The organism is Bacteroides sp. AN502(2024), from assembly GCF_041227145.1.
Lineage (GTDB): Bacteria > Bacteroidota > Bacteroidia > Bacteroidales > Bacteroidaceae > Bacteroides.
In genome coordinates, this window is record NZ_JBGFSP010000003.1 from 3,344,949 (window position 1) to 3,402,619 (window position 57,671).

Genomic DNA, 57,671 nt, shown 5'->3' on the forward strand with positions numbered 1-57,671 from the left:
CCAGTTGGAAGACAAATATGAAATCTTTAATATCCTGATAGATATCAGCCAGGTCTTCCGATATAGACTTTTTGATAGGCTGATCGCTGTACACCATATCCTGCACGAATACGTCCAGATAATCATCCTTATCAGCCATCAATCCGGAAAGGTTGATACGCAGAATATCATACATCTCTTCTGTGACATACGTTTCAAGTGCTTCCTCTCCGATCGTCTCACATTTGGGCAGCATCGCTGCTTTAAGGTAGAGCAGGGGAAGTATTTTTAATGATGTATCGACGAAAGTACTACGCTTCATCCGTTCGGCACGTTCGAGAAATGCACAAAATTCGGCAGCTACCGTTACGAACTCAATTACGTTTTTATCAAATATCGTTTGGCTTTCTTTTTCCATGATCTATATTGATTTGCAACGCAAAGGTAAGAAAAAGGATTGAATGAGCGTAGTGCTCGTTATTTTTTTATTATTTTTGCCGCTTAGAATTTCATTCCGGTTTTATAAAAAGAATAAAAGACTCATGGCAAAGAAGAATTTAGATAAGGAGGCGGAACGCACCCCCTCTTTCCTCAGCAAAATTGCGGCTGTATGTAAGAATGAAACCGTTCATTTTGTAATCGGGTTGATGCTGGTCATCTTTTCCGTTTATCTGTTGTTGGCTTTTTCTTCCTTCTTCTTCACGGGGGCTGCCGATCAAAGTATTATCGATAGTGGCAGTTCGGCAGACTTGGCAGCTGTTAACAATCAGGTGAAGAATTATGCCGGGTCACGCGGAGCGCAGTTGGCCAGCTATCTGATTAATGACTGTTTCGGTATTTCCTCCTTCTTCATACTGGTTTTCCTGGCGGTGGCTGGATTGAAGTTGATGCGTGTACGTGTTGTGCGTCTGTGGAAGTGGTTTATCGGCTGTACACTCTTATTGATCTGGTTCTCCGTATTCTTCGGATTCGCTTTTATGGATCATTATCAGGATTCCTTCATTTATTTGGGAGGCATGCACGGATATAATGTCAGTCGTTGGCTGATTTCGCAAGTGGGAGTACCCGGTGTATGGATGATTCTGTTGATAACGGCTATCTGTTTCTTCATATATATAAGTGCACGTACCGTCATCTGGTTGCGTAAACTTTTCGCATTGAGTTTCCTGAAACGCGAAAAGAAAGAAGAAAAGGAGAACGTTCCGGAAGGAGAAGACGCTCCGGAATTTACGACTTCCCAACCGCAAGAGATGGAGTTCAATTTGAAACGAACGTATAAACAGACATCTCCTCCGGCACCGGTGACGGATATGCAGGCTGAAGAACCTGAAGACGCCTTTTCTGATAATAAATCGGAAAAGGAAGAGACCTCTGTATCTGACGAAAGTGAAGGAGTGACGATGGTATTTGAACCGACTGTTTCTAATTCGGCTTCTCTTGTGCAGGAAGAATTCTTGGAAGAGGCGGAACCCGGATTTGAGGTAGAACCGGCTACTGCGGAAGAAGAATATCAGGGTCCTGAACTCGAACCGTACAATCCTACGAAGGATTTGGAAAACTACCGTTTCCCGACTATTGATCTGATGAAGCATTTCGATAATGATGATCCGACGATTGACATGGACGAACAGAATGCCAATAAAGATCGTATCATTAATACATTGCGCAGCTTCGGAATTGAAATCAGTACGATTAAAGCAACCGTGGGACCTACGGTCACTCTATATGAAATTACTCCGGAACAGGGAGTGCGTATTTCTAAAATCCGTGGTTTGGAAGATGATATCGCATTGAGTCTTTCTGCCGACGGTATCCGTATTATTGCTCCGATACCGGGTAAAGGAACCATCGGCATTGAAGTACCGAACAAGAACCCGAAGATCGTTTCCGGACAGAGTGTGATCGGAAGCAAGAAATTCCAGGAATCCAAATATGACTTACCTATTGTATTGGGTAAGACGATCACGAATGAAGTCTTCATGTTCGACCTTTGCAAGATGCCGCACGTATTGGTGGCCGGTGCAACCGGTCAAGGTAAATCTGTCGGTTTGAATGCCATTATCACCTCCTTATTATATAAGAAGCATCCGGCAGAATTGAAGTTTGTGCTGGTCGATCCGAAGAAAGTGGAATTCAGTATCTATTCGGTGATTGAAAATCATTTCCTTGCCAAACTCCCTGATGGAGGTGACCCGATTATTACGGACGTCACGAAAGTGGTGCAAACCTTGAATTCGGTTTGTGTGGAGATGGATACCCGTTATGATCTTTTGAAGATGGCACATGTGCGTAATATCAAAGAGTATAACGAGAAATTTATCAATCGTCGCTTGAATCCGGAAAAGGGACATAAGTTTATGCCGTATATCGTAGTGGTGATCGATGAGTTTGGAGATTTGATCATGACTGCCGGTAAGGAAGTGGAACTTCCGATTGCCCGTATAGCACAGTTGGCGCGTGCTGTCGGTATCCACATGATTATTGCTACACAGCGTCCGACTACTAATATTATTACGGGTACGATTAAAGCCAACTTCCCGGCGCGTATCGCTTTCCGTGTATCTGCCATGATGGACTCCCGTACTATTCTGGACCGTCCGGGTGCCAACCGCCTGATTGGTAAGGGAGATATGCTCTTCTTGCAGGGAGCTGATCCGGTACGTGTGCAATGTGCCTTTATCGATACACCGGAAGTAGAGGATATTACCAGATTTATTTCCCGTCAGCAAGGGTATCCTACTCCGTTCTTTTTGCCCGAATATGTGAGTGAAGATAGTAATAGTGAAGTAGGGGATGTTGATATGGGACGTCTGGATCCGTTGTTTGAAGATGCGGCGCGGTTGGTTGTCATTCATCAGCAAGGTTCCACTTCATTGATCCAGCGTAAATTTGCGATTGGCTATAATCGTGCCGGCCGTATCATGGATCAATTGGAGAAAGCCGGAATTGTGGGTCCTACGCAAGGAAGCAAGGCACGTGACGTGCTGTGCATGGACGAGAATGACCTTGAAATGCGATTGAACAATTTACAATAACCGTTCGTTTATGAATCCGATGAGAAAGTACATTTTTAGTGTTTTAATAGCTTTATTCTCTTTGCCTGCGATGGCTCAACAACAGCAGGCGAAGGTCATTCTTGATAAGGCGGCTGAGGCGTTTCGTAAAGCAGGTGGTGTGAGAGCCGATTTTACTGTAAAGGCTGTGACAAACGGGCTGGTAGAAGGTGCTGAAAAAGGAACGATTCAGTTGAAAGGAGAGAAATTCGTACTGAAAACGTCCGATATCACCACTTGGTTTGATGGAAAAACGCAGTGGAGTTATGTGACAAAGAATGATGAAGTGAACGTTAGCAATCCGACACAGGAAGAGTTGCAGCAGATCAATCCGTATGCATTTCTATATCTGTATCGGAAAGGATTCTCGCCCAAGCTGGGAGGAACCAAGACCTATCGTGGAAAAGCTGTGTGGGAGGTCGTTTTGACTGCCGGGAATCAGAAGCAAGAGCTGGAGCAGATCACTCTTTGGGTGACGAAGGATACTTACGAACCTTTGTATATTTTGCTTCGGCAACGTGGTCGGCAGACTCGTAATGAGATAACCATTACGAGTTATCAGACTAATCAGAATTATGCGGATCGGGTGTTTATGTTCGATAAAAGACAATATCCCAATGCGGAGGTGATAGATTTGAGATAATATGTGTTTATAACCAAATAATAAAAAGATAGATTGAAATGGCAGAAATAGAAAAAATGAAATGCCTGATTATTGGTTCAGGTCCTGCCGGATATACGGCAGCGATTTATGCAGGACGTGCAAATTTATGTCCGGTGCTTTATGAAGGATTGCAGCCGGGTGGTCAGTTGACTACTACTACGGAGGTGGAGAACTTCCCCGGTTATCCGGAAGGTATCAGTGGTCCACAGTTGATGGAAGACTTGCGTGCACAGGCAAGCCGTTTCGGAACAGACATGCGTTTCGGCATTGTTACAGCGGCCGATTTGAGCAAGGCTCCTTATAAAATAACCATTGACGGTGATAAGGTTATCGAAACAGAGACATTGATTATTGCTACCGGAGCTACCGCTAAATATCTGGGGCTGGAGGATGAAAAGAAATATGCCGGAATGGGGGTAAGTGCTTGTGCCACTTGCGACGGATTTTTCTATCGTAAGAAAGTGGTTGCCGTAGTCGGCGGAGGTGATACAGCTTGTGAAGAGGCTGTTTATCTTGCCGGACTTGCATCTAAAGTATATCTGATTGTCCGCAAACCTTTCCTGCGTGCATCGAAGATTATGCAGGAGCGAGTCATGAACCACGAGAAGATTGAAGTTCTTTTTGAACATAACGCGGTTGGTTTGTTTGGCGACAACGGGGTAGAAGGTGTAAACCTGGTAAAGCGTTTGGGCGAACCGGATGAAGAACGTTATAGCTTGCCTATCGACGGTTTCTTCCTGGCTATCGGGCATAAACCGAATACTGAGATATTTAAAGAATACATCGATACGGATGAAGTGGGGTATATCATCACGGAGGGTAATAGTCCCCGTACCAAAGTCCCCGGAGTTTTTGCGGCAGGAGACGTGGCCGATCCGCATTATCGTCAGGCCATTACGGCTGCGGGAAGTGGTTGCAAGGCTGCCTTGGAGGCAGAGCGTTACCTTTCTGCGAAAGGACTCATTTAATTCCGTTCATTTGATCATAGGAGGGACAAAGTAAATACAGCGGTGTCATCTCACCGTTAGGAAGGAAAAGACAAACTCCCTCATAGATAAAAAATGAAAATCCTCTTTCAACCTATCACCGTATTCCTGAAATTCCTTATTCATCGTACTTTCAGAATGGTGATAGGTTGTTATTGACCTATCACCTCATCTATCACCTATCACCGCCTATTTTCCTATAGTAAACAGTCATTTAAAACATTTTGTGTCTTGAACAAAGTGTTCAGCGCTTTGAACAAAGTGTTTTGTGGCTTGAAATGTCTTATACGGATTTAGGTTGACACCTTTTTAGAGACATAAAAAAAGAAAAATTATGTCTAAATTATCTCGTAAGATTTATTCTGAGACTTTCAAATTGGAAGTTCTCCGTGATTACTTCAGTAGCGGTTTGTCAATGTTTGCTACTGCCAAGAAATGGGGTTTACCCAACCATACTTATATTCTGCGTTGGCAAAAGTGTTATGCAATTGATTCGGATTCCTTATCTTTGTCCCCCGAACTTCTGTCAGATCTTCAAATGAAAAAGAATCCAAAATCAAAATCTAAAGAAGAACTTCTTGAAGCGGAAAATTTGCGTCTGAGAAAGGCTTTGGAACTTGAAAAACTTCGTTCCCATGCCTTTGAAAGACTGATTGAACTCACAGAAAGAGAAGAAGGGATTTCCATCTTAAAAAAAGATGGTGCCAAATAGTCACCGGCCTTCGTGAAGAGTTTCCTCACATCAGTGTGAAAACCCTTTGCGGACTGTTTGGCATGTCTTCCCAGGCCTATTACAAAAAGAAAAAAAATCTTTTGTCGCGTCATCAGATCAGAACAGCCATCTTGGATGCCGTCTTCTTCTACCGCTCAAAGGCTCCGGGCATCGGTGGTTTGAAATTATACCATGAGCTCCGCTCCCTTTATGGAAGCGAGATAACCGGAGGGCGGGATGCCTTCCTTCATCTGCTGCGTTCGGAACGCCTTATGCTGCCCCCGAAGAAACCCAGGCATACGACGGACTCCCACCATCTTTACAAGAAGTATCCGAATCTGATCAAGGGGGTAACGGCACAATACCCGAACCATATCTGGGTATGTGACATCACTTACATCTGGATTGAAGGTGGCGTATGCTACCTCCATCTTGTAACGGACATGTACTCACATGCCGTTTTAGGATGGGTGCTCTCTCCCAGTTTGCATGCCGAATATACGCTACAGGCACTGGAACAGGCCATCAATGAGGCCGGAGGTGGCAATCTTTGCGGCACAATCCACCATTCCGACCGGGGGGTACAGTATGCCTGCGATGCCTATATCGACACACTGGTCACTCATCATATACGTGTGAGCATGACTGAAGATTACAACCCGACGGACAATGCGGTAGCAGAAAGGATGAATGGCATCCTGAAAACGGAATGGATATACGGCATGTCGCTGTTCAGGGATAAAGAGATGGCACGGGAGCAGATTACGCGAATGATTGACTTCTATAATAATGGACGACCGCATATGAGCATAGGTATGAAAAAACCCATGGACGTATATCATGGAGAGGTGCCGGGAAAATCATTGTGGAAAAAATAAGGTTCCATATGATAAATAAATACTATATTTGCGATACCGAGAACCCGGGACATGACGGTTTAAGCCATTGTCTCACAAAAGCCAATAGGGTGTCGAACCCTATTGACTTTTACCGAGAGCCCGAGCACACTCAGATTTGTCCATTGTTTTTACGTATGACAACTATCTTAGGAGCAAAGGGAAGAAACTAACAACTGTTTTAGTTATGAATAACAGAATGTGACAACTTATTTAGTAACTAGCCTCTAAAAGTGACAACCATTTCTAGTATAAGTCAAAACAAAGTGTTTTGTGGCTTGAAACAAAGTGTTTTGCGGCTTGAAACAAAGTGTTTTGCGGCTTGAAACAAAGTGTTTCGTGGCTTGAAACAAAGTGTTTCAAGCAATTGAAACATCTTGAAACAAATCATATATGTTATATATGGATAGTCTTATCAAAGTCTTCCGCACGTTATACTATAGAAAAAGAGGGTGTGTCAAAATTCCCTTTTTGAAGAAATGACCTCTGCTATAGCTATCTGTGGCAGGGGTAAATCTTTATATTCAGGCATTATGACACACCCTCTTCAGTTAAAGTTGCAGATTAATGTAGTTATATGCTAAAAGAGAGAGTTCTTATTTCAGTAGCTGTTCTTCAATAATTTGTTCATACTTCTCCGGAGTGGCTCCGACTTCAATAATCGGTTTGCCGCCTGCAGGGATGAAGAATAAAGTAGGCAATGCCTGTACCCCGAATTGATTGCATAAATCCTTTTCTTTGTCCGCATTAACCTTATAGAACAGGACTTTGCCTTTATACTTTTCAGCCAGCTTTTCCATTTCCGGAAGCAGCCGCATACAAGGTCCGCACCAAGTTGCCCAGAAATCGATCACAACCGGTTTGTCTCCGTTATAAATGAAATCATTCCCTTTTCTGTAGTCGAAGATATGTTCGAGGAAGAATTGTCGGGTAATCGGATTCAGTTTGCCGTCTTCAACCTTGGTTTCCGTTACTTTGGCTTCCGCTTCCGGTATGGGAACCATGTCAAATGGCTGGAAGTATATTTTCTGATGAATATAGTCGATGGATATGATTCCGTAGTCCAGTATTTTTTTGCCTAACACAGAGCGTTTCAAGTATGGGTTCTTCACGGCCATAGCCTCTTCAATCTTCGTTTTTACGAACATCGTTTCAGGCAAGATGAGACTTTCCTCTTCTTGAGCGGTCGCTTTATATCCAATGGAAACCTTCTGGTTGGTCCCTTTGGCATAGTGTGCGCTCCATGTCTTGAAGTCTTCTTCTGTAAGATTCACCAGTCCGTCACTCCATGTATCCAGAACGAGGGAGGCGGGTTTCCCCTGAATGTTTATCGGACATACAACTCCCAATCCCGTTACCAGGTTGAAGTTCTCCCGATGGTTTAGTTTCATGTAGGAAGGACGGTAGGGTTGCGTGATTGTTATTCTTTTCCGTTGCATATCGATCGTCAGGACAGAGGTGCGGAAGAGGGATCCACTCAATACCCCCATAACCCCCAGCTTGCGTAGATACGGTTCGTCTTCCAGCGCGAAAACCGGAAGATCATTGGCAAATGTGTTGTTGCCGATAGCTACTGTTTCCATTTCATAGACCTTCCCAACGGGGACCTGTTTGAACATAAAATCCTGATAGGAGCTAAAGGTCCCCTTTTTATCCGGGTTGATATGTAATTTCTCAAGCGCTTCGGGAAGCAGCGCGTTATGTCCTGACAGGTCGAGGACAAAATCGGCCGTTTCTCCATTTATGGTAGCCTCTACAATCATCTTTCCATCGATCGTCTTGAATGGAATGACCTCTGTCATACTATTGGTTGTCTGTGCACTGCTGCCTCCGGCAATACAAAATGCAAGCAGGCAGAGATACACTTGGGTGATTATTCGTTTCATCTCTTTTTCCTATTTAAAGTTCATTTCTCTTTCTTGATTTCAATCCTTTTCTCCTGATTGTCTTTCTTGATAATGATATAACCGGTATCTCCCGGTATGGCATTCATGATCTCTTCCACGGCCATCTGGCTCATCGGACAATCTTTCAGGGAAGTACCGTTGATATTAATCACTTCATCGCCGAAAGCAACTTTATCTTTCATGCTGTCCCATATCGTTGTGATTTCAAACCTTTCATTACGTGGCAATATGCTCACGTTCCAAAGAGCGGGAGCGCCACCCATATCGGTTTTCCCTTCTTCGAACGGGAAGAAGTAAAAACGTTTGCGCATATAATCGATAATTACTTTACCGTATGTAAGCAGGTCTACTCCGATGATCGTTTCATTCATAACGGTCGTTGTACTGCCTACATTCGTGAATTCCTTGCCCATGATGTTGATGGAAGGTACGGTTATCTTCTTTATATCCACCGGATTGCCCAGACCTGTTATTCCGGCTGCTACGATACCGTATCCATGATTGGTCACTTTCGAAATGTCAGCCAGGTTGTTATAATCCTCCGTAGAATATAGGAGAAAGCCTCCGGCACCTGTGTCAAACAGCACTCGTAAATCATGATCTCCTAAGCGGACGTTGACTACGGAATAATGTTCTGTCTCATTCAACAAGGGGATTCCATCCGTTACTTTCAACCTTTCGGGACGATATGGATAGTTGATAACCATGATCTTCGACCGGGAATCGAATGTAACTACCGATTGCGCAAAAGCATCTCCACCAAGAATACCGGCAACTCCCAACTCTGCGAAGAACGGATCCTTGGGCAGTACCATCGTTTTCAACTGTTTGATTTGGTAGTTCTTTCCGATGGTAATATCCTGTACGTAGGCTTCCTGATAATTGGAGCTTTGTGCATTCACGTCAGAAACACGCATATATCCTGCAGCAGTGGCATTCATTTTCATTGCAGCATCATACATGGTTCCTGTTCTTCCTCCGGTATCGACAATGTATTTCGTATTTACGCCATTAACGGTGACAGGTATAATGATTTTCTCTTGGATGAATTCATAAGGAATGGTATCGCAAACCTTGTTCCGGATTTGCGCTGCCATCTCTTGCCCACCGTTTGGAAAGAATAACAGCCATAAGCTGATCAGCATTGTTATTCTTTTCATCTTATTCTTTTTCATAGATAATATCCTTTACTCCGGAAGCAGTCTCAATCGTTAGCTTTGTTTTCTTTTTCTTTTCCAATTCCGGTATCCCGTTCAGAATACTTTCGCAGAAGTCATATTTCTTAGTAGGCTTGCCATTGATTTTAATGACCTTGTCTCCGACTGCTATCTTGCCTTTCGTACTGCTCCATACGGTAGAAACATACAAGTCTCCGTCTTTGACCGTTAAATCGAAGTTGTTGCATGGGGTGTTGATCTCATAATCCGGTTGGAAGGCTTCCAAATAGAATCTTCTGCGCGGATAGTCGATGGTTACTTTGCCGTATTCCAGCAGTTTGACACCTAATAAGGTATAAGGGTGCTTGCCCGTACAGGTCGTCAAATTACGAAATTTGGCGGCTCCCACTGACAACAAGGGGATCTGTATTCTATAGGAAGAAGCCTTGTCTGCTTGTCCCGCCACTCCGACGCTTCCTTCTCCATACCCTTCGGAAACGATGTTCATGGAAGCCTCCGATTGGATATTTTCAAAATCACTTTCGATCAGAGACAACAAGCCGGGGCTGCCCGTATCGAATAATACATCGATATTGCTGGCTGGAGCTATCTGTACACTGATAATCGGCATTCCGCCATCTCTCGTGAAATTCAACATTTTTCGTAAGGAGACCGTAGAAGGTCTTTCAGCGGAGGTTACTGTGATCGTTCTCGTCTGCGAATCAATGCTGACAATGGCACTGGCAAACAAATCGCTGCCGATAACACCGTCCACGCCGAAACATTCCCATCCTTTTACTTCATTAATAACCAATGACGGGACGTTCTTAAAGTTGATGACATTATCGGGAGTGGTGAGGTTTTCTATGTGCACGGTTTTATGATAGCCTTCCACGTTGTTCACGTCCGTTATCTTCATCGAGTCCGTTGCCGCTATTTGCAGTGCCTGGCAGGCTTTGGCCGTGAGTGCGGTGTGCCCTCCGGTATCAAAAATGAAAGGGTGTGCATGGCCGTTTACTTTCATTTCGACAATCATTTTCCCGCCTAGCATTTGATAAGGTATGGTTGCTTGGTAGGATTGAGCGGATAAAGGAATGGCCAAACAAAAGGTGATGGCGGCTATTATTAGACGAGTATAATTCATGACTTATTTTTATTTGCTTACTTTCTCTGCTTCCAAAATGGCTTGATATGCATTTACGATACCTCCGGAAAGGCATAAATCTTCGAAAAGGAACAAATCCTGTGAAGGGGTGTCATCCACGCGGATTCCTTTTTCTACTTCTACACCTTTGCGTGAAGTGACGCTTTTCAGTAATATATCACGGATTTGAGAGCCTGTCAGTTTGGGGAAATAAGATTTTACAAGGGCGGCCACACCGGCTACCGTAGCCGAAGCCATTCCTTTATCGCTTCCTTTTTGATAGGTATCTCCCATGTAAGACGAATAAATGTCTGTTCCCGGAGCATACAAGTCAAGAGTGGTAGCACCATAATCGGTGTTCAATACCGGATTCCCATTCTTGTCTGAAGAAGCAACTACCATAAAATTGGTAAGTTCTCCGTCTTTGCTCATTTTACGATGGGGGAGGAGTTCGTTCTTATCCATATCTACTGACGAATCCCACACCGGAACGATCACCAATGCTCCTTTCTTTTCCGCTTCTTTCAGTGCGTCTGTTACCCACTGTCTCTGCTCTTTCGGATAGATGGCGTTTTGTTCCGGTAATACAATCACATCGGCTCCGTGGCTGACAGCATAGCGAATGGCCAATGCCATATCTTTCAGGTAAGGCTCTCCTTCTCCCGGATGGATACGCAGGGTCATGATTTCGGCATTATCGGCAATGCCGTTACTCCCGATGCCATTGTCACGTTTGGCTGCAATGACACCTGCTTGCATGACACCGGTGGCTGCATCCGATGTCAATAGTACATGATTGCCGTAATGCGTGTCGTTAATATCCAAAGGGTTGTCACCTACAATCTCTTTCCGATTATCAGCTCCATATTTCTTCAGGGCTTCTTCATAAGCTGCCCGGGCTGTCTTTACGCTTCTTTTCCCCATATTCTGGTATACAGGTTCCCATTTGTCTGTATTATAAAGACTGAATGAATAGGCTGTAAAAACAAAAGCCACTTCGGAAAGGCTGTCTTTTTCCGCTTTGGGATCGTAACAACTTTGAAACTCTTCGATCGTTAATTCTTTTCCGGGGAAACGTTTCTTCATGTCCTTATCGAATTTCTCGACATATTCTTCAATGACATACGAAAGTTGCAGGCCGGCATAGGCTCCCCCGATTCGGGATTCCGGCATCACCTTGAAACGATAGTAATTGTATTCTTGTATGTTTTCCGGTGCGGGAACTTCCTGTCGCTTTCCGTTAATGATTTTATAATATTTCTTTCCATCAGAGATATAATCTGCATATTTATCTTTCAGACGGAAAAATTCACGTTCTCCTTCACGTGTCAGGGCTTCCATGACCTGGTCATCTTTACCGCCGATGAAATTCCATCCATTGATGTCGTCTGTCAACCCATTCTTGTCATCGTCTTTTTGGTTCTGCTTTTCTTTGGGATTCACCCAAATCGCCTGTTTCAAATCTTCGTGTTCCACGTCCATTCCTGTTCCAATCAGTGCGATGACTGCTCTTTTTTTAGCTTTCTTTTTATTGGCTTTCAGGTAATCATAGGCTTTGTTTACTTCTGCTCCATATACACTGTCTTGGTCGAAAGAACAGTTAAACCAATCCAGCTCGGATTGTTTCTTTTGTGTTTCTATCTTTTGTTTGACTAACTGGGCTGATGCAGTCCCACAAATAAGGCAGCATAAAGTAAAGAATGTAAGTTTCTTCATTGTAGAGTGAATTATAATATTTATATGTTGAATTAATTTCTGGCTTTTAATATGGCTTTGCGTACTTCTTCGCCGCGGACATTACGTGCTACAAGTTTACCTTCTTTGTCAATGACTACAAGAAAAGGAATGGCATAAAATCCATACGCAGTCTGAATGGCACTGGGGTTTTCATTGCTTTTAGGAAAGCCCGCTTTATCCCACAGCATTACCCAAGGAAGTTTCTCCTCGTCCAGCATTTTTTTCCATTTAGCCTGGTTATTGTCCAGTGATACGCTGATGAATTCCAAATCGTCTGCTTTCAGTTCATTGTATATTTTCAGCATGCTGCGCATCTCTTTGCGGCAAGGGGCACACCAGGAAGCGCAGAAGTCTAGTACAACAATTTTACCGCGAAAGTCTTTTAAACTGACAGGCCGGTCATTGACATCAGTGAAAGTAAAGTCCGGACATTCTGCACCTATAATTTGGTGGGAGAGAATCTGGACTCTTTCCACCAGCCATTGGGCAGATAAAGAATTTCGTTCTTCATTGGGAATCATATCCAATAACTTCTTGTTGGAGTAATAATCATTCACATTGGCCAGATAGGCTAGTGCGGCTGCCATACCGGTTGATAGTTGCGTGTGGGCCGGAAGGGAAATGATTGCTTTGTCTGGGTCTTTTTCTGTAGGCAAATATTCTTGCAGGGAGAGGAACGAATCGATGCCTTTAAACGACAGGGAGCTCTGTTCCGGACTTGTCTCATCGTAGTAGCCGTTGATGTTCACCTCGTGGTTCTCGAAATATATTTTCTCTTCCGTTTCTCCGATCCGCAACGTGTAGATATCGGGGCGAATCCACTTCTGTTCCGTGGCGAACTCTTTATTGGAGTGTAGATCACAACTAAGAATAAGCGTTCCGTTCAGGTCTTTTACTTGCAAAGTCGTAGGCTTCAGTATTTTTAATTTGCCTTTAATTTGTAATCCATCTTTGCACCACGAAGTTGTCGTGGTGCATAAGATGGATAAGAAGAATAAAAAGAAAAGTTTCTTTATTGATATCATAGAATTGTATTTAAATGAGAATCGTTGTAGACGGATGGTTATCACCAGTTAGACCAATCGTCTCCACCTCCTTCGTCTCCACCTTCTTCATCGTTATTGCCCGGTATTTCAGGATGAGGCTCGATATCCCAGTTATCCGGACCCTTGGCGATGGCTTCCAGATCAATTCCATAATTGTCTTTCATATAATTGCGTACCAAAGTGAATTTTTCGGTGATAAGCGGGTATTGAGCGTATTGTACATCGCTTTCGGCTTTCGTATAATACAAGGATAGCAAGACATATCCTGCAAATGCAGCTTCTTGGGTCGGATTGCTACCGTCGTATCCTTCATTCGGTGAGAATGTGGTTGTATTTACAGTACCTGGGAATCCCCTTTTCAGTTGATAATCAGGACTGTCCTGATTATCAGATATAGGAGTCACATAATCCAAACCGCGGTTGAACTCTTCGGGAATGGCGATTAGCTTTCTTTCTATGGCTATTTTTATGATATTGCCGAGAATCATTTTTCGGCGTTGGCTAAACGTTGGTTCGTCCTCAGGTATAATATATTTGTCGGTCATTTCTGCCTGAGGTCCGAATAAGCAGGTACTCCAATAATCCAGTCCGTTGGTGATTTCGTGCATGGCGTTATTTTGTTCGAAGAGAACTACCCCCCCAACTTCAAATTTCACTGTCACATGTACGTTATATCCCATATACCAATACATCGGTAGCACGTAATCTGTGATTTTTTTACATTTTTCGTTATTGAGGTAGGCGAATATGTGCTTTTTCATAAATTCCGTATAGAACTGCGCCATTTCGTCGCTGATACACCCTTCTCCTTTATAGCTTGTAGATGTACCTCCCGTTCCTGTCCAGCTACGATTGAAATCTTCATCTTGCAGGTCTTTATAAATCAGGTAAACACCGAAATCTTTGTGTATTTGTGCGATGTCATTATCCCAACTATTCGTCCCTTGAGGAACTTTGAAACGCAATTCAATGCCTCCTTCTGTGGGGGTAAGTGCATCTTCTTCATAGCATGAAGTGAATGCCATGCACATGAGTAATCCCCCTATTAGATATATATTTCTCATCTTTGTTCTTTTTTTAAGTTCTAGAATTTAATAGCATTAATTTTCCCGTTTGGGGGCCAAAGGATTTTGTTCCAGGTATTTGTTCTTAATCAGCACTTCATCCGGAATCGGCAGCGTATAGGAGGGATCGTTGTGTTTCAGCGTATATACTTGATCTTCCCATTTGTGTGTGATTGGCGGCATCCCGTAACGTCTCAGATCGAACCAACGTTGTCCCTCGAAGCAAAATTCTTTTCTTCTTTCTGCCTTGATAAACTCCTTCAATGGCTCACCGGTCAATCCGGTAGGGATAGCCAACTTCCCGGGTTCGTAACGATTCTCCAACAAAGTTCTCATAGCCGAAAGTGCTGTGTTTTCTTCGTTATTGTGGGCGGCTGCTTCTGCGAGATTCAGGTATGCTTCACTCAGTCTGAAAGAGAGTGCAAAGTTCTCTGAACCATTAGGCTCTCCTGTAGCGGATATCTGGTATTTTCCGAAAGAGCTGTATTCGTTCGGATAAAAACTGTAATTGTCTTTATTATATTCTTTAACTATGTATTTCTCTTTTCTTAAATCTCCGTCTTCAAAGCTTCCTATCAAATCATCGGAAGCAACGAAGGCTTTCCGGTAATAGGTTGTTTTCCAATCGGGAAAATTGGGGTCTTCCTCTTCACGGGATACCGTCTCGTTATTGAACTCTGTGAGATCAGATACATTGCCATATAGCCAGATTACTTCCGGTGACTTCAAAGAAGTGAAATTGTAATAAGGCTCTGTCGTTGATGTGGAAGGCAGATTATTCAGATTGATTAAAGAGAAAGACCATTCTTTGATTACCTTGTTGGCATATACGGCAGCATCCTTCCAATTTTCCATATAAAGAAAAACACGGGATTTCAATAGTTGTATCATGGGAAGGCTGATTAGATAGTTCGGTTCGTATTGCTTATCTTTCGGTAGAGTAAGAAATAACTCCTCCGCTTTAGTCAGGTCTTTTACAATCTGGTCATAAACTTCTTCTACACTATTACGTGTCATTAATAACTCTTCTTCGGGCAGCAGGTTACTTGTTAGTTTGAGGGGTACTCCCGCTGCTTGTTTGTCATAATTATAGGGTGCACCGAAATGATTGACCAACATGAAGTAATAGAATGCTCTCAGACCCAACGCTTGAGCAATCACATAATTCTTTTCCGTTTCCGTTCCATTTACATCACTGATATAATCAAGTGCAGCATTTGCTCCTAAAATAAATTTATAGTAACCTTCCCAGATATTGTAGACAACGGGACTGTTCTTTTGCATGGTGAAAAACATATACGGCTGCCATGTGAAGACGGCTTTCTTGGATTCTACATATCCCAATAAGTTGGAGTCGAATTCATATCCGGTTTTGTGAAACTGGACATCATCATCGAGGAAACTTAAAAAGCCTAGTAAATTGTTACCTGACTTATGTTGAGGATAAGCACTGCCGATTAGCATCTCTTGCAGAGCGTTAGCGTCTTTGGGAACATATTCGCTTTGGGATTTCGGCTCTAGAAAGTCAGAGCAGGATGACAGTGACAGTAGGCCGATTCCTATAATTGTATATATATTTTTTTTCATCTTTTATGTTTTTAGAAACCAATGTTGATACCGAATGAATAATTGCGTGGAAGTACACTGTTGCTGACTTCCGGGTCGAATCCGTTGAAGCGTTTGCTGGCGATAACGAAGAGATTGTCCATGTTGAAATTGAGAGACACGTTCTTCATGTATAATTTCTCACACCATTCGCGTTTCATTTGCCAAGATAAACCGATATTGCGGCAACGCAGGAATGAACCGCTTACAACCATCGCATCAGACTGTGCCCATACCGGGATTTTGAAAGAACTTTCTTCATTAGGCAATATGAGAGTCGCACTGCCTTTAGGTAGTGAAGGTATAATGGTATGTGCTTCGTCTCCCGGCTCTTTCCAACGGTTTAGCAGATCACGGTTTATATTCGTATATGGATCGGGCATATAGTAGGAACTGCTGAATTGTGAGTAGGGTGAAGGCAGACGCTTTTTGTTACCCAATAAGAGTGAGAAACTGGTGTTTAGTGTCAATGATTTATATCGGAAGCTTAGATTTAATCCTCCGGTAAAATAGGGATCTCTTTGCCCTGAATAAACCAAATAGGTGGTAGGGTCTATCAATCGGCTCCGCTGCTCTTCCGGAACATCCAGAAGATTGAACAGAGGCTCACCGGTTTGTCCGTCCAGACCGGCAAATGAATATGACCAAAAAGCACTAAGCGGATAGCCTTGTTTGAGTATGATGTCCGAACGTCCGTTCAGGAAATCATTTGCCTTGACTTCGATGTCCGTATGTCCGCCTTCGTTCCAGTTTTTAGATGCATTCAGACTGACGCTTAATGCATAATCACGTTTCTGGATAGGAGTGAAGGTCAGTGTGTATTCGATACCTCTGTTGTGGATGATACCTCCGTTACGTTTCATCGAAGAAATTCCATATTCATAAGGCAGGTCTAATTCGACAATCGCATTAGAGCGTCTTGTATAATATTCCAGGTTCATATTGAACAGACCGAATAATTCCAGATCGACACCGAAGTTCCATGATTTGGTACGCTCCCAAGAGAGTGTAGGATTGGGAATTTGGGAAATAGTAGATTGATATCGGTTATACAGATTCGCTACTGTTCCCTGATTCAGAATCAGGTCCGGGCTGAGACGTGTCAGTGCATTTCCTTGAATACCATACGTGCCTCGGAAATTTAAATTAGTGATCCACTTTACATATTTTTTCATGAACTCTTCTTCGGAAGCTCTCCATGAGAAACCGAATGAATAGGTGGGGTCGATGCGATGATTGCTGTCTTGTCCGAAACGATTGGATGCGTCATTACGGATATTGGCATTGATTACATACCGGTTTTTGAATGAATAGGCGAGTGTCGCAAATACCGAGAAGAAATTATCTGTAGTATTTACTTTTTTCCAACCACCGTCGTATATCCTCTGCAGAATACCCCAGCCACTGCTCTGAGAACCGCTGATAGGTTCGAAAGCTTTCATGGTGGTCGGGCTTGTGATGACTTCTCCTCTGTCGGGAACATATCCCCATACGGTATTGTTTACTCCCTTGTTGGTAGAAGAACGCAACTCCATACCTACCAGTGCATTCAATCGGTTTTCATCATTGAACGCCTTACTGAATAGCAACTTGTTCTGTATGTTGTAAGAGTATTGATGTGCGTTATTGGTGAACAATTCACCGCCGAAAGGCAGTAAGGCGGCTTTGAATTCTTTGCTGGCCGGTGAAACCGAGTTGAAGTCATATCCGCGGTATTGTTCGGCAATGTAAAATGTCCGTTCTGTTTCCCATGCCTCGTTCGTACTGTTATTATCCGAATAGCCTCCGGTGAATTGATAAGTCAACCAATCCAGAATGTTCCATCTCAAATCAAGTGAAGCGGACAGATAACTGGATGCTGATTTCGAGCCGCTATTATCTCGTTCATTGATGAAATTGTACGATAATGATTTTACTCCTTCATTATATGGATAAGTGGCTTTCATTTGATAAAATGCATCAGGAGCTATCGAGCGGTTAGTGGTCGTCGCATATCCCATAGGATTTACTCCTCCGGCAAATCCTTTATTGGTACTTACACTACCGTTGATGGCTGCATTTATGGTTAATTTCTGTACCGGACGTATCGTGATGGCGAGACGACCTGTCATACGTTCACTGTCGTTTCCGATTTCCTGTCCTTCACTCTTGGAATATCCCACAGACGCTGAGTAGCTGTACTTGTTTGTCCCACCGGAAACACTTAGATTATGATTGTGGCTGAAAGAACGGCGGGTGAGCAGTTTGAACCAGTCTGTATTCTGTGTCTCCAGCACATTCCGTTGGGCTATGAATTCGTCAGAGGATATCTCGTGTGATAAGTACATATTCAATAACCCCTCATAGGTGTATATTTGTTTGATAGGTTCCGCACTGTAGGGAGTTCCCCAGTTGAATGCTTCTTGAGAGAACAGTATCCTCTCTTTGGAGTTCATGTAATTGAACTGTCCGTAGTTGGGGCGCGTACCTATTACAAAATTAGAGGTATAATTGACACTTAGACGATCTGTCGTATTCTTTTTGGTGGTGATTTCAATCACTCCGTTAGATGCTTTCGAACCATAAATAGCTGTTGCGGAGGCGTCTTTCAGAATACTGATGCTTTCGATATCGGCAGGGTTCAGCCAGGAGATCTGGTTACCGATGATATTTTTTAAATCGTTCGTCATCAGTGAAGTCGCATCCAAATCCAGCGGGTCTTCCTGGATGATTCCGTCCACGACCCATAGAGGGTCTTGATTGCCCAATAAGGTGCTTGTTCCACGAATCTGAATTTTGGGAGCAGTACCTACACGGCTACTGGTATTGGTTACCACCATACCTGCCACGCGCCCTTGTAACATCTGGTCGATGGTAGTATAGGAAGGCATTATAATATCTTTCGCTTTGATCGTAGTAATAGAACCTACGAGGTCGCGGCGTTGAATGTTCTGATAACCGGTTACCACCACTTCGTCAATCTCTGTACTGGAATTGTTCAGAGTGATATTGATTGTTTTCTTACCCGTATATTTGACTGTTTTCTTTTCCATTCCGATAAACGAATAGGTCAGTATTAACCCTTCTTGTGCGGGAATGTTGAACGTATAACGTCCGTCCAATCCGGCAATGGCTCCCTGTTTGGACCCTCGAATCGTAACAGTGGCTCCGGGTAATGCCTCACCACTGGCATCTCGAATCCAACCGCTAATGGTTACTTTAGGGGTTTGCTTTTTTTTGATTACGATTGCACTACCGGAAACTTCGTAAGTTAAGTTAGTACCTTCCAGACATTCATCCAGAATTTCAATAATCGTTTTATCTTTAGCCTTGACCGTGATATCGGTTACATTTGCAATATCTTCCGTTGCATACATAAAGATAAATTTAGTACGATTCTGCAGATACCAGAGTGCTGCTTCCAAAGTCTCTCCTCTTAAGTCGATAGAGATTCTTTGATTTTCTTGTGCTTGAATCATAAGTGAAGAAAGGGAGAATATCCATAAAAGGCAGAATTTCACCAAGTTTCTGCTTACATAAGATATCGCCCATGGTAAGGATTGCGTTCGTTTTTTCATAATGCGTTAGTTATATTATGTATTATTACTGTTTATAGGAAATATGCAAGATGCCTTCTCGTTGCTTGATGTTTACCAGATTCAATTCTGTTATCATGTCGATAATCGGGTTCATGTTTTCGTAACGATTAAGGGAGGCTCCGATTCGTACCTGTCTGGCAGTTTCGTCCTCGAAAGCATACTGGAATCCGTACCATTTGGAAAGATATGACATGACATTCTCAAGAGGAACATTTAAAAAGATAAATGATCCGGACTCCCAGGATGTATACAGCTCTGTATTTACGTTGGCAACGGTATTGGCATGAGTCTTTTGATTATAAGTATAGTGTTGGTCGGGGAGCAATTCAAAAATTTCATTTCCACTGCTGATTTTCACGTTTCCGCTGATTAGCGTAGTGCTTTCCGTCTCTTCATCTGCATAGGCCCTTACATTGAAAGAGGTTCCTGTCACCCGGATGGAGGTATGCGGCGTTTGCACGATGAATGGATGTGCTTTGTCCGGAGCAACATCGAAATAGGCTTCACCTTCAACCTGTACGATCCGCTCCTTATTGCTGAAACAAATCGGATAAGTCAGTTGAGATTCTGCATTCAGATGCACTTTCGTTCCATCCGAAAGGACAATGTGACACTCCATACCATGCAGTGTACGGAGAGTGTTCTTGATTTCTTTCACTTGCGGCTTGTTGGCCGGTGTCTGGTAATTTATACCTTTGGGTTCGATAACAAATACTTCGGTAGCTCCTTCCGGAAGGACTCCGTCGGGAATTCTTAATGTGTTTCCATTGCTTAAAGTGATCTCGCCACCCCTTGTTCCCGGAGTGATTTCACCGATTGGCTCCTCGGTTGTCCAATCATATATAAGGTAGGAGGCAGGTATTATCAGAAGCAGGATAAAGGCAGCATATTTTAGCCCCTTTTTCCATAAAAGCTGACTGAATGTTTTTTCTCTTTCTAATAGCGGATAGACTTTCTCCCACGCTTTGTGTGAAGAGAAACTTTTTATTAACCGACTGTTTTCTTCGTACGTCTCTTTGTTTAATATCCGGTCGGCTATCTTTTGATGCTCAGGACTTTCATCCAACCATGCGCGATAGTTCTTTTCCTCTTCGGGGGTAGACGAATGGGTAAATAAGGAAGCTAAGATTTTTGCAATTTTAAATTTTTCTTTGAATGAATTCATCCTTTTTCTTACTTTGTTATATAGCTATAACAATCCAATCGAGAAAACGGGGTAATCAAAAAGTTATTTTATTTGCATAAAAGTAGTAATAAGGCGTAATTTATACCTTTGAGGCTTTCGCGAAGTTTGCGATAGGCGAATTTCTTTAACGTATGGACAGTGCCCTCTGAAATTTGCAATTTGTCAGCAATCTCATGATTTTTTAAACCTTTCATGGAGTATACGATGACATTTCGCATTTGGGTAGGCAATTCTTCTACCGCTTTGCGAACTATGAGGAAAGTTTCTTGTTCGATAATTGCAGCTTCAAAACCGCTGTCAAACTCTTCTTGTTCCGGAAAATCTGAAATATCCAACTGTTCATGTTTGAGATGATTCAGGCATTTATTCCGGGTGACGGTATAGAGGAAGCTCTTTACTTTCAGAATGTCATCAAAATCTTCTTTTCGCTCCCAATAAGCCAACAATGCATCTTGTACGATATCTTTGCAAACCTCTTTGTCATCGATATAGTGGGATGAGAAAACACAAAGAGTAGGATAGTAGTCATCAAATAGCTTTTTGAAAGCCTGTTTGTTACCACGTTTTATGTCTGCAATTATATTTTTTATATGTATATTCACTATTTAGGCTGGAGTGATTGGTCTATGAACTCTCTTACCCGATTTTACTGATTTTCTTCAACTTTTCTTCTTCGATGATTTTGATTTTTCTTCCATCGATAGTTATCAGTCGTTCCGTAGCGAATTGCGACAATGTACGGATAGCGTTCGAAGTAGTCATATTGGAAAGATTGGCTAGATCTTCACGTGAAAGATAAATGCTCAAAGTGGAACCATCTTCTTCAAGACCATAGTTCTCTTTCAAGAAAATGAGTGATTCGGCCAAGCGTCCACGAATATGCTTTTGTGTCAGATTGACGGTACGTTCGTCAGAGATACCCAAGTCGATGGAGAGTTGGCGGATGAAGAACATGGCCAAATCATTATTTTGGGCAATCAGAGTCGTGATGGCACTCATCGGAATCAGGCAAATAACGGAGGGCTCGAAAGCTGCTGCTGCGGTCACAAAATCCTGTTTGGCAAAATAAGCACGATAGGCAAAGTATTCGTGTGGTTTAATCATGCGGATAATCTGACTTCTTCCCCCCACACCATCTTTGAAGATTTTCACTTTACCACTGATGAGACACATCAAATGAGAAGGCGTCTCCCCTTCGCAATAGATGGTTTCATTCTTTTTGTAGGTTTGTATCGTATAATTATTTATCAGAAACTCCCTTTGTTCGTTATTTAGAGGAGCTAACATATCGGATAATGGTTCCGAAATATCAATGTCTGACATATTTATTTTTACCATGAGTGCTACAAAACTGTGTTATACAGCACAAAAGTAGAAAGAAAAAATGAAAAAACGAACGAATCTATAAAAAGATTGCACGAAAGACACGGCTCTTTCATTTAAAAAGTGTTTGTTCTCTGAAGAATACTCTTGTTTTATAGCGAGCACAGAGGCTGAGTCCGATCGAATTTTGGGCAGTGAGATACACGGCTCTCTCATAGATAAAAATGAAAATCCTCTTTCAACCTATCACCGTCTTTCTGAACCCCTTTATTAATCGTGTTTACAGAGCGGTGATAGGTTAATAACAACCTATCACCCTTATCTGTCACCTATCACCGCCTATTTTTTGATAAAACTACATGTTATAAGTCATGCTGTCTTATACGGATTTAGGTTGACACCTTTTTAGAGACATAAAAAAAGAAAAATTATGTCTAAATTATCTCGTAAGATTTATTCTGAGACTTTCAAATTGGAAGTTCTCCGTGATTACTTCAGTAGCGGTTTGTCAATGTTTGCTACTGCCAAGAAATGGGGTTTACCCAACCATACTTATATTCTGCGTTGGCAAAAGTGTTATGCAATTGATTCGGATTCCTTATCTTTGTCCCCCGAACTTCTGTCAGATCTTCAAATGAAAAAGAATCCAAAATCAAAATCTAAAGAAGAACTTCTTGAAGCGGAAAATTTGCGTCTGAGAAAGGCTTTGGAACTTGAAAAACTTCGTTCCCATGCCTTTGAAAGACTGATTGAACTCACAGAAAGAGAAGAAGGGATTTCCATCTTAAAAAAAGATGGTGCCAAATAGTCACCGGCCTTCGTGAAGAGTTTCCTCACATCAGTGTGAAAACCCTTTGCGGACTGTTTGGCATGTCTTCCCAGGCCTATTACAAAAAGAAAAAAAATCTTTTGTCGCGTCATCAGATCAGAACAGCCATCTTGGATGCCGTCTTCTTCTACCGCTCAAAGGCTCCGGGCATCGGTGGTTTGAAATTATACCATGAGCTCCGCTCCCTTTATGGAAGCGAGATAACCGGAGGGCGGGATGCCTTCCTTCATCTGCTGCGTTCGGAACGCCTTATGCTGCCCCCGAAGAAACCCAGGCATACGACGGACTCCCACCATCTTTACAAGAAGTATCCGAATCTGATCAAGGGGGTAACGGCACAATACCCGAACCATATCTGGGTATGTGACATCACTTACATCTGGATTGAAGGTGGCGTATGCTACCTCCATCTTGTAACGGACATGTACTCACATGCCGTTTTAGGATGGGTGCTCTCTCCCAGTTTGCATGCCGAATATACGCTACAGGCACTGGAACAGGCCATCAATGAGGCCGGAGGTGGCAATCTTTGCGGCACAATCCACCATTCCGACCGGGGGGTACAGTATGCCTGCGATGCCTATATCGACACACTGGTCACTCATCATATACGTGTGAGCATGACTGAAGATTACAACCCGACGGACAATGCGGTAGCAGAAAGGATGAATGGCATCCTGAAAACGGAATGGATATACGGCATGTCGCTGTTCAGGGATAAAGAGATGGCACGGGAGCAGATTACGCGAATGATTGACTTCTATAATAATGGACGACCACATATGAGCATAGGTATGAAAAAACCCATGGACGTATATCATGGAGAGGTGCCGGGAAAATCATTGTGGAAAAAATAAGGTTCCATATGATAAATAAATACTATATTTGCGATACCGAGAGCCCGAGCACACTCAGATTTGTCCATTGTTTTTACGTATGACAACTATCTTAGGAGCAAAGGGAAGAAACTAACAACTGTTTTAGTTATGAATAACAGAATGTGACAACTTATTTAGTAACTAGCCTCTAAAAGTGACAACCATTTCTAGTATAAGTCATGCAGTTTTTGTTTTGCGGCTTGAAACAAAGTGTTTCGCGGCTTGGAACAAAGTGTTTTGCGGCTTGAAACAAAGTGTTCTGCGGCTTGAAACAAAGTGTTCTGCGGCTTGAAACAAAGTGTTTTGCGGCTTGGAACAAAGTGTTTCAATTGCTTGAAACACTTTGAAACAAATCGCAGATGTCAGAACATTTCCGTGCAAAATGTCTTATTTGGTAAACAACAGTTCCCTATATTTAGGTAACGGCCATATTTCGTCGTCTACTTCCATTTCCAGATGGTCGATGTGGTCACGGATTTGATCGAGATACGGGCGTACCTTTTCTTCGTACGCGAATGCCCTTTCTTTGTAGTTTTCCATGTGGTTGGCTGTTTTTCTTGCTTCGGTCATTTCCCGCACGAGTATTTTGATGGAAGTGACTCGGTGTGAGATCTCACGAATCAGTTCTTTACGGTCAGCACTCAATATTTCGTATTCTTCAGCCGGGAATATTTCTTTCAGTCCGCGAAGATTTTCTAGCAACCGGTTCTGATAGGCTACGGCGGTGGGAACGATGTGATTGATAGCGAGGTCGCCCAATACACGACCTTCGATTTGCACCTTCATGGTGTACTTCTCCAGTTCCACTTCTAAGCGGCTGTTCAATTCGGTTTCGTTGAAGATACGTTCACCGATAAGCACCGATTTGGATTGGTTGTCAATATAGTGCATCAAGGCTTCCGGTACGTGGCAGATATTAGTCAGCCCTCGGCATGCAGCCTCTTGTTTCCATTCTTCGGAATACCCGTCTCCTTCAAAACGAATCGGTTCGGAGGCAATAATCGTTTCTTTCAGCAGGCGGAAGATGGCCTCATCTTTGCCTACTCCTTCTTCCATTAGTTTTTCTACCGATGCACGGAATTCGTTCAGCTGGTTTGCCATGGCCGCATTGATTGCAATCATGGAGGCGGCACAGTTGGAAGAAGAACCTGCGGCACGGAATTCGAATCGGTTTCCGGTGAATGCGAAAGGAGAGGTGCGGTTGCGGTCGGTGGTGTCCAGCAAAATTTCGGGGATACGTCCGATACCTAATTTCAGTGTGGTTTTCTCTTCCGGTGTCATTTTCTCATTTCCTACCTGGCGGACAATTTCATCGAGAGTGGACGAGAGTTGTGAACCCAGGAAGCAAGAGAGGATGGCGGGGGGAGCTTCATTGGCTCCCAAACGATAGCTGTTGCTAGCGCTCATGATGGAGGCGCGCAATAAATCCTGGTTCTTATAAACCATCATTAAGGCGTTCACTAGAAAAGTGAGGAATAGCATATTCCCTTTCGGGTTCTTTCCGGGTGCGAACAGATTGATGCCGGTGTCTGTGCAGAGTGACCAGTTGTTGTGCTTGCCCGAACCGTTTACCCCGCTATATGGCTTTTCGTGCAAGAGTACATTGAAATGATGCTTCTTTGCGATACGCTTCATCAGATCCATGACAAGTTGGTTGTGGTCGTTGGCAAGGTTGCAGTTTTCAAAGATAGGTGCCAACTCGAATTGGTTGGGAGCTACTTCGTTGTGGCGGGTTTTGGCGGGAATACCCAGTTTGTGGCACTCGATTTCGAGTTCTTTCATAAATGCGGTGACGCGTGGAGGGATGGAGCCGAAATAATGGTCTTCCAGCTGTTGGTCTTTGGCAGAAGAGTGTCCCATCAGTGTCCTTCCTGTCAGGCAGAGGTCGGGACGTGCATTATATAAGGAAGAATCTACAAGAAAATATTCCTGTTCCCATCCTAAATTAGCATATACGCGTGTGATATTCTTGTCGAATAGCTGGCAGACTTCCGTTGCTGCTTTGTCTACGGCGGCAAGTGCTTTCAACAATGGAGTTTTATAATCCAGGGCTTCACCTGTATAAGAGATGAAAATAGTGGGGATACAAAGGGTGGTATCCACTACGAATGCCGGTGAAGAAACATCCCAGGCGGTATATCCTCGTGCCTCGAAAGTGTTGCGGATACCGCCGTTGGGGAAAGAAGAGGCATCCGGCTCTTGTTGGATCAGCAGTTTTCCGGAGAAGCGTTCGATCACTCCGCCATCTTCGCCGAATTCGATAAAACCGTCATGTTTCTCGGCTGTTCCGTCTGTCAGAGGTTGGAACCAATGTGTGTAGTGAGTGACGTTAAGAGACTTAGCCCAGTTTTTCATGCCGTTGGCAATCAAATCTGCTATTTCACGGCTGATAGGTGTTCCTTTTTCGATAGCGTCGATTACAGCTTTGTAGGCTTCCTTGGGAAGATACTCTTGCATCTTCTTGCGGTCGAACACGTGGCTACCATAATAATCAGAGAGTTTGTTGGAAGGGGCAATCACTTCCAGAGGCTTCCGGTTGGAAAGCTCTTGTAAAGCAAAGAAACGCATTTTTGACATAAGTGGTCTGTTTTTTATCGGTTGATGGCGCAAAATTATATGTTTTTTCTGAAAATGCCCCTGTTTCTGAGGGGGTATTTTTAGAAATAGTTTGTTTTTTGTGGATAATGTCCCTCCCCGTCATATAATGAAAAACAGCTATCATACTTTTACTATATAACGATGGGTATCTGTCTTTACTGATTGTAATTGGGGAAAATGTTTACGCAAAATGAAGAACTAAATACGCAATTGAGAATAGATAAGAAAAATGAACCTTATAGCTTTGCGCTTATTATAACCTATTAAGTAATATATTATGGAGCGAAAATTTTCACGAATGTGTCATGTATTAGTTTTGACCATATCTGTATTAGTTTTTCAGAGCTTATGCAGTGAGGCCGCTCCTCAATGTACCGAAACGAGTATGTGGTTGGATGGTAGTGCGGAAAAAATAACGTGGATGAAGTGTCTTCATGATACGCTGTTAATGTGCAAAATATCCATTCCCGGTACGCATGACAGTGGCGCTATTAAAGGTGGAGATATGTTGAAAACGCAGTCTGTAACCATTCCTGTCCAGTTGCAGTTGGGAATTCGCGCTTTTGATATCCGTTTGGAAAAGAAAAATAATAAATTAGGAATCTTCCATAGTTATGCTTTTCAGGATCTATATTGGGAAGATGATGTTTTGCCCGCTTTCATTTCTTTTTTGCAGGCATATCCTTCTGAAACATTGATTGTCTCATTGAAAAAGGAAGGGGGAGAGTTGCAGGATTATGCGTCTTTGGTGTCTGCTTCTTTAAGTAATTCTGTATATCGAGATTATTTCGTAACTGATTTCCACCCTGAACTGACATTGAAAGACTGTCGCGGAAAGATTCTTTTTTTGCATAGGGATTCTGCAATGATTAATTATCCGGGTGCTGCTTGTGTAGGTTGGGAAGATAATAAAACCTGTCTGCTTATTCTTTGCAATAAAGATGGAAAAGAAGGGCATGTGTTACTTCAAGATGAGTATCAATATGAGTCAGGCAAAGATGCCAGAAAGAAAATAAAGACAATTATCCGTCATATTGATGCAGTGTCCGGCCGGACCTCCTCTTCATGTAAATGGGGTATTAGCTTTGTCAGTGCAACCGGACTGCTTTTGGGGACACCTAAAATCTTTGCAGATCAAATAAATCAACCTGTAGCAGACTATTTGAAGCAGGAATGTAAACGAAACTGCGGCATTGTTTTTATTGATTTTATGAATGATAAAGGCGGTAAAGAACTGGTGGAATATTTAATTGTAAGCAATATCAAGGGAGGCTATTCTACCGAGGCAAACATATAAAGTTCTTTTAGCAGAAATGCGCAAAGTGAAGAATATTATACGCATTTAGTACTTTACAAAGGATGTCCAATTCTTACATTTGTCTATAATTGAAAATAAAAAAGTGTAATACTATGAAACTGTCAATAGATTTAGGTGGAACTCATGTTCGGATAGCACAAGTGGAAAATGGTAGATGTCTTAAAAAGATATCAGTCGACTGTCCGGCGCAGCAAGATGCTTCCGTGATTCTTAATTTACTATCTCAACTTATTGATAATGTGATGAATGAGTATGTCGAAGGCATTGGCATAGGTGTTCCTTCTGTTGTCGATTCGGAAAAAGGAGTTGTTTATAATGTCACAAATATATCCTCTTGGAAGGAAGTCCGTTTGAAAGAGACTTTGGAGAGGAAATTCAGAGTGCCTGTTGTCGTCAACAACGATTCTAATTGTTTTACTTTGGGGGTAAAAATATTCGGTGAGGGACAGTCTTATGCCAATATGGTAGGAGTGACCATAGGAACCGGTATCGGGGCGGGTGTCATCATTGATCATCGTCTCTATGGCGGCGAATTTATGGGGGCAGGTGAAATAGGAATGTTGCCATATTTAGATTCCGACTTTGAGCAGTATTGTAGCAGTTTCTTTTTTAAACGTTATCATACTACCGGTGCTGAAGCTGCTGAAAAGGCAAATGCCGGAGACCGGGCAGTATTGGAAATGTGGAAAGAATTTGGAACCCATTTGGGTAATCTTATGAAAGCAATTCTTTTAGTGTATGCTCCACAGGCTATCATTCTGGGGGGAGGTATTGCATCGGCTTTTCCTTTATTTAAAGAAGCTATGGAGAATTCGATGCAGAGTTTTCCTTATAAAACCATATTGGACAGGGTCGACGTGAGAGTCTCGCATCAGAAAGATGCAAATTTGTTGGGAGCTTCTGTTCTGATAAAGTAATCGAAACATAGTCTATTTGTAGCTTATATATAGTTCTGTCTTGTAGCCTTTGGGTAGATTTAAAATGATCAATATTATAAACTTTAAATTTTAAATGCATGAAACAGTTGAATGTCGTTTTTATTAAGACAACCTTGCTTCTTATTTGGGGGGCGTTCTTGTCGGTGGATAGTTATGCGCAACAATTTCCGGTGAAAGGGGCTGTGAAGGATGTTGCGGGCGATCCTATTATCGGCGCCAACATTGTGGTGAAGGGAGGCACGGTCGGGGTGATAACGGATCTCGATGGTAATTTCAGCCTGTCGGCAGGCGGTAATGACGTGCTGGTGGTCAGTTATATAGGATATAAGACCAAAGAAGTCGGCGTTTCATCGAAAGCTTTGGTAATCACTTTGGAAGATGATTCGAAACAGATCGATGAGGTCGTGGTCATAGGGTATGGCAGCACTCGCAAGCAAGACTTGTCGACGGCGGTCTCTACCGTCAAGGTGGATCAGTCATTGAAAAGCCGTCCCGCCAATCTGGGTTCTTATCTGCAAGGCCGTATGCCGGGAGTGATGATTCAGTCCAACGGCGGCGACCCTTTGGCGAAATCTACATTATCGATTCGCGGACGCGGCTCGCGCGGCACCGATGATGACTACTCCAGTGGCGATGCGGTTCTGTACGTGGTCGACGGAGTACCCGGCGCTCCTTTCAACATGGAGGATGTGGAAACGATCTCGGTCTTGAAGGATGCCGCTTCCGCTGCCATTTATGGTGCCAGTGTCGGTTCGGGAGGTGTTGTCGTGATAACCACCAAGCAGGCCGCCGCGGGTAAACTCAAGGTTAATGTGAATATTTCCAAGAGCATGAAAAATGCCTGGAGGCTTCCTTCGGTGTTGACGGCGGAACAGTATAACCGGGTTTGGGCGGATGCCACCAAATGGTATGGCGGGAAGTTGCCCAATGAGGCCGATTCCGAACTTTTCCCTTACGGGGCTGTTACCCGTACAGACTGGCTCGATGAAATATTCCGCACCGGTTCATTAGAACACTATGCACTTTCCTTATCGGGAGGTAGCGATGCGGTCAAAGGCTTCGCTTCTTTTTCCTATGACAAAGAGGATGGTATCTTGGAAAATACATACAGCAAAAAGTTCGGGGCGAAAATGAACGTTGATTTCCAACCCGTCCGATGGCTGAAAGTCGGTGAGCGGGTGACGTTCCGGTATCAGAATGGTCAGGGCAACTTGCTGACAGGGCATCAAGGAGTCTTGTCCAACGCCGTTTTCTTCCCTCGTTCAGCCTCTGTACATGATTACGACGAGAAGGGGAATCCGCTCTTTGATGAAGCGGTAAAACCTTTATACCAGGGAACTGTTCCGCGTTGGGCTGCGGCGCAGGGACTCGGAGGCGGGTATGGAGAGATACGCAATCCCGTCGCCATGTTGCAGCGGCTGAATCAGGACCGGCCTTCATCTACTGTCTATTCCACGACTTCCGTCGAATTGAAACCTGTTTCCGGGCTGACCGTCAAGTCCGATTTTACAGCCGGACTGAATATGGAGCGGCTGGACGAGTTCATTCCCAGAGTTCCCGAAATAGGGCGCCCTTCCGATGAGAATGAACGCGACATATCCAATACATGGAATAATAACTGGTTGTGGGAAACGACGGTCACTTATGCTAAGATGTTTGCCGAGAAACATCATGTCAGTGCCATGGCGGGATATACAATGAAGTACGAGAAATATAAGTGGGACAAATTCTACACCTCGGGATACGAACTGGAAGACAAGCATTCCACAACCTTGGGGCAGGCGGGAGACTGGAAAAAGACCAAGCCACAGGAAAATATCTGGGAAGAGTCCATGGTGTCTGTATTCGGACGGGTCGGTTATTCGTTCGACGACCGCTATTTCTTCACTGCCAGCATCCGCAGAGATGCGACTTCCAAACTCTACAAGGATAATAATTCCGGCATATTCCCGGCGTTCTCGGCCTCATGGAAAATATCATCGGAGCCTTTCTTCAAACCGATGAGGAATGTATTCAGCATGCTGAAACTCCGTGGAAGCTGGGGACAGATAGGTAATGTCGATTTAGTGCCCCGATATTCATGGAATGTGCCGCTGAGCGAAATGGAATGGCCCGTTATCTATGGAAAGAATCTGGATAATGTGGTACAGGGCGGAGTCTATGCCTCCTCGATCGGAGTGAAGAACTTGAAATGGGAAACAACCGAACAGCTCGGAGTAGGGTTGGATATGGGATTGTTTGACAATTCCTTGAACCTGACCGTGGATTATTTTCATAAAAAGACAAAAGACCTCATCGAACGGGTTCCCATACCATCGGTGGCGGGCATCGCGATAGAGCCTTATGGCAATATCGGAAGCGTGGTGAACAGAGGTTGGGAAATTGGAGCCGATTATACGAAAACCATAGGGCATGTCACTGTGGGACTCAATGCCAATATCGCGACCGTGCATAATGAGGTGACCGATCTGGGTAGTCGTGAAACGATGGAACATCCCATGGTGGTAAACAGTTTGAAGCCCTTGCGCTCTACCGTAGGCAAACCTTGGTATTCCTATTATGTGCTGAAAACGGAAGGCATCTTCCGGGATGAGGAAGAAATTAATAATTTTAAATGGACCGACCTGGAGACGGGAATCACCCGCCTGATTCAGCCGAATGCCAAGCCCGGTGATTTCAAATACGTCGACTTTAATAATGACGGGCGCATCAATGATGACGATAAACAATACATGGGCAGCTATTTGCCCAAGCTGACGTTTGGCTTCGGAGGAAATCTGAGGTATAAGGGCTTTGATTTCAGCATTCAGTTCCAGGGAGTAGGCAAGTCTACCATTTATAACGGATTCAAGCAAATGGGGCTCACCGGCAGACAGCAAGGTGGCAATATGCTGTCCGACATCCTGAATGCCTGGGATTACAACAACGCTTCGGGCATCCCGCGCCTGGCTCTGGTGAACGACTCGAATGGAAACTTCAGCAACGCTTCCGACTTTTATTTGGAGAACGGCAGCTATTTGCGTCTTAAGAATATGACGTTGGGATATACGCTTCCCGATTCCGTGATGCGGAAAATCGGTCTGCCGGGCAGCTCTCTCCGGATTTATTTGAATGGAGAGAATCTTTGTACCCTGACAGATTATACGGGTTTTGACCCGGAAGTCGGCAATTTCGGTATAGACGGAGGTACTTATCCGGTGGCTCGTACCTTTAGTTTGGGAGTCAATTTTAATTTCTGATGAATAATGAATCAATAAACGGAATTATGAACATGAAAATATACAAAGGAATCGTTCTTTCGATACTTCTCGGCTTTTCAATCTGTGGTTGCACGGATTTTCTGCAACATGAGCCTTATGGGCTGCAAGGTAGTGTGAACTTCTGGAAAACTGAGGCCGATGTGCAAAAAGTATTGGATGCTTTCCACGAATTTACCTATAAGGAAGGGGTCACCGGACGCGGACTTATGTGGTTTGAGAATTGCAGTGATAACCTGGTGACCGGCCGGCCGCAGGCTGAGGCTGCCCAAATCAAGGATTTTCAGATGTCGGCCTCCAACGGGCGCGATGCAAAGGATAACTGGCCTTATATGTTTCAGCTGATCGCGAAGGCTAACGATGTACTGCGAAATGTCCCGGGTATGGATGTCTCTGAACAAGTGAAGAACACGGCCCTGGGGCAGGCTTATTTTTATCGCGCCTTCGCCTATTTGTGGTTAGCGCCTTTTTATGGGGATAATGGCCCTAATGGAGGGCTTCCTGTCATTACCGAAAAAACGCCGACACAAGAGTTGGATCAACCCCGACCCGCTTCGGTCTTGACCAATTACGACCGGATTATCGCGGATATGCGCATGGCAGGCGAACGGTTGCCCTACTTCTCGCAATTGGACATGAGAGACTACGGGCGTCCTCATAAGGCTGCCGCTTGGGCCTTTGCCGCGCGTGCCGCCCTTTATGCGGCACAGTATGACGCGAAATATTATCATACAGTCATCGAATTTTGCGACAAGGTTATGGGAATGGACGGTGCGGATAAACGCGAACTGTATCCCGACTACGCCGGATTGTTCCGCGAGGAGAATAACTTCTGCCGGGAATATCTTTTCTCTTTGTTGGGGAATGCCATCGAAGGTCCCAAGTTCCATGGGATGTCCTTTCAAAACAAAGGATGGGGACTTTACAATACATGGGGCTATTTTCAACCCACATTGGAGTTGTATAAAGCCTTTGAGGAAGGGGATGTCCGGAGAGGAGCTACCATCTTATTCCCGAATGAGCATATCAAGTTTGTCGGAGTCGATGTGACCTATGCGGTAGGCAGGTGGAGTTCGGAAAGTTTGTCAGGCATGACTTTCCGCAAGTTCATGTCCCCGTGGGAAGAGTCCGATTGTATAGGTAAAACGGTAAGTTCCAACATGGATAATGCCAGTAATGTATTGGGTACTGTGTTGATACGCTATGCCGATATCTTGTTGATGAAGGCGGAAGCATTGATATGGTCGCAGGGTGAAGGCAATGCCGAAGCCAAGACATTGCTCAATATGATTCGCAAGCGTGCGGGATTACCTGAAAACACGGGGGCCACCAAAGCCCAACTGAAGAACGAACGCCGTTGCGAGCTGGCTTTCGAGTTTCAGCCAAGCCGGCACATCGATCTGGTCAGATGGGGCGATGCGCAAAGCGTGTATGCGAAGCCTTTGCATGGTGTGAAAACCGTTTTGAAAGACGATGATACGTTCAGTCATGTCGAAGAAATAGAGATATGGCCGGCACGCAACTTTAATCCTAAAGTGAATCATGTTTTTCCTATTCCGTCTGCGGAAGTTGCCAAAAGCAAGCGTCTGGAACAAAATTTGGGTTATTGATTTATATAAGTTATTGATATGAAAAATAAGTATTGTTTATTTATTGCGGCATTTCTGTCGGTGCTGTTTGCGCCTGTCGTAAAAAATCATGCTCAGGAAAATATACGCCTGAAAGTAGTGTCTTTCAATGTCCGTTCATTTGAACCCGATTTCAATATTGCTCCTTATGCCGAAGTCTTGCGCACGCTCGACGCTGACATTATTTGTTTGAACGAGGTCGAAAACAGGAGCTCGCGGATGCAGTTGAATGGCAAATACAGGGATGTGGTTCAGGAACTGGGCAATCAGCTTGCCATGTTCGGTATTTTCGGCTATTCTTATAATCTGAGCAACAAAGACGGCAAACTTCCGGAAACGGATTATACCTTCTCCGAGAATGAACTTTATGGAAATGCCATTCTGAGCAAATATCCGGTTATGAACTCACTCTCTCTTCAGTTGCCGCGACCGGCTTCTTCCGCCGACCAGCGCAGCGTGTTGGCAGTCGATGTCTTGTTGTCGCCTTCGGTTCAAATCAGAGTCGCAGTCAGCCATTTGGATCATGTGGGAGGCCGGATGGAACAGGTGAAGGTACTCGTTTCAGACAAGATTGCGGATACTCGTACTCCGGTCATTCTGGCGGGTGATATGAATGCCGGACCGGGTTCCGGTGAACTGACCGAGCTGTTGACCAAATTCGAACGACTCGATGGTGACGAAGGGACTTATGAGGGAATCTCCAAGATTGATTATATTCTGGGGAGTAAGGCGCATTGGAAATTGGTCGGCAGCAAAACCATAGCTCCTTATGATAAAGACGGTAAGGAGTTGTCCGACCATTGGATTCTTTACTCTGAAATAGAATTGATAAAATAACAAAAATATGTCGATATGAAAAAACGCTTTTTATATATTTTTGCTCTGCTGGGATTGAATGTCGCAGTAACAGTCTCCTGTATCAAGGAGGAGTGGGGGGTTGGCAATGTCAATCAGACAACCAATCAGAACCAAGATGGCTGGAATAAAAACAAGACCATTCAGGTTTACTATCTGACCACATTGGCGGATAAGGGAGTTTATAATATCGCACCGGTTTCCGACTTCTTTAACAGTAAGGGAAAGGCATGCGGTCTTGGAGTGGTAGACAGAACAGACGTACAGATGAATTTATACAATGTATCCACCGATTTGGCTTTTTCTACCGCTCGTTTTTCTTGTTACGCCTTGAATCGAATGATCTCCGAGGGAGGAAGCACGGCATTTGAGGGATCTACCATCTTGTTCAATCATAAGATAAATTCCGAATATAGTTTTAAGGTGACGGACGATTGCTTCTTGAAATATGTACCGGTTCAGGTCGCTTCAATCGCGGCTGACCCCATACTTATCCCGGTGCCGTTTACTACCGTGCGATTCGATTCAAAGAAACAGATTGACGCCGCGGAAATGGCGTTCAAGACTTTGTCCGGTAATGCTTACGAGGGACTGGTTATAGGAACGGTCAAGACGGATTTGTTGGAACCGCTTAAAGCCGCGGCGGAGCGGATTACCGATTACACATTTACGGAAGTGACCAAAAATGCGGATACCGAGTATTCCATATTTATGTTAGGTAAGAAAACATGGGTGCTGCGTGAAATGACAAAAACCTCTGTAGACAGCGATTTGAACGCATTCTGTTTGTCCATAGAGGCAAGCGTCGAATAAACCGATGAGTATTCCCGCAAGGATTGGCTTTTCTTAGGAATGTGCCGATCCTTGCGGAATTTTCTTACCTTTGTCTCCTGTAATAAAATCATGTTAACGAACAAATGCTTTAAACTGATAGCCGGATGAAACCGCGGTTTGCCATTTATACTTTCATTCTATTCTTGGTTAGTGCTTGCACTTTTACCGAACAATCGCCCGTTGATTATGTAGATCCTTTCATCGGTACGGGTTTCCATGGACATACCTATCCGGGTGCGACAGTCCCTTTCGGAGGGGTACAATTAAGTCCTGATACCCGCGCCGGAAATTGGGATGCTTGCGCGGGATACCATTATGAGGATACAACCCTCAAAGGGTTTTCGCATACACATCTGAGCGGAACGGGATGTATCGATCTGGGCGACATCTTATTCCGTCCCACCACTCAAAGACCTGACTTAACTGCGGAAGGGAGCATTTGCCGACCGGCGGCTTTCTCCCACAAAGACGAAAAGGCTTCACCCGGATATTACTCGGTGTTGCTGAAAGATGAAGGGATAAAGGCAGAGTTGACAGCGACCGCTCATGTCGGTATGCACCGATATACTTTTCCATCCGGAAAACCAGCCTCGGTTGTCATTGATTTGGCTCACCTGCTTGATAATGAAACCATTTATGAAGCTTGTTTAGAACAGACATCTTCCAATGAGATTGCGGGAATGAGGAAAACCGGAGGCTGGACGGATAACCAATATGTTTATTTTGTCGCCCGGTTCTCGAAACCTTTTCAATCCGTCGGTTTTGTGAAAGATGGAAAGATGATTTCTGCCGAGTCTGAATTGACCGGCACGGACTTGCAGGCAGTTCTTACGTTTGACGACAAAGACCGTGAACCCGTTGTCGCTAAAGTCGGACTATCCATCGTCAGCACGGATAATGCCCGTGAGAATCTCGAGGCTGAAGTGAAAGATTACGATTTTGACAACGTGTGCGCTGCCGCCCGCGGCGCTTGGCGACAGGCTCTTTCAGCGATTACCGTGGAGGGTGGAAGTACGGAAGAGTTGAAGAACTTCTATACCGCTATGTATCATGCGATGGTCGTGCCGAATATTGTGAACGATGCCAATGGTGAATATCGCCGGCACAATATGGAGGTGAGGCGGTTGGCGAAAGGCGAAGTGCAATACTCCACTTTCTCTCTATGGGATACTTTTCGTGCGTGGAATCCCCTGATGACACTGCTCGATACTGCACTGGTCAATAATATGATCCGTTCATTTCTCGATATTTACGATGCTTCGGGCGAGCTGCCTGTCTGGCCGCTTTCTGCCGGAGAGACAGGTACCATGATCGGATACCATTCGGCTTCTGTTATCGCAGATGCCTACTTGAAGGGAATCAGAGGCTTTGATGCTGAAAAAGCCTTGCAGGCCATGATGGTTTCATCCGGGAAAAACAAAAAAGGAGCGGATTACTACATCCAACACGGTTTTATCCCATCCAACATCAAGAAAGAATCCATTTCCTGTCTGCTGGAGTTTGCATACGACGACTGGTGCATCGCACGTATGGCACAGGCAATGGGTAAAGAGGATGTTTACCGTACCTATATAGAGCGTTCTCAAAACTATATCAACGGTTTTGATGGAGCCACTCGTTTTTTCCGCCCCAAGCGGATGGACGGGAATTGGGAGATGCCATTTAATCCCTTGGAGGTGGGGCGTGCTTATACGGAAGCCACTGCTTGGCAATACCGTTTCTTTGTCCCGCACGATGTAAACGGGATGATGCAATTGTTTGGCGGCAAGAAACAATTTATTGCCGCACTCGATTCCATTTTTACCATGGAGGCGGGAGTAGAGGGTGATCTGGCGGATATTACCGGTCTGATCGGACAGTATGTACATGGTAATGAGCCGAGCCACCACATCGCTTATCTGTACAACTACGTGGGGCAACCGTGGAAAACACAGGAGATGACGCGCCGATTGCTCCATGAAATGTACAAGCCTACACCCGAAGGAATCATCGGTAATGAGGACTGCGGGCAAATGTCAGCTTGGTACATCCTGTCGGCTTTGGGATGTTATTCCGTTTGTCCGGGAAGCAATGAGTTTGTACTCACCACACCTTTGTTCGGGAAAGCGACTGTTAAGTTGGCGAATGGAAAGACACTGACCATCCTTGCCAATCATCCGAAGAAAAACAACTATATCAGTAAGGTGGAACTCAACGGCAAGCCCATAGACACTAATTTTGTTACTTACGAGGAATTGATGGCGGGCGGTGAACTCCGTTTCACCTTGACTGATTCGCCTGACCGAAACCGTGGCGTTTCTCCATCGTCTGCTCCCTATTCTTATACACGAGAGAAAGTGGTATCCATCCCTTACGTAGACAAAGACTTGAATCTCTTCATGGATCGTGTCACGGTTGCCTTGTCGACTGCTACCGAAGGAGCGGAAATACGCTATACGCTGGATGGCAGTGAGCCTACCATCTCTTCCCCGCTTTACACCGGACCGTTCGAGGTCGACCATACCGTAACGGTGAAAGCCCTCGGATTCAAAGAGGGATTCCGCCCCAGTCGTATCCTGTCTATCGAAGCCACTAAAGCAGAACTGAAAGCCTGTCTCTCGGTCAATCCAACTCGTCACGGTACCGTATATCAATATTACGAGGGAATTTATCAGCGGGTGGCAGACATGGAATCAAAGCCTTTAAAGGAAACCGGTATTCTGCCCGAGCCTTCCATTGCGGGTGCTAAGCGGGCAGATCACTTCGGATACATCTTCTCCGGACTGATCCTTGTTCCTGAAGATGGCGTCTACACCTTCCAAACCCGGTCGGATGATGGTAGTGTCCTCTACATCGACAACCAACGCGTGGCGGATAATGACGGTTCACATGCCGCCATCCCTGCTACCGGACGTATTGCCTTGCGGAAAGGTTTCCATGCCTATAAACTCTATTATTTTGAGGATTATGAGGGCGAACACCTCAGTTGGGCTTGGCAACTGCCATCCGCCAATGAGTTCACGCCCATTCCGGCATCGGCTTTGTATCTGAAATGAGGCGGATAAAGGGCTCGAAGAAACTGTAATAAACGAATAAACAACTCATATCAACCATGAAAAAAATAGCTTTTTTATCTGTATTGATTTTCGCTGCGTCATGCGGTGAGGTGAAACAGAAGCAGACTGTAGTATCTGAACCTATCAACGTGATGTCGTTCAACATACGTTATGATAATCCCGAAGACAGTCTGGATAATTGGGAATTCCGAAAAGAGCGTGCCGCCACTGCCATTCTTTTCTATGATGTAGATGTGCTGGGAACACAGGAGGTGTTGCATAACCAGCTGGGAGACCTCAAGCAACGCCTGCCGGAGTACGAAGTCGTAGGCGTAGGGCGTGAGGACGGAAAGGAGAAAGGGGAATATAGCGCTCTTTGGTATAAGAGGCACCGTTTCGATTTGCTCGATTCGGGCTCTTTCTGGTTGAGTGAAACGCCCGAGATTCCCGGCTCTAAAGGATGGGATGGCGCTTGCGAGCGTATCGCTTCATGGGCGAAACTGAAAGATAGGACCTCCGGCAAGGACTTTTTTGCTTTGAACACTCATCTGGATCATGTGGGTGTCGTGGCGCGACGCGAAGGAGTCAGCCTCATACTGGACAGAGTGAGTCAATTGAGTGGCGGACTACCGGTGATTGTCACGGGAGATTTCAACTCGGAGCCGGATTCGGATGTTATCAGGCACGTGACTGATCCTGCTAATCCGAAGCATCTGACGGATGCTCGTCTGTTGGCGCCTGTTGTTTACGGTCCGGCATGGAGTTTCCATGATTTCGGAAGGATTCCTTATCGGAATCGTTCGTTGATCGACTATATATTCGTTGGCAATGGGTTCAAGGTGCTTAAATATGGCGTGTTGGCCGAAACGGAGAATGACTCTTTCCTGTCAGACCATGCACCCGTTCTTGTGACAGTTGAATAAGGGGCTTAAATCGTATAAAGTATTTCTTTGATAGCTAATGATAAAAACAATAACCATGAAGAATATGTGGAAAGGCTGCATATTGGCAGTATGGACCGTTGCGTTATTGCCGGCCTGTGTATTTGCGCAAGAGCGTCGTGATAAGGAACAAACGTATGTGTTGGACCATCCGTATGAAGTAACCAAGATAGCGCCGCCGAAAGGAAAGAAAGTCAAAAATGTAATTTTGATGATAGGGGACGGCATGAGTCTCATGCACGTTTATTCGGCATGGACTGCCAACCGTGGAAAGTTGTACCTGGATAATTGCCAGGCCGTTGGGCTTTCCAAAACTTATTGCTCCGATAAACTGGTTACAGATTCCGGGGCGGGTGGTACTGCGTTGGCCACCGGGCACAAGACCAATTATCATGCCGTAGGGGTAGATACGGAAGGGCGTCCCTTGAAATCGTTGGTGGATTATGCTGCCGCAAAAGGCAAGTCAACAGGCATAGCAGTGACCTGCCGTCTTTGGGATGCGACTCCTGCCGACTTCTGTTGTCACAATAAAGATAGGGATGCCGAAGCGGAGATTGTGACGGATTATGTGAATTGTGGCGTGGATTACGCTTTTGGCGGTGGCGCCAAGCTTTTCGAGAATCGCGCAGACGGTCGCAATCTGTTTGAGGAACTGCGTGCCAATGGTTATCAGACTCCTCGCAGTTGGGAGGAATTGGTAGCCATAAAGAGCGGAAAGGTCTTTGCTGTTCCTTATCCGGTAGATACCCCGCTTCCGGCAGAACGCGGTGACCTCCTCGCGCGCGCTTCGCTGAAAGGCATTGAGTTGTTGAATCAGAACAAGAATGGCTTCTTCATGATGATAGAAGGATCACAGTTGGACGATTACGGACACTTTAACGACCTTGACTTGTTGATGCAGGAAACGCATGACTTCGACCGTACGATTGGCGCTATCTATAAATGGGCTGCCGAAGATGGAGAGACGTTAGTGATAGTGACAGCCGACCATGAAACCGGTGGACTTACGCTGATAGACGGTGACTTGAACGAGGGTAAGATTGTGTGTAAGTTCTCTACAGGCGGCCATAGTGGCGTGATGGTTCCGGTCTATGCCTTTGGTCCCGGAGCCGAAGAATTCACCGGTATTTATGAGAATACTGCCATTTGCGGAAAAATAAAGAAATTACTCGGTCTATAAATACATAAACAACTATTTCCCATGCTGAAACATATCCTAATCACCGGCTTGATAACCTGTTCCCCGCTAACTGTCCTGAATGCCCAGAACAATGATACGCCGGGCAATTATAAGCTACCTTATAAAAACACATATATCAAGGAGCCTTTAGTCACTGAGAATGAGTATCGCGTGGCCAAACCGGAGACGATAAAACCAAAGAGTTTCGCGGAAGCCCGGCAAATATTGCCTAATCCCATTTGGGCGGGGCATGCGAAAGAGCTTGAAATGTACTGGAGGGCATGGGAAATAGCTATTGGAAACATTCGTGCTCCCCAACCCGGATCGGGTTTCGTATCGAGTTACCTCGATACGGCGTACAATGGAAATATCTTCATGTGGGATTCTTCATTTATCCTGATGTTCGCCCGTTACGGCGCCCGTTTCTTTCCTTTCCAGCGTACACTGGATAACTTCTATGCCAAGCAACATCCCGATGGCTTTATCTGTCGGGAGATCAAGGCGGACGGTGCAGACTGTTTCGAACGATACGATCCCACCAGTACAGGACCGAACCTGATGCCTTGGTGCGAGATGGTCTATTATCATCAGTTTGGTGACACGGAACGTCTGCACAAAATATTCCCCGTGCTTTGCGGATATTACAAATGGCTTAAACTCAACCGCACTTGGCGAAACGGCACTTATTGGTCCAGCGGTTGGGGGACAGGTATGGACAACATGCCGCGCGTGCCCTCCCAATACAATCCGATCTATAGCCACGGCCATATGATTTGGTTGGATACCAATCTGCAACAACTCTTCACCGCCAACCTCCTGCTGGAAATGGGATTCTACCTGGAACGCTGGCAGGAGATTGAAGATTTGGAGACCGAGGCACAGATGTTGGAAAAATACATCCGGGAGAATCTGTGGGATGAAAAAAGCGGATTCCTGTATGACCGGTATGCCGATGGCAGCCTTTGCCAAACCAAAGGCATCGGTGCTTTCTGGGCCTTATATACCAATGTGCTTGACACTGTCCGAATGGATTGCTTGGTGAGAGAGCTGGACAATCCCACCACCTTCAAACGCGAATTCCGTGTACCATCACTCTCTGCCGATAATCCCAAATATAAAGCGAATGGACGCTATTGGCAAGGAGGAATCTGGCCCGGAACGAACTATATGGTCATGCGGGGACTGATGAGAAAGGGCTATCGGAAGATGGCGCGGGAGATTGCACTCAACCATTACGGTCAAGTGTTGCAAGTCTATAAAAAGACCGGAACCTTCTGGGAATATTATGCTCCCGAAAGTGCCGAACCGGGCTTTATGGCTCGCAAGGAGTTTGTCGGTTGGGCGGGGCTTCCACCCATTGCCGAGCTCATTGAGTTTATTATTGGTATCCAAGGAGACTATGCCAAGCAACAAATCGCTTGGGATTTGAACCTGACGGAAGCCAACGGCATCGAGCGATATCCCTTCGGTCCCGATGGCATGATCACCCTCAAGGCGGCAGCCCGTCGTTCCGCTACCGATGAACCCCGCATTACGGTAGATACGAATGTGGCGTTTGAATTGCTGGTACGTTACGGTGAGAAAGAGAAAAAGATTCAGGTTACTCCCGGTAAGCATACCTATTAATTCTTGTATACAATATGATAAGGAAGATATGTCGGATGGGCTTTTTGTCACTTTGCCTCTTCGCTTGCGGAGGCGGGCAACAGGTTGAACAGGCGGATTGCCCCATCATCCCCCTGCCCAATGAAGTGAAGATAACGGGGGGCAGCTACACCCTACAGGGTGAAACAACCATATCCCTGCCCGACGGTGAGGCTCCGCTGAAAGTGTTCCGCTATCTGGCAGATGCCTTAAAGAACACTGCCGTATCTCTTAAGCGGGTGGCACTCACCGAACAGGCTGCCATCACTTTCCGAACCGACAGCACGATGGCGGACGAAGCTTATATGTTGGAAGTTACCGCTGATGGCATCACTGCCCGCTCTAATGCTACGGGAGCCGGGCTGTTCTATGCCGTTCAGTCGCTGTTGCAGTTGATGCCGGTAGAAATATGCAATGCCGCTGTGCAGTGGAAAACTCCCATTGAAATACCTGCGCTCAGCATTACGGATGCGCCCCGCTTTCCGCACCGGGGAGCCATGATGGATGTGGGGCGTAACTTCCTGCCCAAGGAAGAGGTGCTGAAGTTTCTGGATTTGATGGCGGTGTACAAACTGAATAAGTTTCATTTCCATCTGACGGACGATCAGGGATGGAGGATTGAAATCAAGAAATACCCGAATCTGGTAGAAGTCGGTTCGCGCCGTAGCCGGACGCAGATCGGTCACAGCGATTATTACCATCCGCGTCGTTTTGACGATAAAGAACGGCACGGATACTACACGCAGGAAGAAATCAGAGAGATTGTGGCATACGCTGCCGATCGTTTTATCACCGTCATCCCTGAAATAGAGATGCCCGGACACTCCTCCGCCGCCTTGGCTGCATATCCGGAACTCTCCTGCGGATTGGGAAAGACGTATGTGGTGCGCGACTACTTCGATGTGTTTGATGAAGTCTATTGCCCCAAAGAGAACACTTTCACTTTTCTGGAAGATGTGTTGACAGAGGTCATGGAACTTTTCCCGAGCCACTACATCCATATCGGGGGCGATGAATGCCCCAAGAAAGCATGGAAAAAGTGTGAGCATTGCCAGGCTCTGATGAAGCGGGAAGGGCTGAAGGACGAGGAGGCGTTGCAGAGCCGGTTTATCCATCGCATGGAGCGGTTTGTCAACAGTAAGGGACGCGACATCATCGGATGGGACGAGATTCTGGAGGGGGGACTGGCTCCCAATGCCACTGTAATGTCTTGGCGCGGTGAAGCCGGAGGCATTGAGGCGGCCCGTCAGAGACATAAAGTGATCATGACACCGGGCGATTGGTGTTATTTCGACCACTATCAGGAGAGTCCCGAGTTTGCACCGCTTGCCATTGGAAGTTTCCTTCCGTTGGACAGTGTATATGGGTATAACCCGCTTCCATCGGCATTGAACGCTGAAGAGCAGTCGTACATCATCGGTACACAGGCGAACATTTGGGGAGAATATATCCCGACACCCGAATATTTTGAGTACATGGCTTTTCCCCGTCTGCTTGCCATGGCTGAGGTGCAGTGGACCCAACCCCGGCATAAGAATTTTGAGAAATTCTCCCGTCGGCTGGACAAAGAGTTCGGACGGCTGGACCGCCGTGGAGTCAATGCCTGCCGGAATTTCTATGAGGTTCACTTTGCCGGAGCTTGGAATACCAATCAGAACCGATATGAGGTGACACTGCGAACCTATGCTCCCGATGCTGAAATCTATTATTCGCTGAGTGATTCGGCGGTGTCTCCCGTCGCCTCTTTACGTTACGGAGAGCCGGTGGAGCTGTCGGCGGATGCCACCCTTTATGCGGCTGCCTATCGAGATGGTAAACCGTTGGGAAAAGTCACCCGAAAATCGTTTGCCGTCAATAAGGCTACGGGAGTTTCTTACGAATCACGACCCGTGCCGGAGGAAAAGGTCAATCGTGGCACCGGTCTGACGGATGGGGTACGGGGATATGCGCGGGACTTGCGCCGTTGGTCGATCTATGATAAAGACACCGTTGAAGTGACAATCGATTTAGGCAGGGAAATGCCCGTAACGAAAGTGGCATTCGCTTCTCTGTGGCGTCCTTACGACCGGCTTTGGCCCGTCCGCGGGCTGGAAGTCCTTGCTTCATCGGACAGGGTGGCTTTTACTCCGGTGAAAAGCCGGGCATTCAATTACGACTATACACCAACGGAGGCTACCCGTTTCCCCGTAGCACTCTCCTTGCCGGGTACTACCGCCCGGTATCTCCGTCTGGTCTTTGTGTCGGATGCTCCTTATAAGGGATATTATGGCGAAGGTAATCCGAGCCGGATTGCCCTCGATGAAATTGAGATTTATTAAGAAAAGGAGAGGGCGCGATCGGGAGCTGATTGTACCCTCTTTTTTAACAAATTAAATAGATAAGAATGAAAAAGAACATTACATTATTGCTTTTAGGAGTATGTATGATACTCCCTATCCGGATGCGGGCACAGTCACAGCATCGGTTTGCCTTTAAGAAAGGAGCGTTTACCGTTGCTCAGTTTACCGATCTGCATTGGACGCCTCAATCGGGCCGATGCGCTGAAACCGCTGCTACCATCCGTGCCGTATTGACGGCGGAGTGCCCGGATATTGCCATACTGACCGGTGATGTGGTCACTGCCGACCCCGCTCTTCAGGGCTGGAAAGAGGTGGTAAGCATCTTCAGCGAGGCCAAAATCCCTTTTGTGGTGACAATGGGTAATCACGATGCGGAGTATCTGACCAAGAACGAAATTTACGACTTCCTGCTGCAATCCCCCTATTATGCGGGAGCCAAAGGACCGGAAGGAATAGGGGGATGTGGCAACTGTGTCATTCCCATTTTCGATTCGGATCGGCAGACTGCCGTCAAGTCGCTGCTCTATTGCATCGACTCTAATGATTATCAGCCGAACAAACTGTATGGCGCCTACGATTGGATACATTTCGACCAAGTGGCCTGGTATCGGAAACAAAGCGGGGAATTTACTGCGGCCAACGGGGGTAAACCCTTGCCTGCATTGGCTTTTTTCCATATTCCGTTGCTTGAATATAACGAAATCAGGGGCGACGGAAAAACGTATGGCAATGACAAGGAGGGGGGAGTGGCTTCTTCCAACATCAATTCGGGCATGTTCGCTTCGTTTCTCGAGATGAAAGATGTGATGGGAATATTCGCGGGACACGATCACGACAATGATTATTTAGGTATTAATAAAGGCATTCTGTTGGGCTACGGACGGGTGACCGGTGCCGATGCCTACGGGTCACTGGTTCGCGGTGCGCGCATCATCCGTATGTATGAAAACCGGTTTAAGTTTGATACTTGGATTGCGACTGCCGCCGGACGCGAAACCTCTTATTATTATCCCTCCGGTCTGAATTCTGAAGAGGAGCGTGGCATGACCTATCTGCCGGCTGTGAAAGCCCCTGCCGGGAAACGCCCCGGGGTGAGCTATACTTATTACGAAGGCAACTGCCGGAAGGTGGCTGACATCGACGGATGTACCCCGGTAAAGAAAGGTGAAATGCCCGGTTTCTCCATCAAAGAGGCTGCCCTTGCCGACCATTTCGCTTATCGTTTCCGCACCTTGATCCACATTCCCGAGCGGGGTGTCTACCGATTCTATACCTATTCCGATGACGGTTCCGTGCTTCGTATCGATGGCAAACAGGTTGTGGACAACGATGGCGGACACAGCGCCCGCCGTGCCGAGGGGAAGGTCGCTCTTGAACAGGGATATCATCACCTGGAGCTGCTCTATTTTGAAGATTATATGGGTGAAGAACTGGAAGTCGGCTATTCCGGTCGCAACATCCCGGAGACCGTGTTGCCGGCAGGTATGCTCTTCTTACCGGATTGATGTGTCATCGGTGGCCGAGTAGAAATCTTCGGCCACCGATTGACTATATTTACCGATTGCAAAACCTGGGATCGTCCAGCCATTGCTCTCGATACATGTGGAAATTTCCGGTGAATCTGTGAGCGGCTATACACTCGTAGAACCCGTCTTATTTCTCTGCCTTGGAAGCCGTTCTGACTTCAAAATCTTCGGAGGAGTTATTGTTGTCGACAAATTTCTTTCCATCATGTTTGCGGAAGAGTGCTTTTTCGGCATAGTCTTTAGGCCTGCTCTTCAAGTCTGCCTCCGATATGTAAACGCCTGTAAATCCCTTATCCAGTTTCTCGGATACCACATTCCACGCATATTCGGCCTGTGAGGATATTTGCACTGCGTCTATCACCCATTCATTGGGGATTTTCAGGATTTGTATGGTTCCCGAATTGTGCTCGTGTTCGGGATCTTGGCGTGTTCCGGGAATGCTCCGACCTATCTTTTCACTGTCGATCCAAGTCGTGTCCCATTTGTATTGGGGGTCATTCAGCAACTGCTCGTTTGTAACTTCTGCCGGTATTTTGATAAGTGCCACGGCACCATATTTGGGTATGAGATAAGGTAACTCCTCTGAATTCGGAGGATAAACGGAGACCATATTGGGTACATCGGGGTTTTCGGGAAACATGCCATCGTTCTCTATCTGTTCCTTGGTTCCCCATTCAAAATCCACATCGGACAGGTTGTAAGAGTTTTTATTCCACATGAAGAAGCCTTCGTCATTGTCATCCTCTCCGTCACCGGAGGATGGCGTTGGGTCGACTGTGTGGTTAAATGCCACTCTGGCTATATACACCGATTGGCCGGGGGCAATGGGTAGCCGGTTCTCGCCTACATTCCCGGGAAATCTGAGCAGAGTTTCGGTACCGATGTGTGTATCCCGAAAATCGGTACCATTGGCTAATTCGTGTAATTGGTCGGTGACAAAGTAGGTGTTAAGTAATCCCAATCCATCGAGAAACAAGGTTTGTTCGGTGGGGTTGGTGATTTTGAGGTACTGGTCCTCTTTATACGGCTGCTCGCCCAATTTACCTGCTCCCTCCCAGATTTTCCAGGTTCCCGTGTAGCATATCTCTTCGAAGATAAGGTGATCCAATTTCTTTTCCGAATCGGCTGGCGTGGGTTCTTCTCCGTTATTACATCCCACAAAGGTAAATACCGTTGCGCAGAGTGCACTGCACATGAATTTAGTAAATCTCTGATTCATTCCGTTTGTTTTTATTGATTGTTTGTTATCGATTAGTGAATTGTTACATCTTGCTCTCTCATATCAGCTTTACAAGAACCATGAGTCATATCCCATGCCTCCATCGGTGCCTCCGCCAATCACTGCTTCGTAAGTCTCTTCCGGCGATAGCATTATTTCCCGGGCTATGTGATAATAAAAAGGTTCATAGGGGTCGCTTCGGGTTGGGTCACTGTCGAATGATGAGCAGAATATCTTGATGGGGATATTGAAGCGTATGATTTCCTTCCATTCCGATTCAGATGCCGGTGCATGGAACGGAGCACATATTTTGCCGCTCTGGGCTCCTTCCGGTGCAGGGACTACGGCTTTCTTTTGTTTGTCACATTTCATCACCCTTACCGCAAGATAAAAGTGCGGCAACAGGTATGTCGGCCGAGTATAGGTACGGTCACCAAATACGTTCTCGCTCAGTTTTAAAGGCCACGGGCGTTTATCGAGTCCTATCTCTCCCAGAAAGTCGAAGTGGAAATGCCCCTTCAGTCCTACACAATCTTTATCATTGGTGGAGGCATCGTATATGTCCTTCTTTCCAAGGGGCGGGAGTAGTTTGATGTTGAACAGGTTGCGTGCTCCGTCTCCCATGTCGGCATGCGTCCAAGTGTCCCGGTAGGTATATTGGAAGATCTGTTCGGTCACTTCGCGGCGTTGCTCAAAGCTGTCTTTCCCTTTGAAGAATTCTGCTTCCACGCCATCTATCGCTCCTTCATCGGGCATTCCTTCCCTGTACCTCACATCCTTCACCTTATAAGGTTTCCCTTTGTCATCGGTGTCGCTGATGCTGAAGAATATCTGGTATTGGTCGGAGTGTTTCAATATGCTGTCGTTCAGGAATTTCCCTTCTTTGTCGTAGAAGTATAGGCAACATCCCCACATCCGGGATATTCCGCCGATGAGTCTGAAGTATTCAGGTCCCTCCTCGTTGCGTTGCTCTTCGAGGAAATTCCGGATGCTTTTTCTGTCCATGCGTACTTCTGGCATCCCCGATGAGGTGTTTCTCACTTCGGCAAACTGTTCCTGCCGCCACACTTTTCGTGTGTAAACCGGGTTCCCATGCATCATTTCATAATAGTGGCTGTGCCCCTCTTTCATCATGACGAGACAAGTGTACCAATCGGCAAAGGCACCATTGGGGTCGGGGTTGTTCACCACTGCATTTTTGTCGATGGGCAGCGTGTGTTGTCCCTCTTCATCCCCATAATAGATTTCGGCACCCGATCGGGGTGTCTTCTTTTGCAGTAAAGGATTCTCTTCATCGCTTATGCCGACATTGCCGAATATGAATTCGTTGCAGGAGGACAGTGAGCACACCGTTGCGGCAATGCACAAGCCTTGTAGTATATGTGTTAAATATCTCATAAGAAATCGTTTAAATATTAGAAAATAACAGTTGGGATGCGTCTGAACCATTCGGGATCTTTTCCGAACATTTGAAGCAGTTTCTCTCCATCTGCTTCGGGATAGACTCTCCTTACATCCTCCACGAATGTTGCCGGGTCTCCATCGGCATCCCCCATGATGCGGAATGCCAATGGATAGTCTATGTCATAGCTGTTCCAAGCAGGAGATATTTCATCGTGCTCGTGCAGCTTTCCCTTCACATTGCTTCCGCTGATGTATTTTTCGGTGTCAGTGATCATGTGCGCGATACAGATACGCATCTGGAACGTTACATTGCTCATGTTGAAATTCAGTATCCCTTTAAATCCCAGATAATCTTGTTTGGCTTTTGTATTGAGGTCTCTTTTCTGCTGGAGCAACTGTACGGGCTTTCCTATACGATGCCGGCCCAAGTCGTCCACGCCCTTTACATGGTTTCCCAAATACTCTTCCACAGGGTCCGTGTCTCTATATACGTATTGGAATATATCCCGAACCTTTTCATCAAGTTCTTTGGAATTCAATGCTTTGTACAGTTTGTATCGTTTCCCGGTTTTTGGGTAGGTGAAAATCTCTTGCGCCTTCTTTGTGGTCGATCGCTCCACCGCTTCTTGCGCCAATCCCTTCTCATACTTTACTTTGTCCACTGCCTCGCCATCAGTCTGTACATACACATTGTTGGGCGACACGATGGTGCTTTCCACGCGCTCTCCCTTGCCGTTGTCTTTAAAAGTAAAGGCATCGTAGTACAGGCTGTCCAATGTCATGGGATATACCAAATATTCCCCTGTGAGTGAATAATTTTGCAAAGTGAAGAAGTGTTGATGATGCAGTATGGTAGAACCGTCAGAGTCATCCTTGTCGTAAGTGGAAAACTGGTGGTTGATCAGTTTGCCGTTAAGGTCGTAGTACCGGAGTTCCAAGGCATAGTAATAATCCTTCGATTTCACGACATCAAAATTCTTTCTTCCTGAGGTAATGGTGATCCGTCCATCATCGTCCTTGTTGATGTCTATCTGTTGAAAGATGGGAACGGGCGGGTCTATGATGTTTGACAGTTCGTATGCTACGTACGACTGTCTGTCTTGGCTTTTCAGCGCGAGGCGGAGAATGGCCTGTACAGAGTATATTTGCTCATGCCCTTTCACGTTCCGTTCGATTGTTGATCCCGGAGCTTTTACCAAGGGTCTCAACAAATCTTCCATTTTCTCTGCCGAGCAACCGTACATCATCGTGACTGTTGCTATGGCGAATAGGTATATGGTCTTAAGCTGTTTCATTTCATTAAAAGGTAAATATGGTTTTTAGTGTGAATTTGGCTCCTTGCTCGTGGGCGTAATAGCGGAATCGATCCGTATACTCTTTGTACAGTTTGTTCAGTATATTGTCGCCCAGTAGCGTCACTTTCAAACGGCGACCATGCTCCAGTTCGGTGCTTGCTTCCAGCGAGCCGCTCAGCAGGAAATAGGCAGGCGGTGATTCGGGGACGAGATCCTTGATGGGGTCAAAGCGTCTTTGCTTCGTGACAAACAGTCCTTCGAGCGAGGCAGTCAATTCCCATTTACGTCTCTTGCCCACTGCCTTCATATACTCGCCTGAAAGCGTATACCTGTCTGATGGCATGAATGGGAGCCAGTTGTCCTGACTCAGGTTACGTGCGAAAAGCCATTCGCCTTTGGCTGCTGCACGCAGATTTTGGATGGGTTCGACGGTGACCACCATGTCGCCTCCCGTTATGCGTGCATTGTCTTGCCCGTAGATGAATTTCGGGTATTTCCCGCTGGGGTGATTGTGAAAACGGTCTGCCCCCGAGCCTATGTTGTCGTATATGTAATTGGTTATCTGTTGGTAGAACAGGCTTGGCTCCAAAGCGAACCACGAGGTGTGGTAACGTCCTCCCAAAACCGACTTGTATCCGCGTTCGCTGGTCAGCTCGTTGTTCCCCACCACCCAATATGAGCCGTGATGAAGGCCGCAGGCATATAACTCGTTCACATCGGGTGGCCTCCAGGCCCATCCCACATTGAGTCGTACATCGAGGTTCTCGTTGAATTGGTAGTAGGCGGCCACGTTTCCGGTGAAGTTGCTATACACTTTAAAGGCATTGTAGTATTTGAAGCTCGACAAGCTGGTGTAACCGTTTACGTCCAGTCCACGTATGTCGTAGCGCATGCCGGCAGAGCAGATCAGTTTGTCGAATGTCATTTTATGAAGCAAGAAAAAGCCTGTGGTCAGTGCGGCGAAGTTGGGAATAAACGCGGGTTGCTTGGTGCCCGGGATATTATAGTTCACCTGATGCATGGTAGACAAACCCACCTGCGAGGTCATGTTCTTCCTCCAATTGGCATTCCATATCAGTTCGACATTATAGGTGGTCAACCGGAGATCTTGCATGGGGAGCCAACTGTAGCGTACCTGCTTTCTGTTTTCAAACTCCTGCCTGAGGTTTTTCTGCAAAGAGGCACGTAGCAGGAGATTGTGTGAGTGGGAGATGTTCCAACTCAGGTCACCCTTGAATGTGGCATGCTGGGTCTGCTGGAAAGGAGGTTCCATGCGGTATGAAAAAGGGCGGATGGTATTTTCCTCGGGCCGGCCTATCTCGAAACGCGCCAGGAGTTGGTCGATATCGGATAACTTGCTTCCGTAGTAGATTCCTGCCCGCGAATAATAAAGACTCGCTTCCAGGGTGGCTGTCACCTTGTTGTCCTGATAACCTAACATGCCGGAGAAACTGATGTTCTTATAGCCTGTGTTGTTCAACCTGTATGCCGCCGTGGAGTAGTCACCCGCCCGCTGATACATGGCATGTACCCTGGCTCCCATCCGTTTGTACCCCATGTTGATGGTACCTGCGCCATCGTATGCCCGCGCATTGGTGGAATAGCCTGTATTCACCGTGCCGGTGAGTTTGAATTTGTCATGCCCGTAAGGGAGTTGCGCCTGGTTAAGGAGTACCACGCCTCCTACCGCACCGTAGCCATAGCGGATGGACTCGGCGCCTTTGATTACCTCGATACTGCTCGAACCCGTATGGTCTATTTCGGGAGCATGGTCGATGCCCCAGCTTTGACTCTCGAGACGCACCCCGTTGCTCACAAGCAGAATACGGCTACTGTGCATCCCTTGTATCACCGGTTTACCGATGGAGTTTCCCGAACTGATACTGCTTACCCCCGGTACCTTTTCCAACAACTGGGAAAGCGAAAGGGACGATCCCTTTTCAAGTTCCTTGGCATTGATGATCGAAGTCTGTTGCAATACGGAAGTATTTCTTTTCTGTCCATATACGGATACACCCTCAAGTGCATTCACATCGGCTTCCATGTAGATTGTCAAAGACTCGCCATTGACTTTAAATGCTTTCGACTGAATCTGTTTGAAACCGATGGATCTGACTGAGAGAACAATCGTTCCGGAACCGTCGTAGGGCACTTTACATCGCCCCAGAGCATCTGTACCATATCTTACTTTACCGAGTTGGACGGTTGCCCCCGACACGGGGATCGTGGTTCCTTCTTCCCAGATCCGGATATTCAGATCCGTACTGGATTGGGCAAAGGAGGAAAAGAACACTCCTCCTGCCAATAGGCATAGCAGTACCGCTACACCTTTCATAAAAATCATTTTTTTTCTGTTTATCATTCCTTTGGTTGGAGATTATTAATTGGGTGGCAAAGTTAAGTCGCTTTAGAAAACTGAACAATACCGATATGTAGGTATTTGTTTGAAAAACAATAACTAAGAAAAAACTTTATGATTGAATGGCGAAATGACCCCGTAGCGATGGTGGATCACAGACTGAGCCTTACCCGATTGATTCACCGATAATACAGTTCATCATCCGGTGTTCTTTTCTATATTCATTGGGAGAGACGTTTTTTAAAGCTTTGAATTGGCGGGACAAGTTCTTAAAATTACTGATTCCAATTTGTTCCGCCACATCTGCGATAGGGGCATCGCTGGCCAGTAACATCTGCGCAAAGCGTTCCATTCTAAGATTGAAGATGTATTTATGGATGGATTGTTTGGTCACTTGTTTAAAACGGATTTCCAGCAAACGGCGTGATAACGGCACTTGTCTGACAATATCCGATACAGTAATTTCAGAAGCCAGATTCTGATGAATGTAGGTCAAAGCTGTGTGAATGTGTATATCGGTCGTCGAATAGAAATCTGTTGATTGTCGGTTTACAACATTTACCGGTTGCAACACTACGTCCCGACAGTTTCTTTCTTCATCATTTAATAAGCGATCGATCATTGCGGCAGCCTCGAATCCACCTCTTACGATGTTATGGTTGATGCTGGACAAAGGAGGTTCGGAGAGATTACATATGATGTCGTCATTGTCAACTCCTAATATCGCTATTTGGTCCGGCACTCTGATATTGTTTACACGGCAGACCTCTGTGATGCGATTTCCCTGATTATCATCACATGCCATGAGTGCTGTTGGTTTTGGCAACGATTTCAGCCATGTAAGCAAGGGGGGAGATTCATAAAACCATAAGTCATCCAACGACTGCTCCTGATATACATAAAAGTTACTGCTTAAGCCATGGGTGGATATACATTCGTAGAAACCTTCACAGCGTTCTTGCGACCATACGGCATCTCGATAACCATAGAACGCAAAATGCTGAAATCCTTTGCTTAGAAAGAATTCTGCCGCCATTTTTCCTGTTGCGCGGTAATTGCCAGTGATATTAGGAATATTGTTGAACCTCGATTTGTAGTCTTGCGCTAAAGCAATGATACCATTCTCACGAAATAGATCTACATTATCATCATCGTCAAATCTTCCGATAATGGCATCTGCTTGCCAAGCTTTTGCCCATTTTAACACTCCTTTTATGCCATGTTTGTTTTTATAGGAAGGTGGCATTCGACAAACTACCCATGGATCATGGCTCTTTGAATAGGCGAGTATGCCTTTTAGCAAATTATACGAAAAAGTTTCTGTGAAGTCGGTGAGTAATATCAGTCTAATCATGGTTATCGGTTACATAAAGATGTTTGTTTTGATTATACAAATATAAGATTTCTATTTGTACATTCCTAATAAATGTCTGATATTTTATCATTCATAATCTACCGTCATCTATTCATCCTGTATGAAGTTTTTTTCCGATAACTCTTTTTAGTGTCTCACTTTCCTTGCTTTTCGATATTCTTTTCTATATTTGCCTACGTTAATGAAGGAGATACGACGATTGAGAGATAAAATATTGATAGGATGCATGTGGTGTCTGTTCTCTTTTATTCCAAAGGGGGCAGCCAATAATTATGTAATGCATCCTTATACCTACCGGGAAATCTCTGCCGACTCCATCATGAAATGTGTAATGACTTTTGCACCTTTGTATGAAACAATCGTAAGCGATTATCGTGCGAACCTATATATAAAAGGTAAGATGGATATCCGGAAAAAGAATTTTATTCTCCGTTATGTACCTTCCATGTTCCGTTTGCAAAAGGGAGTCCGTGAATATCTGCTTGAAACATACAGCGACCTCCATTATACTGCCCCCAATATTTATGATCAGAAAGTAAAAGCCTCTCAGGGAACAGTGAGGGGAAACAGCGGATTGCCGGGTTTGCTCGAATACTTTAATGTGAATATCTACTCTTCCTCCCTGCTGAATGATGAACGCCTGTTATCGCCGCTGGCTAAGAACGGACAGAAATACTATAAGTACCGGATAGACAGCGTGATGGGAGATCCTAACAATCCGGATTATCGGGTTCGCTTTATTCCCCGCACCAAGAGTGACCAGTTGGTGGGTGGGTATATGCTGGTCAGCAGTAACGTCTGGAGTGTTCGTGAAATTCGTTTTTCAGGAAGATCGGAACTGATTACATTTACCTGTTGGATTAAGATGGGAGATGTAGGCAAGAAAAATGAATTCCTGCCGGTGCGCTATGACGTAGATGCTCTTTTCAGATTTCTCGGAAATAAGGTGCATGGCAATTATACCGCTTCTTTGGATTATAAGTCGATCGAGCTGAAAGAAAAAAAGGTGCGCAAGAAAGAAAAAAGGAAATATAATCTTTCGGAGTCTTTTTCTTTACAGTGTGATACGAATGCCTATAAGACAGATGCCTCTACCTTTGCTATCATGCGGCCGATTCCTCTGGATGAAAGCGAGAAAAAACTATACCGTGACTATATGCTCAGACGTGATACGGCAACGGTACAAAAGCAATCCAAGAGTCATGCCTTCTGGGGAACGATGGGCGATTTGATGATAGAAGATTATAAACTCAATTTGTCCCATATCGGAAGCGTACGGTTCTCTCCCTTTATAAATCCGCTCTTATTCAGCTATAGCGGAAGCAACGGTTTGTCCTATCGGCAGGATTTCCGTTACAACCGTATCTTCAGAGGAGATAAATTACTTCGTATTGTACCTAAGTTCGGATACAACTTTACCCGTAAGGAGTTCTACTGGTCACTGAATGCCGACTTTGAATACTGGCCGCAGAAACGGGGATTCTTCCGGTTGAATGTGGGTAACGGTAACCGTATTTATAGCAGTAGGGTGCTGGACGAACTGAAAGCCATGCCCGACAGCATCTTCAATTTCGATTTAATTCATCTGGATTATTTCAAGGACTTGTATTTCAATTTCCAACATACCGTTGAGGTAGTCAACGGGCTGGACATCGGGCTGGGTTTCTCTGCCCATAAAAGAGCAGCCGTAGAACCTTCCCGTTTTGTGATCACCGGTGACTATCCGATGCCGCCTCCGGAATTTATGGATAAATTCAAGAACACTTATATCAGTTTCGCTCCCCGCCTTCGGATAGAGTGGACTCCGGGACTCTATTATTATATGAACGGGAAGCGAAAGATTAACCTTCGTTCTTTATACCCGACTTTCTCGGTCGATTATGAACGGGGCATTAAAGGAGTGTTCAAGAGTACGGGCGAATATGAACGAATCGAGTTTGACCTTCAACATCGAATCCGGATGGGATTGATGCGTAACATTTATTATCGTTTCGGATTCGGAGCATTTACCAATCAGGATGAGTTGTATTTTGTGGACTTCGTCAATTTCTCCCGCCATAACCTTCCCGTAGGGTGGAATGATGAAATCGGCGGAGTATTTCAGGTGCTTGACTCCCGTTGGTACAACTCCTCCCGCCGTTATGTACGGGGGCATTTCACCTACGAAGCTCCGTTCCTCATTCTCCGGCATCTGATGAAGTACACCCGTTACGTGCAGAATGAACGTATTTATATCAGTGCCCTCTCTATGCCGCACCTTCAGCCTTATCTGGAAGTGGGATATGGCATCGGTACGCATATTTTTGATGTGGGAGTTTTTGTGAGCAGTGAAAACTGGAAATTCGGTGGAGTAGGCTGTAAGTTCACGTTTGAGTTGTTTAACCGATAGTTTTCTTCGTTCCGGTTGTTTTTCGAATGGTATGTAGATAATATGGGGTCTAATTCAATATTGTCCTAAATAAATTTTGAGCATGAGCTAACTGACTATACTGTTAAGTATAGCCTCGAGAGTTCAAAATCAATCCCCCCTAATCGTTTTCGATGGTTTCGGGAGGTGGTGTAAATGGTTGATCAAGCCATTTTTGGAGGTCGATTTTGGTAAATGTGTTCAGCCGGAGGGTGACCACAAGGTTAGCCAATGCCCATTTGTATCTTGCGATGTGCTTTAGCCATGTCAGAATCAGCATTGTAGTCATAGCAGTCCATATTTGGGTCTCTACGGCATTGCGGGATGTGCCGATAAAGCTCTTGATGCGTAGCAGTTGCTTGAGGTTGCGAAAGAAGATTTCTATGTTCCACCGAGCCTTGTACAGAGCCGCTATGCTTGATGCTGCCAATGTGAAGTTGTTTGTGAGTAACTCAATTTCAAAACCGTGTTCATCGTTCCATACTGCGATGCGACGTAAACGTTTGGGATATTTGGATTTGGCCGCCGAGAGTTCGAACTCGATTATTTCGTCAATAAGTACATTCTGAGCGTGTTTTTCAGGCAAAGGCAACTCCTCTATGGCTTTGTACCGGATATTGTCTTTATGACGCACTACAAAGAACACGTTGCTGCTGTCCCAATTATTCAGCAATGAGTAGTCACAGTAGCCTCGGTCGGCTACTACAATACTATACGGATGTAACTCAATATCAAAAGCAGCTTTGTTGTCGGTGGTTTTGCCATCGGTGATATTCACGAACTCCGGCAAAAGACTGTCATAGTCCAATAGCGTGTGCATCTTGACCGCCCCCTTGGTGGTAGTGTAATGTGCCCAGTCATATATTGACAGAGTCAATGACACCAATGTGGAGTCGAGCAGTTTTATCGGCATCTTGAAACGGAACTTTCTTCGTTGCCATAGGGCTTGCTGTCCGAAATACTGAAACAACGAGTAGAATATGCCGCGAAAAACCGAACTGTCTCGGTTGGCGTTCTGATATGCTACCGTTGACTTGGATGGTGCACGGTTGATTCCCAAATGATTGAGGTTGCCGGTGGCTGATTTCAGCCCGTTTGAGATATCTCTGACTGAATCACATCCTGAGAATTGGCTGAAAATCATGCTAACAAACTGACTCCATGTATTGTAGCCCTTACAATGCTTGTCTGACCCCGAAGATTTTATGATTTTCCTGATATTTTCTTTCGGGAGATGTGATATTACCTGTGCGAAAAGTGTTATATTTGCCATAGGAAGTAGATGAGTTGGTAGCTCGCTACTAAGGTAGTCATTTTACCTTAGTTCTACTTCCTTTTTATTTGTTCCCCCAATTTATTTAGGACAATATTGGGTCTAATTCTCTTTTCTTCTGCCATTCTTTTGTCAGTCAAGAAAATATTTCTACCTTTGCGCCCGATTTATAGATAATATAATGTCTTATTTAATTAAAGTATTAAACAATTTATTTATTAATGGAAAACTTAAAGAACGTAGCTCCTATTGAAGATTTCAACTGGGATGCTTATGAAAATGGCGAATCAGTAACCAATGTCAGTCACGAAGAACTGGAAAAAGCTTACGACGGTACGCTTAACAAAGTGAACGACCGGGAGGTTGTCGACGGAACTGTAATCGCAATGAACAAGCGTGAGGTCGTTGTGAACATCGGTTACAAATCAGACGGTATCATCCCATTGAATGAATTCCGTTACAATCCGGATCTGAAGATCGGTGACACGGTAGAAGTGTACAT

40 protein-coding genes (2 of these 40 cut by a window edge) are annotated in these 57,671 nt (G+C 45.2%); 21 read left to right on the forward strand and 19 right to left on the reverse strand.

Annotation, left to right across the window (positions count from 1 at the left end; genetic code table 11):
- Positions 1-397 carry the 5' portion of a DUF5063 domain-containing protein gene (locus AB9N12_RS13105; protein ID WP_369892474.1) on the reverse strand. The gene continues 299 nt to the left of window position 1, outside the view, so only the first 397 of its 696 coding nucleotides appear in the window; it begins with the start codon at positions 395-397; the stop codon falls past the left edge of the window.
- 124 nt (positions 398-521) lie between these two features.
- On the opposite strand from AB9N12_RS13105, the gene AB9N12_RS13110 reads away from it, so the two are divergent.
- The 5 genes from AB9N12_RS13110 to AB9N12_RS13130 all read left to right on the forward strand — a co-directional run bounded on the left by AB9N12_RS13110 (position 522) and on the right by AB9N12_RS13130 (position 6,272).
- Positions 522-3,014, forward strand: a complete 2,493-nt coding sequence (locus AB9N12_RS13110; protein ID WP_369892475.1) for a DNA translocase FtsK — start codon at positions 522-524, stop codon at positions 3,012-3,014.
- Between the two features lie 19 nt (positions 3,015-3,033).
- Positions 3,034-3,675, forward strand: coding sequence for a LolA-like putative outer membrane lipoprotein chaperone (locus tag AB9N12_RS13115; protein ID WP_369892476.1), 642 nt, complete (start codon positions 3,034-3,036; stop codon positions 3,673-3,675).
- 38 nt (positions 3,676-3,713) lie between these two features.
- A complete protein-coding gene (trxB, locus tag AB9N12_RS13120) occupies positions 3,714-4,664 on the forward strand; it encodes a thioredoxin-disulfide reductase (RefSeq protein WP_369892477.1) in 951 nt (316 codons plus the stop codon).
- A gap of 352 nt (positions 4,665-5,016) precedes the next feature.
- A complete protein-coding gene (locus AB9N12_RS13125) occupies positions 5,017-5,394 on the forward strand; it encodes a hypothetical protein (RefSeq protein ID WP_369889012.1) in 378 nt (125 codons plus the stop codon).
- Positions 5,395-5,429: 35 nt separating this feature from the next.
- Complete coding sequence (locus AB9N12_RS13130; RefSeq protein ID WP_369889013.1) at positions 5,430-6,272, forward strand: IS3 family transposase; 843 nt, start codon at positions 5,430-5,432, stop codon at positions 6,270-6,272.
- A 614-nt stretch (positions 6,273-6,886) separates the two neighbouring features.
- Here the strand turns inward: AB9N12_RS13130 and AB9N12_RS13135 are convergent.
- From AB9N12_RS13135 to AB9N12_RS13185, 11 genes are all read right to left on the reverse strand, one after another.
- On the reverse strand, positions 6,887-8,176 hold the full coding sequence (locus AB9N12_RS13135) for a thioredoxin domain-containing protein (protein ID WP_369892478.1): 1,290 nt from the start codon (positions 8,174-8,176) through the stop codon (positions 6,887-6,889).
- A 20-nt stretch (positions 8,177-8,196) separates the two neighbouring features.
- A complete protein-coding gene (locus AB9N12_RS13140; protein ID WP_369892884.1) occupies positions 8,197-9,357 on the reverse strand; it encodes a hypothetical protein in 1,161 nt (386 codons plus the stop codon).
- Between the two features lies 1 nt (position 9,358).
- A complete protein-coding gene (locus tag AB9N12_RS13145) occupies positions 9,359-10,498 on the reverse strand; it encodes a hypothetical protein (protein WP_369892479.1) in 1,140 nt (379 codons plus the stop codon).
- Between the two features lie 9 nt (positions 10,499-10,507).
- Positions 10,508-12,214, reverse strand: coding sequence for a S8 family serine peptidase (locus AB9N12_RS13150; RefSeq protein WP_369892480.1), 1,707 nt, complete (start codon positions 12,212-12,214; stop codon positions 10,508-10,510).
- Between the two features lie 32 nt (positions 12,215-12,246).
- Positions 12,247-13,260 (reverse strand): TlpA family protein disulfide reductase, encoded by a 1,014-nt coding sequence (locus tag AB9N12_RS13155; protein WP_369892481.1) that lies wholly within the window; start codon positions 13,258-13,260, stop codon positions 12,247-12,249.
- 41 nt (positions 13,261-13,301) lie between these two features.
- Entirely contained in the window at positions 13,302-14,345 is a 1,044-nt protein-coding gene (locus AB9N12_RS13160; protein ID WP_369892482.1) for a hypothetical protein, read from the reverse strand.
- Positions 14,346-14,381: 36 nt separating this feature from the next.
- A complete protein-coding gene (locus AB9N12_RS13165; RefSeq protein WP_369892483.1) occupies positions 14,382-15,932 on the reverse strand; it encodes a RagB/SusD family nutrient uptake outer membrane protein in 1,551 nt (516 codons plus the stop codon).
- An 11-nt stretch (positions 15,933-15,943) separates the two neighbouring features.
- Positions 15,944-19,507, reverse strand: coding sequence for a SusC/RagA family TonB-linked outer membrane protein (locus AB9N12_RS13170; protein ID WP_369892484.1), 3,564 nt, complete (start codon positions 19,505-19,507; stop codon positions 15,944-15,946).
- 25 nt (positions 19,508-19,532) lie between these two features.
- Positions 19,533-20,693, reverse strand: a complete 1,161-nt coding sequence (locus tag AB9N12_RS13175; RefSeq protein ID WP_369892485.1) for a FecR family protein — start codon at positions 20,691-20,693, stop codon at positions 19,533-19,535.
- A gap of 68 nt (positions 20,694-20,761) precedes the next feature.
- Complete coding sequence (locus AB9N12_RS13180; protein ID WP_369892486.1) at positions 20,762-21,316, reverse strand: RNA polymerase sigma-70 factor; 555 nt, start codon at positions 21,314-21,316, stop codon at positions 20,762-20,764.
- 34 nt (positions 21,317-21,350) lie between these two features.
- Positions 21,351-22,052 (reverse strand): Crp/Fnr family transcriptional regulator, encoded by a 702-nt coding sequence (locus AB9N12_RS13185; protein ID WP_369892487.1) that lies wholly within the window; start codon positions 22,050-22,052, stop codon positions 21,351-21,353.
- Positions 22,053-22,467: 415 nt separating this feature from the next.
- On the opposite strand from AB9N12_RS13185, the gene AB9N12_RS13190 reads away from it, so the two are divergent.
- Both AB9N12_RS13190 and AB9N12_RS13195 read left to right on the forward strand, forming a co-directional pair.
- Positions 22,468-22,845 carry a hypothetical protein gene (locus tag AB9N12_RS13190; RefSeq protein ID WP_369889012.1) on the forward strand — a complete coding sequence of 126 codons (378 nt, stop codon included), beginning with the start codon at positions 22,468-22,470 and terminating at the stop codon, positions 22,843-22,845.
- 35 nt (positions 22,846-22,880) lie between these two features.
- The gene (locus AB9N12_RS13195; RefSeq protein WP_369889013.1) at positions 22,881-23,723 is read left to right on the forward strand and encodes an IS3 family transposase; all 843 of its coding nucleotides are present in this window, start codon (positions 22,881-22,883) and stop codon (positions 23,721-23,723) included.
- A 408-nt stretch (positions 23,724-24,131) separates the two neighbouring features.
- Here AB9N12_RS13195 and AB9N12_RS13200 read toward each other — a convergent pair whose 3' ends face one another.
- Positions 24,132-26,321: a glutamine synthetase III gene (locus tag AB9N12_RS13200; protein ID WP_369892488.1), complete on the reverse strand. Its 2,190-nt coding sequence runs from the start codon at positions 26,319-26,321 to the stop codon at positions 24,132-24,134.
- 298 nt (positions 26,322-26,619) lie between these two features.
- Between AB9N12_RS13200 and AB9N12_RS13205 the strand changes: the two genes are divergently transcribed.
- From AB9N12_RS13205 to AB9N12_RS13260, 12 genes are all read left to right on the forward strand, one after another.
- The gene (locus AB9N12_RS13205; RefSeq protein WP_369892489.1) at positions 26,620-27,639 is read left to right on the forward strand and encodes a phosphatidylinositol-specific phospholipase C; all 1,020 of its coding nucleotides are present in this window, start codon (positions 26,620-26,622) and stop codon (positions 27,637-27,639) included.
- 113 nt (positions 27,640-27,752) lie between these two features.
- Positions 27,753-28,577 carry an ROK family protein gene (locus AB9N12_RS13210; RefSeq protein ID WP_369892490.1) on the forward strand — a complete coding sequence of 275 codons (825 nt, stop codon included), beginning with the start codon at positions 27,753-27,755 and terminating at the stop codon, positions 28,575-28,577.
- A 98-nt stretch (positions 28,578-28,675) separates the two neighbouring features.
- Positions 28,676-31,837: a SusC/RagA family TonB-linked outer membrane protein gene (locus AB9N12_RS13215; protein ID WP_369892491.1), complete on the forward strand. Its 3,162-nt coding sequence runs from the start codon at positions 28,676-28,678 to the stop codon at positions 31,835-31,837.
- A gap of 32 nt (positions 31,838-31,869) precedes the next feature.
- On the forward strand, positions 31,870-33,465 hold the full coding sequence (locus AB9N12_RS13220; protein ID WP_369892885.1) for a RagB/SusD family nutrient uptake outer membrane protein: 1,596 nt from the start codon (positions 31,870-31,872) through the stop codon (positions 33,463-33,465).
- 18 nt (positions 33,466-33,483) lie between these two features.
- Positions 33,484-34,320 carry an endonuclease/exonuclease/phosphatase family protein gene (locus AB9N12_RS13225; protein WP_369892492.1) on the forward strand — a complete coding sequence of 279 codons (837 nt, stop codon included), beginning with the start codon at positions 33,484-33,486 and terminating at the stop codon, positions 34,318-34,320.
- Positions 34,321-34,335: 15 nt separating this feature from the next.
- A complete protein-coding gene (locus AB9N12_RS13230; protein ID WP_369892493.1) occupies positions 34,336-35,151 on the forward strand; it encodes a hypothetical protein in 816 nt (271 codons plus the stop codon).
- A gap of 125 nt (positions 35,152-35,276) precedes the next feature.
- Positions 35,277-38,207 (forward strand): GH92 family glycosyl hydrolase, encoded by a 2,931-nt coding sequence (locus AB9N12_RS13235; protein ID WP_369892494.1) that lies wholly within the window; start codon positions 35,277-35,279, stop codon positions 38,205-38,207.
- A 56-nt stretch (positions 38,208-38,263) separates the two neighbouring features.
- Entirely contained in the window at positions 38,264-39,130 is an 867-nt protein-coding gene (locus AB9N12_RS13240) for an endonuclease/exonuclease/phosphatase family protein (RefSeq protein WP_369892495.1), read from the forward strand.
- Positions 39,131-39,194: 64 nt separating this feature from the next.
- A complete protein-coding gene (locus AB9N12_RS13245) occupies positions 39,195-40,328 on the forward strand; it encodes an alkaline phosphatase (protein ID WP_369892886.1) in 1,134 nt (377 codons plus the stop codon).
- A gap of 21 nt (positions 40,329-40,349) precedes the next feature.
- Positions 40,350-41,954, forward strand: coding sequence for a trehalase family glycosidase (locus AB9N12_RS13250; protein ID WP_369892496.1), 1,605 nt, complete (start codon positions 40,350-40,352; stop codon positions 41,952-41,954).
- Between the two features lie 14 nt (positions 41,955-41,968).
- Positions 41,969-44,290, forward strand: coding sequence for a family 20 glycosylhydrolase (locus tag AB9N12_RS13255; protein ID WP_369892497.1), 2,322 nt, complete (start codon positions 41,969-41,971; stop codon positions 44,288-44,290).
- A gap of 65 nt (positions 44,291-44,355) precedes the next feature.
- Entirely contained in the window at positions 44,356-45,816 is a 1,461-nt protein-coding gene (locus AB9N12_RS13260) for a metallophosphoesterase (RefSeq protein WP_369892498.1), read from the forward strand.
- 148 nt (positions 45,817-45,964) lie between these two features.
- Here AB9N12_RS13260 and AB9N12_RS13265 read toward each other — a convergent pair whose 3' ends face one another.
- The 5 genes from AB9N12_RS13265 to AB9N12_RS13285 all read right to left on the reverse strand — a co-directional run bounded on the left by AB9N12_RS13265 (position 45,965) and on the right by AB9N12_RS13285 (position 53,468).
- Positions 45,965-47,056: a DUF4876 domain-containing protein gene (locus AB9N12_RS13265; protein ID WP_369892499.1), complete on the reverse strand. Its 1,092-nt coding sequence runs from the start codon at positions 47,054-47,056 to the stop codon at positions 45,965-45,967.
- Between the two features lie 69 nt (positions 47,057-47,125).
- Positions 47,126-48,454, reverse strand: a complete 1,329-nt coding sequence (locus AB9N12_RS13270; protein ID WP_369892500.1) for a hypothetical protein — start codon at positions 48,452-48,454, stop codon at positions 47,126-47,128.
- 17 nt (positions 48,455-48,471) lie between these two features.
- A complete protein-coding gene (locus tag AB9N12_RS13275) occupies positions 48,472-49,755 on the reverse strand; it encodes a hypothetical protein (RefSeq protein WP_369892501.1) in 1,284 nt (427 codons plus the stop codon).
- 4 nt (positions 49,756-49,759) lie between these two features.
- Positions 49,760-52,099: a TonB-dependent receptor gene (locus AB9N12_RS13280; RefSeq protein ID WP_369892502.1), complete on the reverse strand. Its 2,340-nt coding sequence runs from the start codon at positions 52,097-52,099 to the stop codon at positions 49,760-49,762.
- Positions 52,100-52,280: 181 nt separating this feature from the next.
- A complete protein-coding gene (locus tag AB9N12_RS13285) occupies positions 52,281-53,468 on the reverse strand; it encodes a substrate-binding domain-containing protein (RefSeq protein ID WP_369892503.1) in 1,188 nt (395 codons plus the stop codon).
- Between the two features lie 202 nt (positions 53,469-53,670).
- On the opposite strand from AB9N12_RS13285, the gene AB9N12_RS13290 reads away from it, so the two are divergent.
- Positions 53,671-55,878 carry a DUF5686 family protein gene (locus tag AB9N12_RS13290; protein ID WP_369892504.1) on the forward strand — a complete coding sequence of 736 codons (2,208 nt, stop codon included), beginning with the start codon at positions 53,671-53,673 and terminating at the stop codon, positions 55,876-55,878.
- Between the two features lie 139 nt (positions 55,879-56,017).
- On the opposite strand, the gene AB9N12_RS13295 is transcribed toward AB9N12_RS13290, so the two are convergent.
- A complete protein-coding gene (locus AB9N12_RS13295; RefSeq protein ID WP_369888970.1) occupies positions 56,018-57,169 on the reverse strand; it encodes an IS4 family transposase in 1,152 nt (383 codons plus the stop codon).
- A 221-nt stretch (positions 57,170-57,390) separates the two neighbouring features.
- Between AB9N12_RS13295 and rpsA the strand changes: the two genes are divergently transcribed.
- On the forward strand, positions 57,391-57,671 hold the 5' end (the start) of the coding sequence (rpsA, locus tag AB9N12_RS13300) for a 30S ribosomal protein S1 (RefSeq protein ID WP_369892505.1). It continues 1,516 nt past the right edge of the window; only the first 281 of its 1,797 coding nucleotides appear in the window; it begins with the start codon at positions 57,391-57,393; its stop codon lies off the right edge, out of view.

Excerpts from the sequence above, each read along its gene's own strand:
- trxB (WP_369892477.1), top strand. The coding sequence starts at position 3,714 with ATGGCAGAAATAGAAAAAATGAAATGCCTGATTATTGGTTCAGGTCCT.
- AB9N12_RS13170 (WP_369892484.1), bottom strand. The coding sequence starts at position 19,507 with ATGAAAAAACGAACGCAATCCTTACCATGGGCGATATCTTATGTAAGC.
- AB9N12_RS13125 (WP_369889012.1), top strand. The coding sequence starts at position 5,017 with ATGTCTAAATTATCTCGTAAGATTTATTCTGAGACTTTCAAATTGGAA.
- AB9N12_RS13150 (WP_369892480.1), bottom strand. The coding sequence starts at position 12,214 with ATGAAGAAACTTACATTCTTTACTTTATGCTGCCTTATTTGTGGGACT.
- AB9N12_RS13250 (WP_369892496.1), top strand. The coding sequence starts at position 40,350 with ATGCTGAAACATATCCTAATCACCGGCTTGATAACCTGTTCCCCGCTA.
- AB9N12_RS13240 (WP_369892495.1), top strand. The coding sequence starts at position 38,264 with ATGAAAAAAATAGCTTTTTTATCTGTATTGATTTTCGCTGCGTCATGC.
- AB9N12_RS13185 (WP_369892487.1), bottom strand. The coding sequence starts at position 22,052 with ATGGTAAAAATAAATATGTCAGACATTGATATTTCGGAACCATTATCC.
- AB9N12_RS13260 (WP_369892498.1), top strand. The coding sequence starts at position 44,356 with ATGAAAAAGAACATTACATTATTGCTTTTAGGAGTATGTATGATACTC.
- AB9N12_RS13285 (WP_369892503.1), bottom strand. The coding sequence starts at position 53,468 with ATGATTAGACTGATATTACTCACCGACTTCACAGAAACTTTTTCGTAT.
- AB9N12_RS13235 (WP_369892494.1), top strand. The coding sequence starts at position 35,277 with ATGAAACCGCGGTTTGCCATTTATACTTTCATTCTATTCTTGGTTAGT.
- AB9N12_RS13200 (WP_369892488.1), bottom strand. The coding sequence starts at position 26,321 with ATGTCAAAAATGCGTTTCTTTGCTTTACAAGAGCTTTCCAACCGGAAG.
- AB9N12_RS13165 (WP_369892483.1), bottom strand. The coding sequence starts at position 15,932 with ATGAAAAAAAATATATATACAATTATAGGAATCGGCCTACTGTCACTG.
- AB9N12_RS13210 (WP_369892490.1), top strand. The coding sequence starts at position 27,753 with ATGAAACTGTCAATAGATTTAGGTGGAACTCATGTTCGGATAGCACAA.
- AB9N12_RS13145 (WP_369892479.1), bottom strand. The coding sequence starts at position 10,498 with ATGAATTATACTCGTCTAATAATAGCCGCCATCACCTTTTGTTTGGCC.
- AB9N12_RS13295 (WP_369888970.1), bottom strand. The coding sequence starts at position 57,169 with ATGGCAAATATAACACTTTTCGCACAGGTAATATCACATCTCCCGAAA.
- AB9N12_RS13245 (WP_369892886.1), top strand. The coding sequence starts at position 39,195 with ATGTGGAAAGGCTGCATATTGGCAGTATGGACCGTTGCGTTATTGCCG.
- AB9N12_RS13215 (WP_369892491.1), top strand. The coding sequence starts at position 28,676 with ATGAAACAGTTGAATGTCGTTTTTATTAAGACAACCTTGCTTCTTATT.
- AB9N12_RS13190 (WP_369889012.1), top strand. The coding sequence starts at position 22,468 with ATGTCTAAATTATCTCGTAAGATTTATTCTGAGACTTTCAAATTGGAA.
- AB9N12_RS13135 (WP_369892478.1), bottom strand. The coding sequence starts at position 8,176 with ATGAAACGAATAATCACCCAAGTGTATCTCTGCCTGCTTGCATTTTGT.
- AB9N12_RS13175 (WP_369892485.1), bottom strand. The coding sequence starts at position 20,693 with ATGAATTCATTCAAAGAAAAATTTAAAATTGCAAAAATCTTAGCTTCC.
- AB9N12_RS13155 (WP_369892481.1), bottom strand. The coding sequence starts at position 13,260 with ATGATATCAATAAAGAAACTTTTCTTTTTATTCTTCTTATCCATCTTA.
- AB9N12_RS13290 (WP_369892504.1), top strand. The coding sequence starts at position 53,671 with ATGAAGGAGATACGACGATTGAGAGATAAAATATTGATAGGATGCATG.
- AB9N12_RS13160 (WP_369892482.1), bottom strand. The coding sequence starts at position 14,345 with ATGAGAAATATATATCTAATAGGGGGATTACTCATGTGCATGGCATTC.
- AB9N12_RS13255 (WP_369892497.1), top strand. The coding sequence starts at position 41,969 with ATGATAAGGAAGATATGTCGGATGGGCTTTTTGTCACTTTGCCTCTTC.
- AB9N12_RS13220 (WP_369892885.1), top strand. The coding sequence starts at position 31,870 with ATGAAAATATACAAAGGAATCGTTCTTTCGATACTTCTCGGCTTTTCA.
- AB9N12_RS13230 (WP_369892493.1), top strand. The coding sequence starts at position 34,336 with ATGAAAAAACGCTTTTTATATATTTTTGCTCTGCTGGGATTGAATGTC.
- AB9N12_RS13270 (WP_369892500.1), bottom strand. The coding sequence starts at position 48,454 with ATGAGATATTTAACACATATACTACAAGGCTTGTGCATTGCCGCAACG.
- AB9N12_RS13275 (WP_369892501.1), bottom strand. The coding sequence starts at position 49,755 with ATGAAACAGCTTAAGACCATATACCTATTCGCCATAGCAACAGTCACG.
- AB9N12_RS13225 (WP_369892492.1), top strand. The coding sequence starts at position 33,484 with ATGAAAAATAAGTATTGTTTATTTATTGCGGCATTTCTGTCGGTGCTG.
- AB9N12_RS13115 (WP_369892476.1), top strand. The coding sequence starts at position 3,034 with ATGAGAAAGTACATTTTTAGTGTTTTAATAGCTTTATTCTCTTTGCCT.
- AB9N12_RS13140 (WP_369892884.1), bottom strand. The coding sequence starts at position 9,357 with ATGAAAAGAATAACAATGCTGATCAGCTTATGGCTGTTATTCTTTCCA.
- AB9N12_RS13205 (WP_369892489.1), top strand. The coding sequence starts at position 26,620 with ATGGAGCGAAAATTTTCACGAATGTGTCATGTATTAGTTTTGACCATA.
- AB9N12_RS13280 (WP_369892502.1), bottom strand. The coding sequence starts at position 52,099 with ATGATTTTTATGAAAGGTGTAGCGGTACTGCTATGCCTATTGGCAGGA.
- AB9N12_RS13265 (WP_369892499.1), bottom strand. The coding sequence starts at position 47,056 with ATGAATCAGAGATTTACTAAATTCATGTGCAGTGCACTCTGCGCAACG.
- AB9N12_RS13110 (WP_369892475.1), top strand. The coding sequence starts at position 522 with ATGGCAAAGAAGAATTTAGATAAGGAGGCGGAACGCACCCCCTCTTTC.